Source organism: Anaerolineales bacterium, assembly GCA_003105035.1.
GTDB lineage: Bacteria > Chloroflexota > Anaerolineae > Anaerolineales > UBA4823 > FEB-25.
In genome coordinates this window covers 1-57671 of the sequence record PQAL01000036.1, presented here as the reverse complement: position 1 = coordinate 57671, position 57671 = coordinate 1, and the positions used below count along the sequence as shown (strand labels likewise).

49 protein-coding genes and 1 tRNA gene are annotated in these 57671 nt (G+C 47.8%); 14 read left to right on the top strand and 36 right to left on the bottom strand.

Going from position 1 to position 57671, the window contains the following annotated elements:
* Positions 1–42: 42 nt before the first annotated feature.
* The 4 genes from C3F13_15230 to C3F13_15215 all read right to left on the bottom strand — a co-directional run bounded on the left by C3F13_15230 (position 43) and on the right by C3F13_15215 (position 6968).
* A complete protein-coding gene (locus C3F13_15230) occupies positions 43–3039 on the bottom strand; it encodes a hypothetical protein (GenBank protein PWB50861.1) in 2997 nt (998 codons plus the stop codon).
* A 37-nt stretch (positions 3040–3076) separates the two neighbouring features.
* Positions 3077–4831 carry a proline--tRNA ligase gene (locus C3F13_15225; protein PWB50860.1) on the bottom strand — a complete coding sequence of 585 codons (1755 nt, stop codon included), beginning with the start codon at positions 4829–4831 and terminating at the stop codon, positions 3077–3079.
* Between the two features lie 253 nt (positions 4832–5084).
* Entirely contained in the window at positions 5085–5987 is a 903-nt protein-coding gene (locus tag C3F13_15220) for a hypothetical protein (protein PWB50859.1), read from the bottom strand.
* Between the two features lie 6 nt (positions 5988–5993).
* Positions 5994–6968, bottom strand: a complete 975-nt coding sequence (locus C3F13_15215; GenBank protein ID PWB50985.1) for a D-glycerate dehydrogenase — start codon at positions 6966–6968, stop codon at positions 5994–5996.
* A gap of 156 nt (positions 6969–7124) precedes the next feature.
* Between C3F13_15215 and C3F13_15210 the strand changes: the two genes are divergently transcribed.
* The 6 genes from C3F13_15210 (at position 7125) to C3F13_15185 (ending at position 12029) form a co-directional block, all read left to right on the top strand.
* Positions 7125–8249: a hypothetical protein gene (locus C3F13_15210; GenBank protein ID PWB50858.1), complete on the top strand. Its 1125-nt coding sequence runs from the start codon at positions 7125–7127 to the stop codon at positions 8247–8249.
* Between the two features lie 41 nt (positions 8250–8290).
* A complete protein-coding gene (locus C3F13_15205) occupies positions 8291–9082 on the top strand; it encodes a hypothetical protein (protein PWB50857.1) in 792 nt (263 codons plus the stop codon).
* 129 nt (positions 9083–9211) lie between these two features.
* Positions 9212–10216, top strand: coding sequence for a hypothetical protein (locus C3F13_15200; protein PWB50856.1), 1005 nt, complete (start codon positions 9212–9214; stop codon positions 10214–10216).
* A 3-nt stretch (positions 10217–10219) separates the two neighbouring features.
* The gene (locus C3F13_15195; GenBank protein PWB50855.1) at positions 10220–11011 is read left to right on the top strand and encodes a peptidoglycan editing factor PgeF; all 792 of its coding nucleotides are present in this window, start codon (positions 10220–10222) and stop codon (positions 11009–11011) included.
* Between the two features lie 3 nt (positions 11012–11014).
* On the top strand, positions 11015–11749 hold the full coding sequence (locus tag C3F13_15190; GenBank protein ID PWB50854.1) for a YggS family pyridoxal phosphate-dependent enzyme: 735 nt from the start codon (positions 11015–11017) through the stop codon (positions 11747–11749).
* A 16-nt stretch (positions 11750–11765) separates the two neighbouring features.
* A complete protein-coding gene (locus C3F13_15185; protein PWB50853.1) occupies positions 11766–12029 on the top strand; it encodes a YggT family protein in 264 nt (87 codons plus the stop codon).
* An 83-nt stretch (positions 12030–12112) separates the two neighbouring features.
* Here C3F13_15185 and C3F13_15180 read toward each other — a convergent pair whose 3' ends face one another.
* Both C3F13_15180 and C3F13_15175 read right to left on the bottom strand, forming a co-directional pair.
* Complete coding sequence (locus C3F13_15180; GenBank protein ID PWB50852.1) at positions 12113–14593, bottom strand: hypothetical protein; 2481 nt, start codon at positions 14591–14593, stop codon at positions 12113–12115.
* Between the two features lie 16 nt (positions 14594–14609).
* A complete protein-coding gene (locus C3F13_15175) occupies positions 14610–15311 on the bottom strand; it encodes a hypothetical protein (protein ID PWB50851.1) in 702 nt (233 codons plus the stop codon).
* Between the two features lie 736 nt (positions 15312–16047).
* Between C3F13_15175 and C3F13_15170 the strand changes: the two genes are divergently transcribed.
* A complete protein-coding gene (locus tag C3F13_15170; protein ID PWB50850.1) occupies positions 16048–16410 on the top strand; it encodes a hypothetical protein in 363 nt (120 codons plus the stop codon).
* A 54-nt stretch (positions 16411–16464) separates the two neighbouring features.
* On the top strand, positions 16465–17025 hold the full coding sequence (locus C3F13_15165; protein ID PWB50849.1) for a hypothetical protein: 561 nt from the start codon (positions 16465–16467) through the stop codon (positions 17023–17025).
* A gap of 15 nt (positions 17026–17040) precedes the next feature.
* On the opposite strand, the gene C3F13_15160 is transcribed toward C3F13_15165, so the two are convergent.
* On the bottom strand, positions 17041–18102 hold the full coding sequence (locus tag C3F13_15160; GenBank protein PWB50848.1) for a hypothetical protein: 1062 nt from the start codon (positions 18100–18102) through the stop codon (positions 17041–17043).
* A 140-nt stretch (positions 18103–18242) separates the two neighbouring features.
* On the opposite strand from C3F13_15160, the gene C3F13_15155 reads away from it, so the two are divergent.
* Positions 18243–18752: a nitroreductase gene (locus tag C3F13_15155; GenBank protein ID PWB50847.1), complete on the top strand. Its 510-nt coding sequence runs from the start codon at positions 18243–18245 to the stop codon at positions 18750–18752.
* A gap of 6 nt (positions 18753–18758) precedes the next feature.
* On the opposite strand, the gene C3F13_15150 is transcribed toward C3F13_15155, so the two are convergent.
* Positions 18759–18986, bottom strand: a complete 228-nt coding sequence (locus tag C3F13_15150; protein PWB50846.1) for a hypothetical protein — start codon at positions 18984–18986, stop codon at positions 18759–18761.
* Positions 18987–19056: 70 nt separating this feature from the next.
* On the opposite strand from C3F13_15150, the gene C3F13_15145 reads away from it, so the two are divergent.
* The gene (locus C3F13_15145) at positions 19057–19773 is read left to right on the top strand and encodes a hypothetical protein (GenBank protein ID PWB50845.1); all 717 of its coding nucleotides are present in this window, start codon (positions 19057–19059) and stop codon (positions 19771–19773) included.
* 5 nt (positions 19774–19778) lie between these two features.
* On the opposite strand, the gene C3F13_15140 is transcribed toward C3F13_15145, so the two are convergent.
* From C3F13_15140 to C3F13_15105, 8 genes are all read right to left on the bottom strand, one after another.
* Entirely contained in the window at positions 19779–20486 is a 708-nt protein-coding gene (locus tag C3F13_15140; protein ID PWB50844.1) for a phosphatidate cytidylyltransferase, read from the bottom strand.
* A 44-nt stretch (positions 20487–20530) separates the two neighbouring features.
* On the bottom strand, positions 20531–20989 hold the full coding sequence (locus C3F13_15135; GenBank protein PWB50843.1) for an SsrA-binding protein: 459 nt from the start codon (positions 20987–20989) through the stop codon (positions 20531–20533).
* Between the two features lie 90 nt (positions 20990–21079).
* Positions 21080–22306, bottom strand: coding sequence for a glycosyltransferase WbuB (locus C3F13_15130; GenBank protein PWB50842.1), 1227 nt, complete (start codon positions 22304–22306; stop codon positions 21080–21082).
* 3 nt (positions 22307–22309) lie between these two features.
* Positions 22310–23464, bottom strand: coding sequence for a hypothetical protein (locus C3F13_15125; protein PWB50841.1), 1155 nt, complete (start codon positions 23462–23464; stop codon positions 22310–22312).
* A gap of 98 nt (positions 23465–23562) precedes the next feature.
* Positions 23563–24621 (bottom strand): UDP-N-acetylglucosamine 2-epimerase (non-hydrolyzing), encoded by a 1059-nt coding sequence (locus C3F13_15120; GenBank protein ID PWB50840.1) that lies wholly within the window; start codon positions 24619–24621, stop codon positions 23563–23565.
* 6 nt (positions 24622–24627) lie between these two features.
* The gene (locus C3F13_15115) at positions 24628–25791 is read right to left on the bottom strand and encodes a transcriptional regulator (GenBank protein PWB50839.1); all 1164 of its coding nucleotides are present in this window, start codon (positions 25789–25791) and stop codon (positions 24628–24630) included.
* Positions 25784–26401, bottom strand: a complete 618-nt coding sequence (locus C3F13_15110; protein ID PWB50838.1) for an N-acetyltransferase — start codon at positions 26399–26401, stop codon at positions 25784–25786. Before C3F13_15110 ends, C3F13_15115 begins: the two co-directional genes overlap by 8 nt.
* Positions 26398–27351 carry an oxidoreductase gene (locus C3F13_15105; protein PWB50837.1) on the bottom strand — a complete coding sequence of 318 codons (954 nt, stop codon included), beginning with the start codon at positions 27349–27351 and terminating at the stop codon, positions 26398–26400. Before C3F13_15105 ends, C3F13_15110 begins: the two co-directional genes overlap by 4 nt.
* Positions 27352–27484: 133 nt before the next feature.
* Between C3F13_15105 and C3F13_15100 the strand changes: the two genes are divergently transcribed.
* Both C3F13_15100 and C3F13_15095 read left to right on the top strand, forming a co-directional pair.
* On the top strand, positions 27485–30775 hold the full coding sequence (locus tag C3F13_15100) for a hypothetical protein (protein PWB50836.1): 3291 nt from the start codon (positions 27485–27487) through the stop codon (positions 30773–30775).
* A 27-nt stretch (positions 30776–30802) separates the two neighbouring features.
* A complete protein-coding gene (locus C3F13_15095; GenBank protein PWB50835.1) occupies positions 30803–32602 on the top strand; it encodes a hypothetical protein in 1800 nt (599 codons plus the stop codon).
* Positions 32603–32729: 127 nt separating this feature from the next.
* Here C3F13_15095 and rlmN read toward each other — a convergent pair whose 3' ends face one another.
* The 5 genes from rlmN to C3F13_15070 form a co-directional block, all read right to left on the bottom strand.
* Positions 32730–33812 (bottom strand): 23S rRNA (adenine(2503)-C(2))-methyltransferase RlmN, encoded by a 1083-nt coding sequence (gene rlmN / locus C3F13_15090; GenBank protein ID PWB50834.1) that lies wholly within the window; start codon positions 33810–33812, stop codon positions 32730–32732.
* Positions 33813–33848: 36 nt separating this feature from the next.
* Entirely contained in the window at positions 33849–34733 is an 885-nt protein-coding gene (locus C3F13_15085; GenBank protein ID PWB50833.1) for a haloacid dehalogenase, read from the bottom strand.
* A 48-nt stretch (positions 34734–34781) separates the two neighbouring features.
* A complete protein-coding gene (locus tag C3F13_15080; GenBank protein PWB50832.1) occupies positions 34782–35402 on the bottom strand; it encodes an ATP-dependent Clp protease proteolytic subunit in 621 nt (206 codons plus the stop codon).
* Positions 35389–36879 (bottom strand): trigger factor, encoded by a 1491-nt coding sequence (tig, locus tag C3F13_15075; protein ID PWB50831.1) that lies wholly within the window; start codon positions 36877–36879, stop codon positions 35389–35391. Before tig ends, C3F13_15080 begins: the two co-directional genes overlap by 14 nt.
* Before the next feature lie 15 nt (positions 36880–36894).
* Positions 36895–36976, bottom strand: a tRNA-Leu gene (locus tag C3F13_15070).
* 103 nt (positions 36977–37079) lie between these two features.
* Between C3F13_15070 and C3F13_15065 the strand changes: the two genes are divergently transcribed.
* Positions 37080–37505 carry a hypothetical protein gene (locus C3F13_15065; protein PWB50830.1) on the top strand — a complete coding sequence of 142 codons (426 nt, stop codon included), beginning with the start codon at positions 37080–37082 and terminating at the stop codon, positions 37503–37505.
* On the opposite strand, the gene C3F13_15060 is transcribed toward C3F13_15065, so the two are convergent.
* From C3F13_15060 to C3F13_14990, 15 genes are all read right to left on the bottom strand, one after another.
* On the bottom strand, positions 37479–39038 hold the full coding sequence (locus C3F13_15060; protein PWB50829.1) for a lactate permease: 1560 nt from the start codon (positions 39036–39038) through the stop codon (positions 37479–37481). The two genes, C3F13_15065 and C3F13_15060, sit on opposite strands and share 27 nt — an antisense overlap.
* Positions 39035–40654 (bottom strand): 5-oxoprolinase, encoded by a 1620-nt coding sequence (locus C3F13_15055; GenBank protein PWB50984.1) that lies wholly within the window; start codon positions 40652–40654, stop codon positions 39035–39037. The genes C3F13_15060 and C3F13_15055 overlap by 4 nt, the downstream gene beginning before the upstream one ends.
* A 5-nt stretch (positions 40655–40659) precedes the next feature.
* A complete protein-coding gene (locus C3F13_15050) occupies positions 40660–41610 on the bottom strand; it encodes a hypothetical protein (protein ID PWB50828.1) in 951 nt (316 codons plus the stop codon).
* A gap of 25 nt (positions 41611–41635) precedes the next feature.
* Positions 41636–43669, bottom strand: coding sequence for a 5-oxoprolinase (locus C3F13_15045; GenBank protein ID PWB50827.1), 2034 nt, complete (start codon positions 43667–43669; stop codon positions 41636–41638).
* Positions 43670–43720: 51 nt separating this feature from the next.
* A complete protein-coding gene (locus C3F13_15040) occupies positions 43721–44824 on the bottom strand; it encodes a hypothetical protein (protein ID PWB50826.1) in 1104 nt (367 codons plus the stop codon).
* A gap of 133 nt (positions 44825–44957) precedes the next feature.
* Complete coding sequence (locus tag C3F13_15035; protein ID PWB50825.1) at positions 44958–46829, bottom strand: glutamate dehydrogenase; 1872 nt, start codon at positions 46827–46829, stop codon at positions 44958–44960.
* An 8-nt stretch (positions 46830–46837) separates the two neighbouring features.
* On the bottom strand, positions 46838–48103 hold the full coding sequence (locus tag C3F13_15030) for a hypothetical protein (GenBank protein PWB50824.1): 1266 nt from the start codon (positions 48101–48103) through the stop codon (positions 46838–46840).
* A gap of 74 nt (positions 48104–48177) precedes the next feature.
* Entirely contained in the window at positions 48178–49968 is a 1791-nt protein-coding gene (gene glmS / locus C3F13_15025; protein PWB50823.1) for a glutamine--fructose-6-phosphate transaminase (isomerizing), read from the bottom strand.
* Between the two features lie 173 nt (positions 49969–50141).
* Positions 50142–50330: a ferredoxin gene (locus C3F13_15020; protein PWB50822.1), complete on the bottom strand. Its 189-nt coding sequence runs from the start codon at positions 50328–50330 to the stop codon at positions 50142–50144.
* A gap of 185 nt (positions 50331–50515) precedes the next feature.
* Positions 50516–51730 carry a DNA polymerase IV gene (locus C3F13_15015; protein PWB50821.1) on the bottom strand — a complete coding sequence of 405 codons (1215 nt, stop codon included), beginning with the start codon at positions 51728–51730 and terminating at the stop codon, positions 50516–50518.
* On the bottom strand, positions 51730–53052 hold the full coding sequence (locus C3F13_15010; GenBank protein PWB50820.1) for a hypothetical protein: 1323 nt from the start codon (positions 53050–53052) through the stop codon (positions 51730–51732). The genes C3F13_15015 and C3F13_15010 overlap by 1 nt, the downstream gene beginning before the upstream one ends.
* 27 nt (positions 53053–53079) lie before the next feature.
* A complete protein-coding gene (locus C3F13_15005; protein PWB50819.1) occupies positions 53080–54681 on the bottom strand; it encodes a hypothetical protein in 1602 nt (533 codons plus the stop codon).
* Positions 54682–54721: 40 nt separating this feature from the next.
* Positions 54722–55438 carry a macrolide ABC transporter ATP-binding protein gene (locus C3F13_15000; protein PWB50818.1) on the bottom strand — a complete coding sequence of 239 codons (717 nt, stop codon included), beginning with the start codon at positions 55436–55438 and terminating at the stop codon, positions 54722–54724.
* 29 nt (positions 55439–55467) lie between these two features.
* On the bottom strand, positions 55468–56244 hold the full coding sequence (locus tag C3F13_14995) for a hypothetical protein (protein ID PWB50817.1): 777 nt from the start codon (positions 56242–56244) through the stop codon (positions 55468–55470).
* 36 nt (positions 56245–56280) lie between these two features.
* Positions 56281–56910, bottom strand: a complete 630-nt coding sequence (locus C3F13_14990; protein PWB50816.1) for a hypothetical protein — start codon at positions 56908–56910, stop codon at positions 56281–56283.
* Positions 56911–57057: 147 nt separating this feature from the next.
* Between C3F13_14990 and C3F13_14985 the strand changes: the two genes are divergently transcribed.
* Positions 57058–57671: 2,5-didehydrogluconate reductase (locus C3F13_14985; GenBank protein ID PWB50815.1), on the top strand; the 614-nt coding region annotated here is incomplete at its 3' end.

The window sequence follows — 57671 nt, the reverse complement described above, 5'->3', positions numbered from 1 at the left end:
ATGCGATCTTACCTGACGCTCAATCATACGATTGCTGGTAGCTCAATCGACGAACCTGAGGGTAATAATCTTATGGGCTTCTACCTGCAGGGCAACTAAGCCTTGGGTTGACATAGGGATTGGATTGAGCGGTTCCTCGTCCATCTGGCTAAGGTGTACTTGCTTGAATGTACGGAACAAGCGTAATGTTGTATTAAGCGATACGGGCAGGTTGTTATACCCACGGACAATAAACCCACAGCCATCTTCAGCCATTTTTATCGCAGTAATTACAAAATCAGGATTTGAGCTTTCCACCAGAGAGCTGGTATTTAGCAAATTTCCAATATGAAATGAAGTCGTAATAGCTTTGAACGGGGTGTTGAAAGCATATGCGTGCTTTACGGAGGTCCTCCACTGGCCGTCGCCCGGTATGACCGAGTAATCAAAGGCATATCTACCATCTAGCTGTGCTTCCGGAGTGGCAACTCCCATCGGCCCTGCATGGCCTTTACGAGTGGTGAGGTCATCCCGAGAAAGCCACCCGATACAACGCATCAGGGTCATGGCGATTTCAGCATTACCCTTATCATTAATAAAAACTTCCACCTCGGGGAGGCCACGGTTAGCGAGCATAATGCTGTGACCTCCACTGCTGATGGCTGTAAATTGGCATTGCGGAACCTCTGCTCGAGGTGGCTCTTCCCTGGATTCGTCGTAAGTGGTGATACCTATCGGGCGTTGCACAATTTCGAAGTGCCCGTCATGAAAGGCATGCTCAGCGTGGAACGGTGCCGGGAAGTGTACTCTCAGGCGGTGATCATGAGCCGGGTTGTCAATCTCAGTATGGATATCGATCCGTGGCACCCCAGGCACCAGCTGAAATGTACTGGTGATTAGTACGCTTACGCGCACTTTGCCGCGTTTTGACCGATTTCTTGTGAGCTCCTTCGGTATCTGTAGCTCATAACCGACAATTAATTGCTGCTTCGTACGGTACTCATCCACCATTACTGATTTTATTCGTGCTGTAAACACATCATCCTGCTGTGGAGGGCAATAGTTATACAAATCGCCGCTGTCTCCGCCGTCGATCAATTGATTGGAATCTACCAATATTTGGCCCGTGCGTTTATCGGTGATGACAAGACCCTTATCACCAGGCTTAGCCTCCACAATAAAATATTCATTCTCCATTTTTTGAGGTTTATTTGTTGGTTTCTGTTCACTGCCAGACAGCAATCTGGAAAAAAATGGAGATTGGGCGAGTTTTCCAGCAATTGGAATCAGACGCGAGGCAATGGGGTTTAGTTTTGGTGGCTCAGGAGAGTTTCCTTCATGGGTAGCTACTCCTTTCAGGTAGTAACAACGGTAACCATGGGGTGGCACATCCCGGGCAACCAGGGTGATCTCGATTTCCGGGTCCGAATATGCCTGGATGATATATTCATGCACTCCAGGATCAGCCAGCATGGCTTCCATCTGACCCATTCCGTACTTCAACTTATTATTATCAACCTGGGCATGATCTGATAGGGTGGCCTGTACCAGAGCGCTACCGTCTTGTTTGGTGAGCTTGAAATCACGGATAACCAATCCGGCCACATTTCCCTCATGGATCATATTCATCGCCTGTTTCATGGCTTTCCTGTCAAGCTTCATGGAGATCAGCTCCTTGGAGCCCATGCCTGCTTGTTCATACACGACCGGATTGCCTTCGCTATCGAGCAGCTCAGATGAGCCAAGATGATCTTCCAGCATGATTTTTTGCTGGACCAGGCCTGTTTGGAGGGAATCGCTGGCATTAAAAACAACGATTACCGCAGACATTTTTGCTGAGCCATCTGAGAAATTAGGAGGTGAAGAACTTTGCGTATCGATATGCTCACTGATAGAGAATAGTCCCTGCCTCACCAGCTCGTGATTGATCTGGTCAACCTGATCAAACCTGGCACGCATTTCCTGATGGACCTGGTCGATGGAGGTCCCACAGATTGAATCGTGCGGATGGCACTGCATCAAGAGTTTCCAGGCATAGGCGATGACAGGCTGTTGATCGACGATTGAACTACCTGATCTAAACGCGTTGACGGCAGCAGTCTGTTTTTGCGGATACTCCAGCAACTGCGACCAGGTAGCGAATGGCTCTACCCACATTAGCAGCTCGTTTTCGCAGGTAAAATTATGCTGTTTAAGCCATATGCGTGTAGACAATACATTGGGTAGCAGGGGAGAATGTTTCGATGAACGAAGCTCTCCCTTCATTATTTGAAGCTTGGCAGATTGGGATGCCAGGCTAGCCTGTACTGAAGTGAAGTAATTCGGCAGATTCGAGATTAGTAGCTCATATAGCTCATCGTTTGCTTGATAATATGCTACTGCCTTGCTCAAGTCAGGCGAAGGTTCCATATGATCGGTGCCGTACATCAGCAAAACCTGATCAGACCGCGCATACGGACCGAGAGACTGGACCAGATCATCCACCTGGCTGGAAAACTTCTCAGGATCGCTAGTGACCAGGCTGGCTGCATTGCTATAACTGTCACGCAAGTAAGATAGTAGTATCCTCGAGCCATCCGGTGCCTGCCACTCAAGCTCACACGGATGGTCATCCAAGCCGCGCCACAGACAGGCATTGTCGATCTGGAAACCGCGCAGGATCTGCGGCATCTGGCCGATGTGACCGAAAGTATCGGGCAGGTATCCAACCAGCATTTTTCCACCCAGCGCCCGACAGATTTTTCCACCTGCGAGCAGGTTACGGATATGCGATTCCGGTGAGATAAGGTATTCGTCAGGACTGACATACCACGGCCCGATAAATAAGCGTTTATTCTTAATGAACCTCTCTATTTGTGTCTTGCGGTCAGGGCGAATTTCGAGGTAATCTTCAAGGATAATCGTCTGACCATCCAGCAAAAATGAGCAGAATTGGTCATCACTTTCGAGAATATCCAGTACATTATCGAGTAAATGAATAAATTTCAAGCGAAACTGTTGAAAAGTCAGGTACCATTCACGGTCCCAATGAGTATGGCTGATCAAGTGAATTGTGGGCATTGAATTTAACCTATATGCGTGATGATTTTCCTGATGCTTATGAATGAGTAATATTTTCTAGGCTCTTGATCTCATCAATAACCGTCGGGATCACATTTTCGATTGGAATAATGGTTTTTTCAGGAAAATCGCGGCGTTTAAATTCTACACCACCATTTTTTAGCGAACGCTCGCTGACAGTTAGACGGATGGGGTTACCGATCAGGTCAGCATCGTTGAATTTTATTCCTGGGCTTTCAGAACGATCGTCAAACAATACTTCAATATTTGTATTCTGAAGTGTATGGTAAAGATCATCAGCAGCTGACACGATACCTTGGCTCTCCTGCTCAGCTTTCGAAGGCAGGAGCACAAGCTGGACCTGGTAAGGTGCAACAGTGACCGGCAAGATCAGTCCATACTCATCATGGTGTTCCTCAGCAATGCAGGCTAATAAGCGACCGGATCCAATACCATACGAGCCCATGACAATCGGCTGGGAGTTCCCTTCAGAATCAAGGAAGTAACATCCAGCTGCTTCACTGATCCAGGTACCCAGCTTAAAGATGTTACCGACCTCGACACCGCGCACAGACTTAAGTGGATTACCGCATTCGATGCATCTATCGCCTTCGTTCACCAGGGTAATATCGGCCACAATATCAGCCGCGTAATCGCGCCCATAGTTCACATTGCGTAGATGGTATCCTTCAATATTTGCCCCGGAAATCAAATTGGTGCTCAGGGGAATGAGGTCATCCACGACCACCAGTACATTCTTTAAACCCACCGGGGAAGCATAGCCAGGCTCTGCCTCAACTGCACGGATCTCGGTATCGGTGGCTGGGCGGAGCTCGACGGCTTGGAGGATTGACGCCAACTTGGTCTCGTTTACATCCATATCCCCCCGCACGACGGTAAAGACAAATTGCTCCTTCCGTTCTGTACCTTGAACACGGGTGGCGATCAGGAAAACAGCTTTGGCTGTTTTATAGGTGGGGATATTCAGGTACTGAGCTAAATCATCAATAGTTTTACACGCGGGAGTAGCCACTTTTTCGATGGCTAACCGCAGGTCGTCCGTGTGTGGTTGTTTCTTGTGGAGCGCAATCTGGCGATTGGCCGAGTATCCGCAATGATCGCAGATCATTAAGGTGTCTTCGCCGACTTGGGTCAGGTACATGAATTCATGGGCAGTTTTTCCACCCATCATGCCTGTATCGGATTTGACAGCTGTCACCGGTAGCGCACAGCGTTTGAAGATCCTATGGTAGGCCTGATAGTGGGCTTCATACTGCTTATCCAGACCGGCTTGATCTTTATCGAGGCTATAACTATCCTTCATCGTGAATTCACGGGCGCGGATCAGCCCTGCCCGTGGGCGCGGATCATCACGCCATTTGGTCTGAATGTGATACAACAACAAGGGTAGCTGGCGATAAGAATGCACTTCATCCCGTGCGAGAGTTGCAATCACTTCCTCGTGGGTCATGGAAAGGACCATATCGCGTTCGTTTTTATCCTTAAAGCGGCCCATCTCGCTTCCGATTTTGTACCATCGACCGGTCTGCTGCCAGATCTCTGCCGGGTGGACAACCGGCATAGTTACTTCCTGGCCGCCGATCGCATTGATTTCTGCGCGCATGATGTTTTCGATTTTCGTCAACGAGCGCTTGGCGAGGGGTAAATAAGAAAATATCCCCGCGCTTAATTGGCGAATGAAGCCTGCCCTTAAAAGCAATTGATGGCTGGGCATTTCGACATCGGATGGAGCATCGCGAAAGGTTCGTCCGAATAATTGTGTCATGCGCATGGCTACCTCCTGATTGTAAAACGCCCTCTGGTTTTCAATCCAGAGGGCGTCTGAGTTCGAGATTGGCCTTCACCTGATAAGCACCATCAGATCGAAAACGTGGTTTGATTTCGATTCGCTGGCGAAGGGGTGGGAAAGGCGAAATTCATCATAAGTGCTTAGTTTACCATGGGTTGTGAGCCTGTCAAGCAAGTGCATATTCGTATATGGGTTGATCCTTATCCAGATATTCATAATGACTTGCGTATAGTCATTAATCTGTCACTACGCCATACATTTGATTGGGGGTGAGGATATCTGAATATTGGTTGCGCAGGAATTTTCGGGTCTCAAAGCACAGGTGGCAGGCGTCTGCATATTCTCCAGGGACGAAATCCCCGTTCGTTTTTGATAGTTTATAAGGCCCACCGTCTAGCAGGTGTGAAATGATCGGATTCGTTTCGGGATCGAATAGATCACAAATCGTGTCGAGATCTTCAGCCAAGATATTCCCTAAAGATATTCCCTGGCAGATGTGCAGGTTACCGAATGGATCGACGTGTACCCGCCCGGGGTCGGACAGGTTTTCATGCGGGCAGCTGGTGAATTGCTCGGCTGGGTAATGGGGGACCTTCGGGGCAAGTTTTTCAGCTGCCCGGCCACGAAACATGATCGATGACGAATCGGATGGGATTTGCCCCAGCGATGAAAGCGCATCGATGTCGGGCTGTTCTATACAGATGATGCCCAGTGGAATATCCAGCTGTTTAGCTGCTTCAGTAACATATTTGGATTGCTTGCTGACCTTCTCGCTAAAGTGGAACAGGTCACTGCTGATGGTCAGGTCCTGGATTTTTCCCGCCAGAGGTGTCAGCCATAATAAGGCATCTTCCAGCGAAGTTGCCCAGTAGCTGTTCGTGACCACGCCGACCTTGAAGTCTTGTTCGAAGGCCAGGTTGATTCCCGCTAGCATAGTCTGGTAATATAAAAAGGGTTCACCCCCTTCGAAATATATCCATTCAACTGTGCCAGCTTCACTTGCCTGGGCCAGAATTCGGCGGATGGTGGCCAGGGTCATTGTGCCGGTTTGCCACGGGCTTCCCCAGGCAAAACAGTGTTCACATTCGAAGGTACATTGGTATGAAAGTAACAGGTGTAAACCATTCAGCTTTATCATAGTTTGTTATCCTTCTGGAATATTAACTTCCGGATTAACACAATGGGGGAGAGGTTCTCCTTTCAAGCCAGCTAATAAATTTGCACAGGCGAGTTCAGCCATTTTTCGGCGGGTTTGATAAGTAGCAGAACCGATGTGGGGCACGATTAAGCAGTTTGGCAAGCTGAATAATGGATGGCTGGGTGGAAGCGGTTCAGGGTCTGTCACATCCAGAGCTGCTGCTGCGATTTTGTGGTGTCTTAAAGCCTCGGTCAGGGCAGCCATATCCACCAGTGAGCCGCGGGCGGCGTTGATTAGTACGGCGCTAGGTTTCATCCTGGAAAGCGTGATGTGGTTAATCATTCCACGTGTATCTGGGGTAAGTGGGGCATGTAAGCTGATGAAGTCGCTACGTTGAAATAACTCATCAAGCGAACTTTGCGTGGTATTTATGACCTGCTTGGGCTCAGGATCAGAAAAAATTACTTGCATGCCAAAACCCAAAGCGCGCTGGGCAACAGCCTGGCCAATTTTCCCCATACCAATAATCCCGAGAGTCGAGCCGTGCAGCTCAATCCCCAGCCATCCCGCAGGTGACCATGTTTTCCAGCGGCCTTCACGTGCATCCAGGCTGGCAAGGGGGAGATTCCTGGCAATCGAAAGCATTAATGCCATGGTCAGGTCGGCAGTGCTGTGTGTGAGCACGCCCGGCGTGTTACCGACCGGGATTCGGCGACGTGTGCAGGCTGGAAGATCGATATTATCAACCCCAACCGCCATGTTGCTGACCACACGCAGCTGAGGCGCTTGGGATAGCAAGTCTTCATTCACCGGTATGGTGAGCAAGGTGAATAATCCCTCTGCTCTGGGGAGATATTGAGTTAACTTAGGGTCAAATTGTGTGGCATCTTGGGGTCCAGCAACGACTTCACATTCTGTGTGGAGGGATGTGATCCATTCGTCTGGTAATGTGTGGGTAAGGATAACCAGTGGTTTTGTCATAATCATAAATTGCGTAATCCTGGCAATACACGTGGATGTGTTCAGGAAGATTATACAATAGATAAACACCAGGAATTTAACGTTATTCGAAAAGTATTAATTAAACCTTAATGCACTGGGAAAGCTTGTCTATTGACCTTGAATTCCTTTCAGGTTATGCTTAAGCTTCATATGAAATCCGGAACATTATCGAGGAAAAATTTTATTAAACTGCTTGGGCTTGGCGCTTCCACGATTGGGTTTACGCCCTTTCTTGCTAACTTGTATCAAACCAGCTTCCCAGATTATGAACGGTTGGGGCGTGTGTGTATTATTGGAATGGTTGAAATTAAATCTGCCCCTTCTGAAGATAGTCAAACCTTGGGTGTTATATATGAAGATGCAGTTATCCCATGGTACAGGGATGCAATTGCGAAAGTGCCCAACATGAATTATTTTAACCAGCGCTGGGTAGAAACCCAAGATGGTTATGTTTATGCAGCCTACATACAACCGGTAAAAAATATTCTGAACCAGCCGATCACTGAATTGCAAACGATGAGCATGGGTGAAGGGATGTGGGTTGAAGTCACCGTCCCGTATGCTGACATGTCCCTGGTAACGAACCCTTCATCGAACTCTTGGGTAAAAGCCCGCCTTGATGAGAGTTTACCCCTGCGGGTCTATTACGGGCAAGTTTATTTCATCGACCAGATAAAAACCGATGACGCAGGCAATACTTTCTACCGGTGTAATCCGAATTATTATGGTGGGGTAGATATGTTCTGGGTACCTGCAGAGGCGGTTCATCCAATTGCGTCGAATGAGCTCGCGCCGATCAACCCAGAAATCGAGAACAAGAAAATTGTGATCGATGTCACCCGACAGACACTATCGTGTTTTGAAGGTGACACTGAGGTCTATTATTGTCGTGTATCAACAGGTGCAAAGTACGATATGTATGGCAATGCCGTCGATAAATGGTCGACACCGCTGGGCTCGTTTTTGGTCTCTCGGAAATTCATCTCGCTTCAGATGAGCGGAGGAACCACAGGTGCCCCGTATGACCTGCCTGGAATCGGTTGGGCTTCATTATTTGCCACCGGAGGCGTTGCAATCCACGCAACCGTATGGCATAATGAATTTGGCACTCCGAAATCACATGGCTGTGTGAACACCTTGCCGGAAGACGCCAAGTGGATTTTTCGCTGGAGCCTCCCACAAATTCCATATGATCCAGGGACTGTCGATATCTCACTCACCGGTGACAACAGTACTACAGTGCAAGTGATTGAAACATAAATCTGTGTATGAGTATAAGATCCCTTTATTGGAGTGAATAAGTGTCGATAAGCGAAAATACCTTGGAATTGAGACCCAAACCGAAAGGCCGTAGTTATTTATTCTTCCATGCGATTGCCTTTGTAATTGGGTTTTCCATCGTGTTTGTCATCGGTTGGGGTGGAGCAGCAACCCTGCTTGGCCAGGTATTCGTGGATAATAAGGTCTTAATTGGCCGCATCGGCGGGTTAGTCTTGATCATCTTTGGCCTGGCTACCATGGATATTATCCATTTACGCTGGTTTAACATGGATACCCGGCATGAGTACACAGGGAAAACTGGCACCTTTTGGGGCTCGCTCGCCATGGGCATCTTTTTTGCCGCGGGATGGAGCCCGTGTATCGGGGCAACCCTTGGGGCAATCCTGACACTTGGATTTAGCTCAAATACGGTCGGTCAGGCGATGTATTTATCGCTGGCATATTCCATTGGAATGGGAATACCATTTTTGATCCTGGCACTGGCGATAAATCAGACCATCCCTTTGGTGAAGAAATTACGCAAACACATGCGTTTATTCCAGATATTGTCAGGTGTCTTGATCATTGCCATTGGCATCCTGATGCTTTCCGCCCAGATGACCGCCATTGCACGCTGGGCGCTCCAGTCAGGGCTATACCTGGATATACCCACCAGTGGACGTGTACCAGGTATTTTTACTGCTATGCTGGCTGGGCTATTGTCATTTTTATCGCCTTGTGTGTTGCCACTTGTGCCTGCCTACCTGGGATATTTGAGCGGGCATGCCCTGGCGGTCACAAAGCAGGAAATTAAAGGTCAGGAAAACGCCTGAAAAAATCACGACCTTGTTTGATGATTACCTATCCTTTACGAAGAAGCTTGAATACGAATTAGTGATAAAGAAAATTATATTGGTCTGCACCAATGTGGGAGATCACACGAATTTTATTGGAGATTATCGATGATTGAAGTCACTCTTTATAGCCGGAAAGACTGCCACTTATGTGAGATCGCCCGTACTTATCTGGATGAGCTTCAGTCCGATGTGCCCCATCATTTAACTGAACTCGATGTTGATAGCGATGCCAGATTACGCAGCCAGTATGGGTTTAATGTGCCGGTAGTGGTTGTAGGCCCGTATAAACTTTCCGCTCCGATAGAAAAGAGAGACCTGGAGATATCGCTTCAAGCGGTTAAGCAAAGCATTGAACAAGAAGCGAAACTTGACCGCGCCATCGAAGAAGGACGCTTGCAGATCCCTGTCAAGTGGACGAAATCAGACAACCTTAGCTTGTGGTTAGCGCGTCATTATCTGGCTATTTTTAATATCTTCGTGTTCTTATACCTGGGTGGCTCCTTTTTAGCGCCGATTTTGATGAAAGCTGGAGCAACTGCCCCAGCAAATGTGGTTTACCGCGCGTATGGATTTGTTTGCCATCAGCTCGCATTCAGGTCATTTTTTTTATTCGGTGAGCAATCAGCATATCCACGGGCAGAGGCGAATATCGAGGGGGTAATTTCTTACCAGCAAGCAACTGGTCTGGACGGTTATGACTTACTGGCAGCCAGAGCTTTTGTTGGCGACGAACAATTAGGTTATAAAGTAGCTTTATGCGAGAGGGACGTAGACATCTATGGCGGGATTCTGATTTTTGGATTAATCTTTGCCATCTTTCGAAGGAAAATTAAATCTATTCATTGGATACTATGGATTGTGATCGGCATCCTACCCATCGCGATCGACGGTTTAAGCCAGCTATTCAGCCAGCCACCTTTAAATTTCTTACCACTGCGTGAAAGCACTCCTTTTCTCCGTACATTGACCGGCTTCCTGTTCGGCTTCATGACTGCCTGGTTTGGATATCCGTACGTGGAAGCCTCGATGCATGATAATCGGAAGTTTTTGGAGGGTAAGCAATCCCAGGCAAATAAATGGGCTGCTGAACAAGGGAGCACGAAAGAATAACCTGTGCAAGTAATTCAATCAGGCTCGATTAAGTACAACCGGTTCTCATCCTTTGATCTGCCAGGGTTATATCACGCAGTATTCACCCGCCAGGGGGGAACTTCACCAGCGCCATGGAAAAGCTTGAATTTTGGCTCGTCTGTAGGCGATGACAAAAGTCTGGTGCAGAGGAACAAGGAAAAAGCCTTCACGACAACGGGAATTGATCTTAAAAGTGTGTATGATGTGTATCAAGTGCACAGCAGCGAAGTTGTACGTGCGACCCGGCCGCTAAATACTGGTGAAGTTCATTTACGGGCTGATGCAATGATCACTAACCAGCCAGGTGTCACGCTATTGATGAGATTTGCAGATTGTGTGCCAATACTCTTCTACGATCCCAAAAATCGAGCCGTGGGACTCGCTCACGCTGGCTGGATTGGGACAGTCAATAAAATCGCCAATAAGGTCATTCGTAAGATGGAGATTTGTTTCGGAAGTAAAACCACCGATTTGTTAGCAGCCATTGGGCCATCTATCGGTCCGGATCATTATCAAATTCAAAGCGATGTTGCCAAAAAGGTCGTCTCATCGTATAAGAACGATGCTGCAAAGGTTCTAATTAATCATGATGGCAAGATATATCTGGATCTATGGCTGGCAAATGAAATAAGCTTGCGCGAGGCAGGCGTTGGAAAAATCGAAATTGCTGGATTGTGCACACAATGTCATATGGATGACTGGTACTCGCATCGTGGTGAACATGGAAAAACTGGACGCTTTGGGATCATGTTAGGTTTAGAGGCTGGGGAATGAAATATGGGCGTTGAATTTTCCTTGGAAAAAACGATCCAAGAGAATTTTTACCTGGTAAAAGAAAAGGTCGAGCGAGCCGCCAGGCAGGCTGGACGCAACCCAGAGGATGTCAAGTTGATCGTTGTCACCAAGACCAAGCCGAGTGAGTTGATTAAGTGTGTGATCGAAGCTGGAGCTCTCGATTTTGGTGAAAATTATGTTGAAGAAGCTGTGCCCAAGATACAGACCCTGGCAAATTATCCGGGACTTCGTTGGCATATGATCGGACATCTGCAAAGTCGTAAAGCACGAGACTGCTGCGAATATTTCCATTGTTTACATTCGCTTGACAGCCTAAAGCTTGCTGAAAGGGTAAACAGATTTTGTGTGGAAATTGGGAAAACTCTTCCAGTCTATTTAGAATTTAACGTCAGTGGTGAAGATACAAAATCTGGTTGGGATATCCAACGGCAGGAGAATTGGGGGAACATACTTCCGGATATTGAGCATATCCTGAGATTACCGAATCTAAACGTCCTCGGCATGATGACAATGCCACCATATTCAGATGATGCAGAAGCGTCACGACCTTATTTCCAAAGCCTGCGGAAATTTCAAGACTATGTGATCAGTCATCTGCAACTTGTGGGCTACAATGAGCTGTCCATCGGAATGAGCTCAGATTTCGATGTCGCAATCCAGGAAGGGTCTACCTGCGTGAGGATCGGGCAAGCGATTTTAGGACCCAGAGTGGGGTAATAAAAGGAGACATATTATGATTTACCTGATAAGAGCGATAAATTTAATCGTTTTGCTACTCACGGCGCTGATCATTGTAAAAGTGTTTCTATCATATTTTATGGATCCATATCACCCAGTGAGGTCGTTTGTTGATCGGATTGTCAATCCGCTATTGCGTCCTTTGCAACGAATGATCCCTCCCATAGGCGGTTTAGATATCAGCCCGATTGTATTACTTATCATTATCCAGGTGTTGGGGAATATCTTGATCAGGGTAATGTCTTCATTAATAAACTAAATACATTATTGAGGAATTCATAAAATTAGTAAACACCGCCATGCTCATTGACGGTGTTTCAGTTGTGTCCGGCAGGTTTGATTTTATTGGATGTCATATCTGATGGCTGTTGGTAGCTTAATGCCCGCAACCATCATCATCCACAGCACGTAATACGCAATATCCTTGATTTCCCCGGTATTTTGGGTGTAAGCCGCATAAATATCATTGATCCTTTCCACATCGCATTTCATTCGAAGATAATCCAGGGCATTCAGAATTTCATCCTGGGTGCCGTTCGCCAGGGCTTTCGCCACCAGATCATCAGCTGGTTTTCCAGGTGCGACATTGGTGCCAATCTTTACTGCATAGTTGGCCAGCCATTCTAACTCAGTCGGCTCGGGTAATGGCTTTGGCGCGTAGTTAATCTTACGCCGGTATTCCTCAAACGCCTGCAAAGCGGAATTGCGGACGACCCATTCATTGTCTTCAAGCTGCATATTCTCGACGATTTTTATTGCCCAGGGTTGGTTGATGCGGATTAGGCCGAACGCTACCGAACGCCTGACCAGCAGATCTTCCATACTGCTACCATCTTTTAGGGCTGGGTAACCTTCGATGGGATTATTCGCCAGAGCTTCAGCTGCGCAGCGACGGGCGAGCTCGCTACCGTTTAGCAGGTTTGAAGCCAGAATCTCGAGCGATTGTTTGTCTCCTATGGCGGCTAAAGCCAGGCTGGCTGTGCGAATAGATGCCGGCGATTCCTCCGATAGCAGTACGACTAAATCTTCAATAGCTTTTTTCTCGCCAATGACCCCACACCCCAAAGCAGCCAGCGGTTTAAGATATTGGTACTCTGACTTTAATAATTGGCGAAAGTAGACCGTGACACCTGAATCGCCTGAAAAAGCCAGGCCCGAGATTATTTTTGCAGCCAGGGAAGGCGTATCTTTCTCTTTCTGCAGGATCGTTGTTAATGTACGCAGGATGTTGCTTCGCCACTGTCGATTTTTCGGTGCTACCTGAAGCCAACGGGCAATGTTTAGATGATTGGTGTGTAGAATATCATCTTCCTGGATAAAATCATTGATGTATGGAGAGACATCTCCCACGCGGGAATAATAATAAAAAACCAGGGTCTTACCGACCCAAGGGGATTGATTTTGAATGCTTATTAGGTTCTCAGTATCGGATAATGCATTGGAAGCCAAATACGCTTCTAAAATTGGGTGAGAAAATCCAAATTGGGAACCGGGATAGCTAATCAAAATGCCTGTGCTTGAGAGCGCATCAAATCCACCTTCATGTGTAGTTAAAGCAAAACTACATTCTTGGATAAGCTGAAGGGCAAACTTATCCAAATTAGGCCGTTTAACCCCCGTGTCCAGTGATAAGCGGCGGATATGGGCTTCAATGGCGCTCGTTCCATCGGCTCCGATAATATCACCCGCATAGGCAGCCCATACTTTTAGTGAATATTCCAATGGCTTGAGTAGGGTGTTTTCCACCTTCAGCCAGCTGTTCAGGTAGATGGGATTTATCTTTTTAACAGCATTCTTTTCCGGCTTATTAATCCATTTACTCCATACTTGGCCCCAACGCTTTAAAAACTCATTACGCTCATCTTCACCCCAGGATGCCATGGCAAGCAAGCTGAAACCCAACGCCGGGAAGCCAGCCAGATCATCGTAGGATAAGGCACATATCACACGGAGTTTCGGGTATGCCTCTAGCAGGGTCTGGATATACTGGCAGATAGCCTTTGCCTGAACAGGTGGTAATTCATCGCAACGGTCCAGGATAAGTAAAGCCTTATTTCTTTCCACCGCTGAACGGACCAGGACAGGCAATCGGGGTAAAGTAAGTGGAGATACATAGGTGGAGATGGACCTGATCAAGATATCCAGGGCAGCATTTGCATCAGGAACCTTCTTATCAGAATTACGCTCAGCGGACTTATTATTGCCCTCAGTTGCTTCATCAACTGTCTCTGGAGTTTCATCGACATGGTGTAATAAATGAAAAACTTCTGTTGCTTGCACATAGAGTGGCAAGTAACCTGCTAAAATCCCCAGACCGGGGTCATTTCGAGCAATAGAAGATGCGAGCCAGGCAAGTGCAACGCTTTTTCCACTGCCAGGGTGGCCACCGAGGATGATGTTTGCCCCGCCTTGGAGTGCTTCGAGCAATGTCATCGTGGAAGCTTTATAGATCGCTGCCAGCTCTGGCCAGTCGGGAGTATAAGGCAAGGTAACGCTGACACTATCTGTTGGGGCAGATTCAATCGATTTGCCAGCCTGGATGAGCGGGGTAAGCACTTTTGGAGTGATAGCTATTTCATCCAGGGAAAACAGCACGGAGGCTATGTGCTGTTTTTGAGCATAACTGAAAACATCGTTACGCAGACGGGCATCGATGCTGGTGGAAAGATTTTCACGTACACCACTAACATTTTTGCGTAGGGAACGCACTGCTCGAGGTAAATAGATCACCAGTCTGGAAATGATCCAGGTAGAAAGGATACCGGAGAGGAAACCTAACCAGAATGATGGCGAGCTTATGCTGAAATTTCTGAAGAAGTTCATCGCATTGATCCTATGCTTACCCTGGATATAATATTCTGCCGCATGATGGACAGCGGATTGCTTGACCAGGTGATTGGGAGGATTGAATCAAGGCTGCGGATAACATTGCACCACAAGCACCACATGCTCGTGAAGTGATCTTTGCCACGGCCACACCTTTGCGTGTGTTCCTGAGCTGCTCATAAAGGGCGAGGTCTGTGGACGGAACAGGTTGTGCAGTGGCTTTCCTTTCAGCTTCAAGTCGCTCAATTTGGGTCAATAGTTTCGTCCTCTCGCCACTCAACACAGCTTGTTGTTCAATTTGCTTACCCTCAACTTCTGTCAACGCATTTTTCAGATTTTTGAGAGTGGCTTCAGCTTGTTCAACAACCATCATGACTTCAAATTCTCGGTCTTCAAGCGATCCAATCGTGCGCTTTAAGGAAGCGATTTCATTTTGTAAATCTTGCATTTCTTTTGGATTATGGATCTTGCCACTGTACAGGGAGGACTCTGATTGCTCAATTTTTACCCGCACATCACTCACTTTGTTCTCAATATCGCGCAATTGCTTAGCTTCTTTTTGATAAACTGTCTCTGCTTCGGTAAATTCTTCCTGTGCTGTGTGGACTAAGGAGGTATCGGACAATGCCTTTTCGATATTTATTAAAGACGATCGAGTATTATCAAGCTGGCTATCAATCTGTTGCAATCGGTATAGGATCGAGATCTGGCTCATGCAGAGATTATAGAGGCGGATTGACGAGAAGGCAAGAGATTCATGGGATGATTATCCTCGATGTTCCCGGGTAAAAAATAGGTGAGATTATTTTGGTACAATAAGAGCAGTAAACACGCAGACATACCATGAAAAGTTGCTATTCAAGAATCATCAAAGGTGGATTAGTCATATTGCTTGTTGTCTGCAGTATGATATTCATTGCTTTGCAGCCGACATTTGCACAAGAGCCATACCCAGGGCCAGCTACTGCTACTACAAGCACGACTACACAAAGACAACCGACCACATCTATTTCACCGGGATTATCAACAACGCCTGGGGCAACACAAGCGGGCACGCCTGATGAAACTCAAGCAGGCACACCTACAACTACCCTTGTGCCTTTACCTGCCATTACCTTAGTCTTTCCTGCATTAACGGACACACCGACAGCAACAGTTACACCTGTTAGCAATTTATCAAGCAATGACTCAGTGAATGAGGGGAAGACAGAAATACCTCCAAGGTTTCGGTTGTTGGCTGCAATTATTATCATCTTATGGCTCATTCTAGCAGGATTTGCAATCATTTTTATTCATCAGGCACGTTGATTGGTATTGGACGGGGGAGTGTATAGAAAATAACAGTCTCTTCTGTGTTAGTTGGCTATGAAGATCCTAGTTCATCTTTTGTATCACTGAATATGACGCGTTGTGTTATACTTATTTACAAATAGCAGCATAAGGAGATTATTATGGCACCTGACGAAGAATCTAAACAAAGCGTGGATGAAACCACTTCTCTACATTACGGTTTACGAAGGATGATGCTGGCAGGAATTGGCTTCATGTCCATCATGCATGAGAAACTTGAAAAGCATATCGATAAGCTCGCAGAACGTGGCGAAACGATAGAAAAAGACCGGGAAAGCATGATCAAGGAGATGAAAACCCGGCGCGAAAAGTTCTTCAAAGACCGGAAGGGTTACACGCAAAAGCGAGTAGCTGAAGCGCTGGAGCACCTCGATATTCCAAGCAAAAGCGACATGGATACGATTAATACCAAGCTCAATAGCCTGGAAAAGAAAATCGACGAATTAAACGAGACCAAAAGCTAATTTTAGCTCGGCTTTGTCAAATTCAGCAACCTATTGGAGTATCACAGGATTGGTATGCCTGTAATTATTAAGCGCTACCGGAATCGTAAACTATATAATACTCAAACGAAACGCTATATCAACCTGGATGAGATTGCCGAAATCATTAAGCAGCAGGAAGATATCCAGGTTATGGAAAATGATACTGGGAATGACATTACCGCATCAACGCTTTCGCAAATTATCTATGAGTCAGAAAAACACCAGGAAGGCGAGCTGCCGGTAAATCTCCTTTCTAGTTTGATCCAATCTGGGGGTAAGCGCATCGACGAGATCAGGAGAAATATCTTTCATTCATTAAACTTCTCGCACCATTTCGACCGAGAACTGAGCCGGCGTATACAAGTACTCATTGAAAGTGGCGAGATAAATCAATTTGTCGGCGACCAGCTTTTACAAAAGCTCCTGGCGCTTAGCCCGAAAACAGAAGTAATATTTAACGTCGAAGATCGGATAGTTGAGTTTTTACAAGAAAGCCATATCCCCACGCGAGATGATATCCAGGCATTAATAACAAAAATCGATACCTTGTCCCAAAAGGTCGAAGGTATCGATTTGCCTGGTAATAAGGAATAGGGGAAGAATCTAAATTTAGATCATCCCGTAACGTTCCAAGGCAGTATTTAAGATCATATTCACCAATTCTGTGTGACCGATCCCTTCACCAGCGGCTTCGATTACCAGGTCTGAGATGATTGGCGCTAAGCCGGGTAAGGGATTAATTTCGAGGATATATGGCTTGTAATTGTCGTGGGCATCCAGGCGAAAATCGACCCGCGAAACATCCAATGCACCGATCACCCGGAAAACAGCCGCTGCCAACCAGTTTAGATCTTCCTTGAGCTCATCCGAGATCGGTGCTGGGCAAAGGTAATTGAGTTGATCAGCAAGCTCAACTTTTAATCGATTGCTATATACCGTATCCGAATCTGAGAAGGGGGACAGATCGACTTCCATGGGCGGTAGGAAATGTAGTCCAGCAACTATCCTGCGGGCGTTTTCGTCCTCGGGAAGGCGTGCGGCGACAGGACCTTGCAGGTTGCCAACAAAACCTACAGTGACTTCCCGACCTTCGATATACCTTTCAACAAGGGCTGGTTGTTTGTATTTTTTGATGATAGTCGAAATCTGCTCACGCATCTCATCTTCGTTGTAAACGATAGAATTGCGGGATACACCCATGCCGGTACCTTCGCGGCTGGGTTTGACAAATAATGGGAAGATCATTTCTTCTGATAGCGGTTCATTTACACGCTCAAAAGTTTGAAATTCAGGCGTGGGAAGATCGTTAAATGCAATGACTCGCTTGGTCATCGGCTTATCCAGGGCCAGGGCCAAGGTGAGTACTTTTGAGCCCGTGTACGGAATGCGCATCATCTCGAGTAAGGAGGGTATTTGTGCTTCACGTGCATCCCCGAAATGACTCTCGCAGATATTGAAACATATGTCCGGCTTAAATACTGGTAGCGTATCAATAAGGGAAAGATTACCTTCCAAGAATTCACAAGTATGCCCACCAGCACGAATTGCTTCCACTAAGGCATTTACAGTTTTTTCCGAGTCGAGGTCATCCCATTGATCTGCGGGCATGCCTTCAAATTTAGGAGCGTTCTTTTTGAGATTTGCTAGAAGTGCGACCTTGAAATGTTTCATGCTTCTCCTTTATGTGATGCCATAAGATACATTGAATCATTCTGACTGTCAAGAAAATCATCCCAGGAATTTTCAACAATACACTTTCCATACGGTAAAATTACACGAGTATTTCCACATTACTTCTAGCCGAGGATCGAATGGAATTTCAAGAGTTAATCAAACACAGGTATTCAGTCAGGGCATATAAACCTGACCCGGTTGAAGATGAAAAAATCATGCTAGTTTTGGAAGCGGCTCGGTTAGCTCCAACAGCCGGCAACCGGCAGCCTTTTCAAATTGTCGTGATCCATACGAAAGGCAGGGAAGGGGATTTACGCGCTGTTTACCCGCGAGAATGGTTTACCCAGGCGCCTTTGGTCCTGTGTGTGGTGGGTACACCCTCAACAGCCTGGGTCAGGCGTGATGGCCGGCAATATCTGGGAGTGGATTCAGGCATCGTGATGGACCACATTATCCTGGCAGCCACTGATCTTGGATTGGGAACGTGTTTCATCGCAGCATTTGACGAAGCGAAAGCGCGTGAAGTATTAGCCTTACCAGATGAAGTAGAACCGGTTTTATTAACCCCCTTAGGATATCCTGATGATATGCCAGGGATCAAACAGAGAAAAGCATTGGAAGAATTGATCCACTTCGAGCGTTGGTGATTTGGGTCAGTTATTGCAAGTGGAGCAAGAGCCACCTGAGCAACCGCCACAACCGCTTTTGTTGTTCCCAGCAATGATCTGAGATCCGCTTTGAGCGAAAAAGACAGAAAGGGCGCGTCGTGTTTGATTGCTCTGGCAAGTCTTACAAGGCACTGCGCTATCCGCGTCTTTGATTGAACGTAGTATCTCGAAGCGGGTGCCACAGTCCTTGCAAACGTATTCGTAAATAGGCATAAAGACTCCTGAATAAGCGAATATTTTATTTTAATCCGTCTGGTGATGCAGGTCAATACATTACTGAAGGATGAATATGCTGAAAAATCCAATCTATACCATCCTGATCTCTGCTGATGCTGAATGGAAAATAGTAGAGAAGTATTTTTCCACCTTTAAAGCCCAGGAATCTCCTTATGGAGAATGGTTTCGATACCAGTTAGCCTTTACCCCCGACTGCCTGTTGCCGGTGATATTTTTCCATGGTGGCTGGGGAAAGGTAGCTGCGGCTGGATCGACGCAATATGTGATCGATCGATGGCATCCCGATTTGATCGTAAATCTTGGCACGTGCGGTGGAATTAAAGGTGAAATCGAGCGTGAAGAAATCGTCCTGGCTGAAAAAACCATTATCTATGATATCTACGAACAGATGGGTGATGCAGATGAGCACCTCGAGTTTTACACTACATATCTTGATTTGTCCTGGCTGCCAGAGACGCTACCAATCCCAGTCCGCCGAACACTGCTGGTTTCCGGTGACCGTGATCTCTTTTGCGATCAAGTTGCCAGCCTCAAATCAAGGTTCGGCGCATGCGCGGGGGATTGGGAATCGGGGGCAATTGCCTGGGTAGCTGCCCGGAATCAAACGGAACTACTCATTTTACGAGGGGTGACCGACCTTGTGGGTGAAAAAGGTGGAGAAGCTTATGGAAATCTCGCCTACTTCCAACAAAATACAGAGAAAATGATGCGTAAGTTGCTGGATACGTTGCCTCAATGGCTCATGGCATTTCAAAGAGTGTAATTGGATTAAAAAAGGAGATACCCGAGGATAACTGCAGAGAGGGTAATCGTAATATTATCGATATCCTTCAATGGTAAGGCTTCGACCAATGTACCAATGAGTGCGATCAGGGTGATAGGGAACAGATATGATTGGATGGGCAGGGAAAAGACACCAGTTGCAATGAAAATCCAGATTACCACCACAGAACAAATCCACCCGCCGAAAAACATACCCAAAGAACCAACCAATGATTTTTCCTTGTTCCAAGCCAGGCGAATAGTGCCCCATTTTCGACCGGTAATATCAGCCAGGCCATCTCCTCCACACATCAACATCAGCGCAACAATACCCGTGGGCGTAGACTTCCAAAAGATGACCGTCAGGATGACAAAGATAATGCCGTAGTACAGTGGTCCTTTTAGTATCTCGCGACGGTCACCGGTTCGGGACATGGCTTTGACCGAAGCCTCATCCTTCATTATCCCGGTACCGATAAGCAAAAATTGAATGGTAAATGCCAGGGGAACCAGGGCTGCCAGGTATTTATTGATTGGATCCGCGTCAAATAATATCCAGCATAATACAAATAATGGACCTGTGCCAATGTGAATGATCTTTCTGCTCAAGCGGCTTTCAACCCAACCACGATGGGCGAGAAAATCATTAAGTCGGAGCCAGGCTAAGGCTACAACAAATGTAATGACTAACGCTAATAGGTTACTGGTTAACATAGTTTTCCCGCCCTCCTGCCAGGGTTGTGTTGTCTGAGGACTACTTATTCACGGCTATGCATCTGGCGTTCGATCTCACGCTTGGTATCTCGTTCGGCGATCTCTGCCCGCTTATCATATAGCTTTTTACCTTTAGCAACCGCGATTTCAACCTTCGCTCGACCATTTTTTAGATAAACAGTGAGTGGAATGACTGTTACACCTTTTTGACGTATGGTATTCCATAATTTTCGGATTTCACCGCTATGCAATAAAAGCTTTCGAGACCGGCGTGGCTCATGGTTGTAGATACTGGCTTGTTCATAGGGTGCAATGTGAGCATCCTCGAGCCAGGCTTCCTGACCATTGATACGCACATAGGCTTCTGCCAAGCTTATTTGGCCTGCCCGGACAGATTTTATCTCGCTACCTTGCAGGGCGATGCCTGCTTCAAAGGTCTCCAAGATAAAGTACTCATGCCGGGCACGACGATTACTGGCGAGAACTTTTTCACCCATGCAGATATTCTATCATAAGGAGAAAACAGACTATTTTGGAAGATTATATATTTTATGTAATGCGAATGAACGGGAAACAACCTGCGGCGATTGGTGTCAGATTAGCTCTTCCAGGTGGCGGATCAATTTTTCTGCCAGAGCTGTGCGTGAATGATTCGCCCGAGTATAGTTCAAGCCATTCTCCCCCATCCTTTGCCGCTCTGCAGGAATTGCTTTCATATGCAATAGAGCTTCAGCCATTTTATCCGGATCTTCCAGCGGGACAAATATACCACCCTGCACACTTTCAACAATTTGGCGAGCTTCACCATTGATGCTCAATAATACCGGCCTTGAACAAGACCAGGCATCAAATATTTTTGATGGAAGGGCTCCTTTGAATATTTCCACTTTTTTCAATGGGATCAGGGCTACATCTGCGGCAGACAGATAATCAGGGATTTGTTCACGTGGTTTTTCCGGTAGCATGGTGAGGTTGGGCAGATTATATCTCCCAGCCAATTCAAGCAGTTCCGCTTTTTTGGGTCCATCGCCGATCATGAGAATATGGATATCCTCCTGTGATTGAAGCAATCGAGCAGCCTCAAGGATCGTCTCCAGCCCCTGAGCTAAACCATGAATCCCAGCATATATCGCCACGAATCTACCCTCGAGATTTAGTTCAGAGCGGATACGCTGCCTGCCGGATGCAGAATAGGTGAACAAATCAGTATTTGCCCCATTTGGTACAAAGCATAGCTTAGATTTGGCTATACCCCGTTGAAGAAGGCGATCATAGATGCCATGCGTCACGACGACTACTTGCGTAGACTTGTTGTAGCACTGCTCTTCTAATCTGGTTGCCAGCGTGATAGCTTTAGGAGATGCCAGCTCGCCTAGGGCTACCGCTGATTCGGGCCATAGGTCGCGAACTTCGAAGATGAGTGGGATACGTCTAGTATAGCTGAGAAACAGCGCTGCTGCACCCACGAAAAGCGGGGGTGATGTCGCGTAGATAAAGTTGAATTTTCCGTGTGCTGCAAGTAATCCTGCCAGGCTGGCGTTGAGCATGTAGGTGAGATAAAAGAGCATCCGGTTGTGGAAATTTTTCTTCGGTGAAGCCTTTACCCACACGCGGATTACATTAATCCCATCCAGGTCTTTTATTTCGATATATTTTCCGCGATAATCTGGGGGGATAATCCCGGACGGATGATTAGGGAACTCGGTAAGGACTGTGACCTGGTGACCCAGGCGAACCCAGGTCCTGGCCATTTCATACGCACGTGTCTGGGTAGCGCCAGCCTCGGGTGGAAAATACTGGGATAAATATAGGATATGCATGGGCTATAAATTGTCCTGGTACAGCATTACCAGTCGATTGACCTGGTTCTCCCAGTTATATTTGGAGAGTATAGCCCTGCGTCCGTTCTCGCCAAGTTGGCGAGGTACTGAAGGATCATTCCACCAGGAAATGATTTTTGGGGTTACCTCGCTCAGGTCTGCGCAAGGGTCGACCAGGATTCCACAATCGGCATCTTTAATGATCTCTGCCGTGGCTGGGAAATTACTGACTAACACGGGGAGACCACTGGCCATATACTCGAATAGTTTCACCGGCACAGCCGCCACATAACGAGGTTCAGGTAATAAGATCGAGAGACCAATGTCAGCACTTTGGTAAACGTCTGATATGCATTCATAGGGTATCCAACCCAAATCGGAGATGTGTTTTTCAAGACCTTTCGCATAGTCAAATAGACGAAACTTTTCATGTTCTGGGGTATATACTCCTGCGAGGGTCAGATGGGCTGGAATGTTTTCTTCCAATAATATTCGTAGCAGATCAACATATAGAAGCAGTCCTCGATCGACGGAAAGACGGCCTGCATAGATCATCTTCAGGGTAGGTCTGGAAAAAACAGGGTTTCCCTGTTCCGCAAAACGTCTTTCCGGGTAGTGGTCTAAAACAATCACCTGGTGATTGTATTTCCGATAGATCGTTGCCAGGGTGTCATCGACGGTTACTATTGCATTTGAATAAGAGGCAAAGAATCGTTCAGCCCAACGAATGCTACGATATAACAAAATACCCGAAAATCCTTTCAGACGTGGCTTGACCAGGTCTGCATAGTATTCATGCGCGTCATAGATTACGGGCATATGGTGTCGTTTTGCATACCATAACCCGGCTGGCAGCGTGTCAAAATCATGACAATGGATTAAATTGGGCCTGATTTTTCCAAGGATAGGTTGAACTGCCTTCCAAAACCTTGGTAATTTACCAAGCTGACCGGTGCCAATTCCATACCCAGACAGGACATTCTGGATTCGAACGATTTTTACTCCCGATGCTAGGGTTTCTTCAGCAACCAGATCTGCCTGACGATCCCAGCACAGGATGAGTATCTGGTAACCGGACTTCTGCAGATGCTCGGCCTCTTTAAGCACCCGCGGATCCGGCTTAAAGGAGTTTGAGAGCAACATGGCGATGATTTTCATAGCGACTTTTCAGCCCGATGGATAAATACCATAGATTTGTTGTTTATGGTTCTCCTGAAGTAATGTAATCCATTTTACAGCCAGGGATCCCGGCGAGCTCAAAGGTTGAGCAGCCTGACAATCTTCTCGCTGGCGTGACCGTCGCCAAAAAATTGCGGATGAGGCCGATCAGCTGGAATTTGCTGATGTAAGGCAGATGATATTCTATCGGGATCGATACCAACCAGTGTGTTCCATCGGCTGTCTGTCGTTTCTACCCATTCCGTTTCAGAGCGCAATGTGAGGCAGGGTACCTTGAAGAAATACGCCTCTTTCTGAATGCCTCCGGAATCGGTCAAGATCGCTCTTGCGTTTTTTTCCAGGATCAGCATGTCCAGATATCCTACAGGATCAACCAGGCGAACATTGGAAGCAATAGAAATTTGACCCTTCTGCACGGCATGCAGTGTACGTGGATGGATAGGGAAGATGACCAGATCCGATATTTGCTGCAAGGCGGAGAAGATTGACCGTAGAACCTGAGGATCGTCCGTGTTATAAGCTCGATGCAGTGTGGCGAGGAAATAGTCCTTCGGTGATATACCGAACCTGCTCAATACGGATGATTTCTCCACGGCAAGGGTGCTGAATTGGAGCACGGCATCATACATTGTGTCTCCAACCAGGTGCACCCCATCCGTAAGACCTTCGTTAGCTAGATTATCGAGCGCGGTCTGGGTGGGGCAAAAAAGCAGGTCTGCACAATGATCAGTCAAAACTCGATTATGCTCTTCAGGCATTTGGCGGTTATACGAACGCAATCCAGCTTCGATATGTGCCAGTTTGATGTGAAGCTTCACCGTAGCCAGAGCACCTGCCAGTGTAGAATTCGTGTCACCGTACACCAGTACAATATCTGGTTTTTGATCCATAATGGCTGGCTCAATTCGTGCCAGCATCTGGCTGGTTTGCTGCCCAGGTGTTCCAGATCCTACATTGAGGTTTATCCATGGCTCTGGGATGCCCATTTCTTCGAAAAACACTTTTGACATCCCATAATCATAGTGCTGGCCGGTATGGACAATATATTCAGTGTGCCCGGCATTTGCCAAGGCTTTGCTGACCGGAGCAGACTTAATGAATTGCGGTCGAGCTCCCACAACTGTGACGATTTTCATCGTGCGTCATACCCCGTTGTGGATTTTAAAATAAGAATCGATGGTATCGACCACCCTTGAGATCATCTCATCGGTTAATTCCGGATAGATCGGTAATGATAGCGATTGGCTTGCGGCGCTTTCACTTTTTGGGAAATCTCCGGTTTTATAGCCCATCTCGCTGAAGCATGCCTGGAGGTGCAGTGGGATAGGATAATAGATCTCGCTTGATATTCCTTGCGCTTTAAGGTATGAAAGCAGTTGGTCGCGCTGCATAACACGGATCATGTAGAGATGGTATATATGTCGGCCAGACCCTGTCTCGCTTGGGACCACGATGCCGGGTCTCACCCCTAAGTCCTCTAGAGAAATCGATAAACCTTTCTCGGAGAACAATTGATTATAAGTTGCTGCGTGCTGCCGCCGTAAACCTGTCCAATCCTCCAGGTGCTTGAATTTCACTCGTAGAACGGCTGCCTGGATAGCATCCATCCTGAAATTTCCCCCCACCAGGATGTTGTGATATTTTGGACGTTGTCCATGGTTTCGGAGCAAGGCAATTTTGTCAGCTAATTGCGGGTCATTGCAGGTGACCAGACCGCTATCGCCGTACCCGCCAAGATTTTTGGAGGGGAAAAAGCTAAAACATCCCACATCACCGATTGAGCCAGCAAGTTTGCCCTTGTAATCAGCCCCGATCGCCTGACAGGCATCTTCAATTACAAATAAACCATGTCGCTTTGCTATGTCCATGATCCGATCCATATCGGCAAGCTGCCCTGCCAGATGGACGGGCAGGATGGCTTTGGTTTTTTTTGTGATTTTCGATTCTATCTGGCTGGAATTTATATTAAAGGTGGTTGGCTCGATATCCACGTAAACGGGAATCGCACCCAGCCGAACAATCGACCCTGAAGTAGCAAAAAAAGAGTAGGGAGTGGTGATGACCTCATCGCCGGGATGTATGCCAAGAGCCATCATTGATAACAGTAAAGCATCTGTGCCGGATGATACACCAAAAGCATATTGGCACTGGCAGTAATTCGCGAGCTCTTTTTCGAGAGCTACTACTTCTTCGCCGAGGATAAATTGCTGGCTGTCCAGCACACGGTTGATTGCAGCCAGGATTTCTCCTCGAATGGAAGCGTATTGTGCCTTAAGGTCGAGGATGGGGATAGGTGAATTATCCATTATTACTAGGTAGCGGTCGGTCTTCTGGCCAATCCAGGCAGTGGAGCGAGGTAAGTGAGGTCAATTGGTATCGCCAACCTGTTAACGGACAGATAAGAATTCCTTCTTCTTTGTCTGGTTTCAGGCGATTGCCATGGCGCCCCATCCAGCCTTTCTGAACGCCAGGCACACCCAGAATCAGGGCATAATCCGGTACATCATGCCGCACAACGGTTCCCGCACCGATGAAGGCATAACGGCCAATTGTGACTCCGCAGATGATGGTGGCATTAGCGCCTAGGGTAGCTCCGCGCTGGATCAGGGTTCGCTGATATTCATTGCGGCGGACGATCTGCGAGCGTGGATTGATTACATTGGTAAACACGCAAGAAGGTCCGCAAAAAACATCGTCTTCAAGCTCCACACCGGTGTAAACTGAGACATTGTTCTGGATCTTGACGTTATTTCCGATAATCACATCATTCCCCACCATCACGTTTTGGCCTAAAATACACCGTTCACCAATACGTGCACCAGCCATGATGTGGCAAAAATGCCAGATTTTCGTGCCTTTTCCGATAGACGATGGCTCGTCTATATATGCGCTTGGGTGGAGGAAATAGTCTGTCACAGTTTTCCTTTTACGAAAGGATGGATCTCATCCGTGGTTGTTGATATCGTTGCTGCTCGAATTCGATGAACCAGCTCAATGGAGGGGCGGGCGTCGTCAATCCCGAACCCTCGGCCTGCCAAGGTTTCCTGGTATACACGAGTATGAAGATCGGTAAAGCCTTCGGTGAACTCCACTTCTTCGCCGTCGATGGAAATCGAACGGTAAGTGCTTTTACTGCCCGGGGTAACCGGGAAAGGTAGGTCGTTTGAGTTGATCGAGAGATACCATAGCACCTGGGCACGCTCAAGATCCAAGAAACCACTCATACGCTCTGAGTCAGAGTAGTAAACACCTACCGAGCCTACTTCCCCAAATAGCCAGAGAAGAAGATCGAACAAATGGATGCCAATATTAGTGGCAATCCCACCGGATTTATTTGGATATCCTTTCCACGAAGTGTGGTACCAGGCACCTCGGGCGGTCACATAGGTAAGGATTACCTGGTGTTTCTTATCCGTAGGCGATAAGCTCAGCTTGTCTCGAAGCTCAACCAGTGACGGATGCAAACGGAGCTGCAAAACTGTGTTGATCTTACCATCATATTCTGTTTCAATATCCTGTAGTGCGTCCAAATTCCATGGGTTGATTACCAGGGGTTTCTCACAAATGGCATTGGCATGTACTCGCAAAGCCAGTCGGCAATGGGCATCGTGAAGGTAATTAGGAGAGCAGATGCTCACATAATGCACACGGTCAGTATCGGAGCCACGCCGTAATTTTTCGAGATGACGGTCAAAGCGTTCGATTTCAGTGAAGTAACGTACATCAAAAGAATATTGGTCAAGAAGGCCGACTGAATCATTGGGGTCAACGGCTGCGATCAGGCGATTGCCAGTATCGCGAATGGCCCGCAGGTGACGGGGGGCAATGTAGCCTGCAACGCCGATCACCGCAAAATTTAATGGCATTTAATGCTCCAAAACATTTAGAATTAGGATGTTGGTAATTCTATCTGGTCTAAAAAGCCTCGTCAATAGGCTATTGCAGACTTCTTAAAATTGTGTTATCGTAGCCGATATTTTCAAATATAGGTGACAATGCATGCCAACAAAATTTAGTCGGTTTTGCCTGGGGGTGATGGAGGCTGCCTGGCTGGCAGCGGTGAGCGTAATCCCAATCTTTTTTAACATATATTCCAGCAGGATTTTCGAACCGGATAAAATTGCCATCTTACGCTCACTGGCTTTGTTAATCCTGGGGACATGGATTATAAAATTAGTTGAAGAAGGCGGGGTAAAGTGGAAATCGGAGGGGAGTGATCAATCGCTATTTATTTACCTATTCAAATATCCATTGCTTGTCCCAGTCACGGGGTTGGCAATCATCTATCTGCTCTCAACCATATTCTCGGTTACACCATCCATCAGCTTGTTTGGTTCCTACCAGCGTTTACAGGGCACTTACACGACCTTTTCGTATCTAGTGATATTTCTATCGGTAATCGCTAATTTAAGGAAACACGAACAAATCAACCGGTTGGTCACCACAGTTATCTTTGCCAGCCTGCCTATTTCACTCTACGGACTCCTGCAACACTATGGCATCGATCCAATCCCATGGGGCGGAAATGTTTCGATCCGCATCGCAGCTAACATGGGAAATTCAATCTTTATTGCGGCTTACCTCATCATGGTGTTCCCGCTAACCATCGGGAGGGCTATCCGGTCATTTACTGCAATCTTGTCAGATAGCGAAACCGATAGCTCAGGGATACATGTATCCAAGCATATTATCCTGGCGACAATCTATGTAATTATTGCATTCCTGCAGCTGATCGCCATCTATATGAGCGGTAGCCGTGGCCCTCTCCTGGGTTTACTGGTGGGTGGTTTTTTCCTGCTCCTGCTTTATTCCATTTACTGGCGTGCACGTTGGCTGAGTTTTACAGTCGTCGGTCTGGCCGTAGCCGGATTGATCTTCCTGGCAGTGTTTAATATGAATGGGGGTCCACTGGAGACTTTGAAAAGATCTCCTGCGGTTGGCAGATTTGGCAACTTGCTTAATTCCGAGAGCAACAGTGCCCTGGTTCGCCAATACATCTGGGAGGGAACCGTCAAGCTCGTTGGTTTGCACCAACCATTGGTCTTCCCGGATGGCAGCACAGATAAATTCAACTTCCTGAGGCCATTGATCGGCTATGGACCTGAGTCCATGTACGTTGCATATAACCAATTCTACCAACCAGAGCTAGGGCAGGTGGAAAAACGCAATGCTTCGCCTGATCGCTCGCATAATGAAACCTGGGATTCCATCGTCATCACCGGCTACCTGGGCTTGCTGGCATATCTCATTGTTTTCAGCTCAGTGTTCTACTTCGGGCTTAAATGGCAAGGGTTAATAAACACATCGAAAAACCGGATCACCTTCTTTGTCTGCCTGATCGGCGGAGGAATCATCGGCTCGCTTGCCTTGATCATTCTGAAAGGGATCGAATACCTGGGAGTTGGTTTACCATTTGGGATGGTCGCAGGGGTCGTGGTTTATCTTGGAATCTATGCTCTCTTTTTCGCTTCTGAAACTGGCAGCGCAGCTCACCTGAACCCTTATTATCCCTTGTTGATCGTCCTATTCTCAGCTATCATTGGCCATTTTGTTGAGATCAATTTTGGAATAGCCATCGTTGCCACGCGTACGCTGTTTTGGATCTTCGCGGGGGTCATTATCGTCACCGGCTTTGTGTTACCGAAAATGGTGGTGGCTGACCTTGATAAAATCGAAAGCACAATCATCACCGAGCAAAAAATCAATGTACCAGGACGCAAGAAAGAGCGCTCTTCGGCAAGACAGTCACGAAAGGCTGACCGAACGAAACGCTGGGCGATTGGTGATCGACCCGATTGGTACAGGAATGTTTTGATCGGGGCGGTCATCGTTGGATTAATCCTGGCAACGCTTGGTTTTGACTACATCACTAATTCAGCACATTACACATCATTCATTTCTATACTGACGACTTCCCTGACTCGTCTCGAGAGTAAGGAAAACGCCATATCGTTAGGTATCATTGTCCTTTTATTATTTACCTGGTTGCTTGGCTCTCTGCTCTTTGCTGCAGAAGCGGGAGGAAAACCGGATGATAGAGAATGGCTAAAGGCCTTTGGAGTAATGATGGTGATCTCGCTTGGTATTGGTGTGTTGTTCTGGATGTGGCACAGCATTAGCTTAGCCACACTGGCGAGTTTTACACCTCAAAACGTGAATGACGTGAATACACAGGTAGCCAGCATCGGAGGTTTACTGACTAAGTATTATATATATGTACTATTATTACTAGCCGTGCTGGCTTATCTGATGCCGGATGAATGGCCTGCACGCAGCATATCACCATCATATATTGGTGTGATCATTGCCCCGATCTTGGTAATTTTGCTACTCGTTTCTGTCAATTTCTCGAATCTTAATGTTATCCAGGCTGATATTACGTTTAAAATGGCTGAGCCTTTCACCAAAAATGGGCAATGGCAGGTGGCAACGTTCCTCTATCAAAATGCTCTCAAACAAGCGCCAAAGGAAGATCATTATTATCTATTTTTAGGTAGAAGCTACCTGGAGACAGCCAAGATCACCGAGGCCGTCACGGAACAGGACAAGCTTATTCAAGAAGCTGAAAGTGACCTGAAAGATGCCCAGAAGATCAACCCATTAAATACTGACCACACAGCAAACCTGGCCCGCTTGTACACTTGGTGGGCTGGAAAAGCTACCAATGCAGAAGACCGTACGCAACGAGCTGAAAAAGCTTCACAGTATTACTCGACCGCGGTTGAGCTAAGCCCGAACAACTCCACATTGTGGGATGAGTGGGCGGTTCTGGCTATGCAGCTCCTGGGACAGCCAGAGCAAGCATTAGAACGCCTGCAGCGCGCTCAATCATTGGACCAGAGGTACAATTTCACTCAGGGCTTGCTGGGCGATTATTATATGCGCATAGCCAGCGCAGCTACGGATAGTAGTGTTAAGTTAGAAGCCCTCCAGCAGGCAGAAGATTACTACAAGACCGCTGCAACAGTCACGAAATATACTGACACAAATTCTAAAGCCAGCTACCTGATATCATTGAGCAATGTCTACTTACAAAGGGCCAGTCTGGATCCGATGAATATTGACCGGAACCAGATCCAGCAGGCCATTGATGTATTGGAGCAGTCTATCACAAGCGGATTAAGCGCAAGTGACCTGTGGAAGGTGCAGGAATCTCTCGCTAAGCTCTACTATCAAATTGGGGATAGGGTAAATGCCCAATATTATGCCAAGGCAGCCCTCGCTGGAGCCCCTGAATCAGCAACCAGCCGAATACAGACATTCATCACTCAAACACAGCAACTGCCATGATGCTGTAACATCGGCACGGAAGAAACCTTGAGCTACCAGATATTTCTGCCACTTATCATTGCCACGATAGCCAGCCTGATACTGGTGCCTGTGGTACGCAGGGTCAGCTTCCGTACAGGCAAGGTGGCGATACCACGTGCAGACCGCTGGCATAGGAAACCGACACCAACCCTGGGTGGCATCGCGATATTCGGGGCATTTGTCATTACTTTATTAGCAGTTATGGTCATTCTGGGCGAGCGAATCATGCTTGCCCAAAGGTGGAGCATCCTCGTATCCGTCTTGATCATGTTCGGTATCGGCTTGTACGACGATTTCATGCATATCCGCCCCCCATTGAAGCTGGCATTTCAAATCTTAGCTGCGACCGTTGTCATCTTTTTCGGTAATGTCACGATCGAATTCTTCCGCTGGCCGATAGCTAATATTTTTCTGACTTTCTTCTGGTTGGTGGGGATCACCAATGCCATAAACCTGCTGGATAATATGGATGGTCTGGCGGGTGGTGTGGCGTTGATCACCACTGGTTTCCTGGCGATCTTTTTTTGGCGTTCAGGTTATAACGATTTGCTGATTTTATCGTTGGCATTAGCTGGGAGCATCATCGGTTTTCTGGTATTTAATTTCCCACCAGCCAAGATTTTTATGGGTGACAGCGGGAGCATGTTCCTGGGCTTCACCCTGGCGGCCTTGGCTATCGCTCGGCGAACACAGGCGTCAAATATCTTTGCCATTATCGGCGTTCCAACCCTGGTATTCCTGCTGCCAATCCTGGATACTGCGCTGGTCACCATCACGCGCATCCTGAGAGGGCAATCACCAGCTGAAGGTGGAAAAGATCACACTTCACATAGGCTGGTGGCTTTTGGCCTATCGGAACGTCAGGCAGTATTGGTGCTGTATGCAATTGCCATCGTTTCAGGGCTGGCGTCGATTGGATTGGATGCACTTGATTATGACCTGAGCCTGGTGCTCATCCCTATCTTATTAATCGTACTCTCGTTATTTGTGGCTTACCTGGCGAGGATCAAAGTCGTTGCCTCCGAGCAGGAAGCACCCAGTGGCATTACACGCCTGATCATAAACCTAACCTTCAAGCGGCGGATATTTGAGCTTGTGTTCGATCTTTTATTAATTGGGGTGACTTACTACCTGGCCTTCTGGACGCGCTTTGGGCTCAATATGACCACCACCAGCATGGGCCTATTCCTTGTCTCGTGGCCGATCGTTCTAGGTGTCACATACGGAGCTTTCTACCTTTTCCGGGTATACCGTGGTATGTGGCGTTATATCGGTGTAAACGACCTGATGCGTTATGCAGGCGCAGCATTCGTTTCAGGGGGGGTATCCTGGGGAATGATTCGCTTCATCATCCCAAATCAACCTTTTACAGGTGATGTGTTCTTACTCTACACGCTCTATCTGCTACTCGGTCTCTCTGCATCACGATCATCATTCCTGATCCTGGACCGTTTTTATAGCCGGAAAATCAGCGACAAGCGGAGTGAAAATGTGCTGCTGTATGGAGCTGAAGATGCCGGAGAGATTGCTCTGCGCTGGATTGAGAGGAACCCAGAGATCGGGTACTCCGTGGTAGGGTTTCTGGACGACGACTCTTTAAAATGGGGCAGCAATATTCACGGAGTGAATATCCTGGGAGACCTATCCAAGCTCGAGCAGCATATCCTTGATAAACAGGTCAGTGGGGTAATTGCCACTACCGACTTATTATTAAAAACCCCTCAAGGCATGCAATTACAAAACACATGCAGAGAAATGGGGGTTTGGATACGAGTGCTCCATCTGGAGTTTGAGCTGACCGAATAATATCGACAAGCTAAATGATCCACTACCTGCTACGTAGATACTAATTTTCCTGTAGAACCATAGCAGGAAGTATTCGTGTCCAACTTGCTCAGCTTATATAGATCAATCGGTTAAGGTGTTAATATACTTAATTAGCTAAATTAGACGCCAGCTGGCCGCAACCAGCCTGGATCTCAACGCCGCGGCGCAGACGGATGGTGCAGGCAATCCCGGCTTCATCAAGAACCTGCTTGAAAGCCACGGCACTCGAATGGGGTGATGCGTGGCCTGAGTATTTCCCCGTGGGGTTGAGCGGGATCAGGTTCACATGGCACAAGCTGGATCCCTTAACTCGCAAATTTATCAGCCTGTGGGCTAATAAGCGGGCCTGCTCGGGCGTGTCATTCACCCCCTGGATGAGTGCCCATTCAAAAGACAAACGGCGGTGAGTGGTTTGCACATACTCCAGGCAAGCTGCAAATAACCTGTCTAGGGGATATTTATGGTTAATCGGCAATAGCTGAGAACGTAGGTCATCATCCGCAGCATGCAGGGAAATCGCCAGGTTAACCTGCGAATGCTCTGCAGTGAAGCGCTGGATGCCAGGTATTAGACCCACGGTAGAGATTGTAAAGCGGCGTGCGCCTAGGTTAAATCCGTGTGGGTCATTCAGTGTGTGGATAGCCTGCATTGTAGCTTCATAATTGTGAAATGGCTCTCCCATACCCATCACCACAATATTGGTTACCTGTTCATGGTCTTGGGCAAGCTGGCGGGCATAAAACAAGACCTGTTCCACGATCTCACCACTGGATAAGTCACGCTTAAAACCCATCTGACCGGTGGCACAGAAGACACATCCCATGGCACAACCAGCCTGGGTGGAGATGCACAAAGTACGACGTTTCTCATAACGCATCAATACGGCTTCCACCTGGCGGTGATCGTGCAGGTTGAACAAGGTCTTGACCGTTTCACCATCTGAAGCGACCAGCTTTTTTACTGGATGGAGGGCAGTCAGGGCAGGTTGGGTACTTTCGGTTGAACTCGAAAAATTCTCCGTGAGTGCCTGCCGAAAAGCTTTCGACAGGCTGGTGAATTGGTCCGGAGTGCTGTACAGCTGCTGGTAAAGTCCATCCCACACTTGCCTGGCACGGTAGGCAGGCTCACCCCATTGGGTAAGCTGTGCTTCCAGTTCTTCATAATTCATGTCGTATATGTTGGAACTCATACTCGTTTACTGCATGCGATAGATTCGCGAATATCGCTAACTTTCACCAGAGAACATCTGGATAACACTTACCAGGTCAGCAGTGATGATATCTGGCACCGGCTGCCAGGCTGCTGCCTGCGCGGCGTTGGTGACACCTGAAAGAACAAGGGCGGTCAGGCAGCCCATTTGCTGGGCGCAGGCAATGTCGGTTTCAGGCCTATCGCCCACTACCAGCACATTGGCGGCGGGGATAGCCATGCGCTCGAGGGCGATCTGGTACATCAACGGCTCGGGTTTCCCGACCACAACTGGTTGGATGCCTGTAGCAGCCGTGACTGCTGCAAGGATTGATCCCGCACCCGGGATCAACCCCTCGGGGGTTGGAAATGTCAGATCTGGGTTAGTGCCTATGTACAGCACCCCTGAACGGATGAGCAGGGTCGCTTTACGCAATTTTTCATAGGTCAGGTTGCGATCAAAACCGACGATAACAGCTTTCACATCTGTATCGGCTTGGTAAAAGCCATGCTCGGCACAAGCTTCAATCACGCCTTGCTCGCCAACGATATGGACTGCACCACCACCTTGAAACCTGGAAGTGAGAGTGTGAGTGACAGCTGTGGCAGAAGTAATCACCTGCCACGGCTGCGCACGAACATGGAAAGACGCCAATCCATCGATGTATTGCTGGACATTGCGGGTGGCATTATTGGTGGCAAAGGTAACCTTCCAGCCGATATTGTCGATAATCTCGAAAATCCGCTGCAAGTCTCCGATGGCTTGATCGCCGCGCCATAAGACACCGTCCATGTCGAGGATCATACCTTGTACCATACTACGATTGATCACAGTCTGCATAACTTTATATATCTGAGGCACTTTATTATAAAAGGATGCACCCGGATTGATCGAGGAACCGCTGATCCGGGTACATCCCATAAATTATCTTAATGATATTCGTATAGCCAAAAATATCTTGGAAATCGTCTACTTTTTCTCGACCTTCTCGGCAGGCGATTCCAGAACCTTATCAACCAGACCATAATCAACTGCACCTTTGGCATCCATATAGAAATTTCGGTCAGTATCCTTTTCGATAGTTTCCACGGTCTGTCCGGTATGGTTGGCCAGGATTTGGTTGAGGCGTGTTTTCAGGCGCAAGATCTCGCGCGCTTCAATCTCGATATCCGTTGCCTGGCCTTGCACACCACCCAGGGGTTGATGGATGTGGATCGTTGCGTGAGGCAAGGCATAACGCTGTCCTTTCGTCCCCGCAGTGAGAAGGACAGTGCCAAAGGAGGCTGTCACACCAACTGCCACAGTGCTGATCGGATTCGTGATCATTTGCATGGTGTCGTAAATTGCCAATCCGGCATAAACCTGACCGCCCGGGGAATTGATGTACATTGAAATAGGGGCATCACGGTCTTCCTGGTTCAGGAATAAAAGCTGTGCGACCGTAAGATTGGCGATCTGGTCATTAATAGGTGTGCCCAGGAATACAATGCGATTCTTGAGCAACAGCGAAAAAATATCATAAGCACGTTCACCTCTTCCGCTGGTTTCGATCACCATCGGGACGAGAGATAAAGGATCATTCAGGTTCATTCTTTTCCACCTTTTTAGTTGTTCTTTTCTTTTTTGGTTTTTCAGTTTCTTCAGGTATGGTCGGTGCTTCGCTTGCATCTACTGCAGCGGGTTCAGGTTGCTGTTCTTCCTCTTCACCCCGAGCTACCGATTGTAAATATGCCCAGGTGTGTTGAACCAACAGATCAGCGCCGATGTTCCCAATCATTCCACGCACAAACTCGTTGGTCAGGGTCTTTTTGGCTTTGTCCGGAGGCATCATCCGCCCAAGCTCATCCAGGGTACGCATCGACTCGCTTTCTAATTCAGCATTTTCGACTTTGATGTTTTCTTGTTTGGAGATCTCCAGCAACACTAATGTGCGTTTCAGACGGTCCTCAGCCAATGGTTTGGTCTCTTCACGCAAAGCAGCTGCATCCATCTTGCGCATCTTGAGATAAGTTTCCATATCTAGCTTTTGTTGTGCAAGGCGATCTTCCAGCTGGTGGATAAACATATCGACTTCACGTTCCAGCATCTGAGGCGGATACTTAATCACCGCCTCCTTGAGGATCTCCTTCATAATTTTATCGTTATAGGTGTTGTCGTATTCATCCTTGGCTTGCTTCTCGAGTGACTTGCGGATGTCTTCAATGAGAGCATCCATGGTCGCATATTGTTCACCAATGGATTGGGCAAATTCATCGGTCAGCTCAGGCAGGTGGCGCTTCTTGATCTCTTCCACAACTACGTGAACTTCCACTTCTTTACCGCGCAGGTCCTTGAACTCAGCATCCTCCGGATAAGCGTATTCGAAACGCTGCTCTTCACTGCCTGCCATACCAAGCAACTTGCGAGAGAAACCGGGGTAAGGCCACTCATTTTTATCGGGAGACTTTTCGGAAGCAATAACCACCGGCAATCGTCGGTCATTGACCAGGGATGGCATCTCACCCTGTGCAGGATTTTTACGGGTGATATTAAGACGGACATAAACCTGGTCGCCTTCCCTGGCTGGTTGATCGGAGGGTTCCAACACCACCTGGCGATCACGCAAGTCATCCAGGACCTTATTTATGTCCTTTTTGGTGATAGATTTAAGCTTGTAGGGGAGACGAATTTTCTTGTAATCACCCAGGGTTACCTGAGGTTCAAGCGGGACAACAAACTCAAAGGTCGGAGGGTCGAGCTTGAGCATATTTTCGAGCGACCCTGGTCCATAAGGATTGATTTTGGCTTCTTCAATGATTTTAGGATAGATGTCTTTTACCAGGATATCCAGCGCTTCTTCCAAGATAGCCTCCTCACCAACCGTACGCACAATGATTGGATACGGCGCTTTACCTGGACGAAAACCAGGGATTTTCTTGTGCTGGGCAATGTGGCGGGCAGCGCGATGCTTGGCTTCCTCGAGCTGGGATGGTTCGACCTCGACAGTCAGCTTTACTTGATGATTTTCAATAGGTAGTTGTTCGATTTTCAAATCATTATTCCTTTGATATACCCCGTAGCATGGCATGGGTAAGATACTTTATGGGGAAGGCGGGACTTGAACCCGCACGCCTTGCGGCACATGATCCTAAGTCATGCCTGTCTGCCAATTCCAGCACTTCCCCGCGGGTGGGGATTATAAGCGAGAGAGATGCGCACGTCAATAAATCAGATATAATCATGCGATATTTCTATCAATATATTAATAGTTCGAATGAGGAGCTTCCATTGAGCCGTTTGATTAACACGGGTAGTGCTGGTAAAGACAGGCAACTCCTTGAAAAAGGGATTACACTGGCCATCCGCAAGCTGGCCGAACAAAACGATCTCGACAGCACGACCCTGGATTTACTTGCCTATATTAGCCTCTCACTGGTGGCGATTAGTGAGACGATTGAAACATCGGTAGCAGCCTGGGAAAAACGTGGTTATTGGGTCAAGGCAGACCGCTACCGCATGGAATGGACTTGGGCAGATCATTGGGGGAAGAGTATGAAACAAGCCATTGTAGATGAAGATTGGGCTACCGTTGCAAAAATAACCGCCCAGGTAACAGAGAAGCTGAGCACAGTAAAGGTGGCACAGCAAAACCGCCTGGGAACACCCTGGATTGGTTCATACAAAAAGTTAGTAAGCCCAGACCAAAGCCATTAAAGCCACAATAGCGGTGATGGCCATCGAAATAACCACCGTGATCCGTATCACCGAGGTCTCTTCGCCGATACGGTCGATGCTGGCGGCAGCATTTTGAAGCTTGGCTGGCGATATAACGCTGGCTAGCCCGGCACCGATTCCGCTTGCAGCGGCGATGATCAGCCCCGCAGCACCAATCTTCTCAGCAGTGGAGAGATGCAGGTTTGTCAGCATAGCAATTGCAGATGTCTCAGATCCACTGATAAATCCGCCCAGCAAACCTAAAAATGGTGCCACGATCGGGTAAAGATGACCAAACCCATCTGCCGATGCATTTGCCAGCAAGGCAACCATGTTGAGCCCTGGTTGTAGCAGCTCCCAGCTTGCATTTTTACCGCTCTGATTATAAAGATATGCGATGGCAAAGAAGATGGCAGCGGAGAAAACCGGTCTTGGGGCCCGTTTCAGCCATTTCTGCAGGCTTGCCTTGATATTCGTTCTTGATGCCTTTAAGAAAGGTAAAGCCAGCATTGTGCTGACGAAAATCCAGAAATAGGCTTGCCAGAAGAAACGAATCTTCTCGGGTGCACCAGGGATGATGACCAGGGGTATGGATAAGCGGCTGAATGTCAGGTTGAAGAATGGCAGAAATGGGGCATTGACTAGGAGAGAAGCGACGGTAAGGATGATCCATGGGGAAATTGCCGCCCATAAGGTCATCTTTTGAGCCGCAGTTCGATCGGCATCGTCCATGATGTTGCTATCCAATAAAGGTTTTCTCCGTAGGGTGAGGTAAAGCAGCATGGCTATCACCACCCCACAGCCAGCAGCAATCCCAGTAACGGTAATCAAGCCTATCTTATTCATCCACACACAGATGAACCCAGCCACCAGGCCTGAGATGAGAGCTGGGATTATGCCTTTCCATACCATCTTCCAACCGCCGATGATCCATAACATCCCCAAGGCAATGCATGTGCTGATCACGGGTATGAAGCGGGCGAAATACATCCCAACCTCATTCACGGGCAATCCCACAGTATTGGCAAACACAACCACAGGCACACCCAGCAGGGCATAGGTGGTCAACGCATCATAGCCAATGGCGGGCAGAGCGATGGCAATAAAAGACGAATATCCCAGGGAGAGCATGATCGGGGGTAGGATTGAAACCGGGACAGCTCCAAGTGCTGTGAGCATTGTGCCGAAGCCAACGTTGATCAGCATGATCTGTACAATTTTGTCGCCTGGCGATACGGTTTTTAACAATGCAACTAACCGGGCAATGGCTCCAGTCTCTTGCATGACAGTTACCTGGAAAATTGAGGTTGCCACAACCAGGGCAATGGGTAAAGAAGCAATAATACCCGCCAAGCTGGATAACAAGAGAACATTTAATGAGGTTTTAAAATATAGCCAGGCGATCAGGACGGTTACACCCCAACCGATCAGGCCAGCCAGGTCTGCCGGTGTACGACGGACTGCCAGGAGTAAGAAGATGATGATCACCGGCAAGATCGCCACCACGATGCTCAAGATATTAACACCGGTCATTTTTTAGGTCCAAAGCCTCCACCACCCGGAGTGCTAATACTCAGAATATCACCTTTTGAGAGATAAAAGTTGCCTTTACCGGGTAGGTGGGTTACTTGACCCTCGTGGATAAGCTGATTTTCTCCAGCTTGCCCTGGTTCTCCACCCGAGAGACCATACGGTTGGGTGACGCGGCGCTCCGATAACAGAGTGAGCTGTGCATCGCATAATACCTTGATTTCACGGATGATTCCATCGCCCCCGCGATGGATCCCTTCTCCACCGCTGGTGTTGTGAATCGCATAACGTGTGACCTGAAGCGGATATGCATATTCCAGGGCTTCAATGGGAGTGTTTAATGTATTAGTCATGTGGCTATGGACAGCCGAAAAACCATCCTGCTGTGGGCTGGCACCCGTTCCACCGCCGATCGTCTCGTAATAGGTGAAGTATCGCTTCCTTTCAATATCCCATCCGCCGATCATCACATTGTTCATCGTGCCTTGGGAGGCGGCAGGGATGCGCTCAGGGCATGCCTGGGCGAAGGCTCCAAGGAGCACATCCACGATGCGTTGCGACGTCTCCACGTTACCGCCTGCCACTGGAGCAGGATGCAAGGCATTCACGACGGTGCCTTGTGGAGCGATGATCTTGATAGGTACCAGGCAGCCACTATTATTCGGGACATCGAGGCCGATCAGGGAACGGAAAACGTAGTTGACTGCTGACAATGTGATGGCGTACACTGCGTTGATACTGCCGGGCTGTTGCTCAGCAGAACCTGTAAAGTCGACTTCTGCGTTTTCTCCTTCAATTTTTATCGAAACTTGGATGCGGACTTTCTGCTCGGTAACCCCGTTATCATCGAGATTATCAGAAAACGTGTATTTCCCATCAGGGATTTCAGCAATCAGACGGCGCGTCATGTGCTCGGTATAGTCTAGCAATTCCTGCATGTACAGGGATACTTCCTGCAGACCGTAGCGTTGAATAAGATCAGTCAAACGGGTGATACCCCGCTGATTCGCGCCAATCTGGGCTTTTAGGTCACCGCTACGCTCTTCGGGGGTACGTACATTAGCGAGTATCAAGTCAAGTATGCCCTGGTTAAGCGTGCCACCTGTGACAAACTTTACCGGAGGGATGATCAACCCTTCCTGGAAAATCTCGCGCGCGATCGGCATCGAACCCGGCGAAATACCACCGATATCAGCATGGTGGGCGCGATTGGCAACATAGGCGACAGGTTTCATGTCATCCGCTGTAATGCCGGTATCAAAAAATAAAGGACTGACCAGGGTGATATCTGGCAAATGGGTTCCCCCAAGGAAGGGATCATTCACGATGATCGTGTCGCCTGGGCTAAGCCTCTCACCTGAAGCGGAGAATTTTTGGACGGCAGATTGGACCGACATGGGCATGGAACCCAGATGGACAGGGATATGGGCTGCCTGGGCGATCATATTGCCATGCTGATCGAAAACTGCGCAGGAAAAATCACGCCGTTCTTTGATATTAGGAGAAAAACTGGCTTTACGCAGCACCGCGCCCATCTCCTCGGCAATGGAAGCGAAGAAGTATTTATATATTTCGAGCCTGATCGGATCAGACGGATAATAATTCTGTGAATTGCGCATAGGCACTATGACAAGATCATTTTCTCTGAAATGCTGATACCACCATAAATACGATTAATAATCTCTGCGAGCAGAGGCGCAATGGAAATTACCTCCAGCTTCGGATGGAGTTTTTCTTTAGGGACTGGTATGGTATTGGTGACCACTAGTTTCTCGATCCGATCATCTTCGTCCAGTCTTTTAAGGGCAGTTGGCAGAAGCACCGGGTGAGTGATTGCCAGGCAAGCCTTTCCCTGGGCTCCATGCTGGTAAAGGTCATCCAATTGCTTGAGAACGCTACCGCCAGCGATCAGGTCATCCACGATGATTGGCCTGCGGCCGGTGATATCGCCAACGATGTGCGTGGTTTTAACTTCCAAGGGGCTGGATCTGCGTTTATGCATGATGACCAGCGGTAGATCAAGCAACCCTGCATATTTACCTGCCAGGCTGGCCCGCCCAACATCCGGGCTGACGATTACAGAATTGCGGTATTCGGGTTTACGGTAGTAATTCGCCAGGAGAGATATGGCTGACAACGGATCGACCGGGATGTTGAAGAAACCTTGAATGGCTGGGTTGTGGATGTCAAAGAAAATTACCCTTGAAGCGCCTTGTTTTTCAAGTAAATTCGCCACGACCCTGGCGCTGATGGCTTCTCGCCCATGGGACATACGATCCTGGCGGGCATACGGGAAATAAGGGATCACCACGCTGATGGAGTGGGCACTCGCCCGGCGAAAAGCATCCAGGTATAACAAAAGTTCCATGAGGCGATCATTGACCGGCATGGAACAAGTCTGGATGAAAAATATGTCCTGGTCCCTGACGACCTCATCAATATTTACAAATATCTCTGAATCGGGAAAGATTCGGGTGGTTGAGTTACCCAGTGGAACACCCAGGAGATCGGTGACTTCGTGAGCTAATGCCTGGTGCGATGAACCCGCGAATATTCGTAGTGGATGGGATGACATGATCGGTTTACCTTATAACTATTAATCACTTGAGTAATTGGTTGGATAGCTTGGGTTTGAAAAAAACATCAATGATAAGATTATCAAATTCATCGACTTCCAGCTTATCATTATTATCCATGAATATGGTTGTATCTGCTGAAACGATTAATGCAGGACCAGATAGTGCCGTTCCAGGGAATAGATCATCATATTGATATACAGGAATCAATTCTGAACCTTTGGATAACTCGACCTGCATGGATCGTAGCGGGGCAGGTACCTCGGATGGGAACCTAGTTGGGCGTTTGGGTAACTGGATGCGGGGGACTTTTCCGATAGCACACAGGCGCAGATTTACAATTTCAGTTTCTTTGCCAGTATAAGAATAGCCATACGCGCTATCGTGGGCTTGGGTGAACGCAGCCAGGAAGTCCTTGGAATACGCTATATTTAGCTCGTAGGATTGCCCCACATAGCGGACATCCAAACTAGGTTGGATCTCAATTTCGTTCGCTGCTATTCCTTCTCTCGCCATTTCTGATATCCCTTTATCAATTAACGGCTCGAATTGATCATCCAATATGGACATATCGGTCGTGCCAGGCAGCATTATCGTCTTCACGTAATCCTTGACCACGTCAGAGGCGAGCATGCCATAGGCTGATAATGTAGAAGCGTACCGGGAGATAACCACCTTAGGGATATCCATCTGACGGGCTAACGCGACAGCATGTAACCCGCCAGCTCCGCCAAAAGAAAAAAGGAAGAAATCGCGCGGATCGTGGCCACGTTCAATAGAGATGACCCGCAATGCTCTCTCCATCTGGGCGTTAACCACCTCAATGACACCCCTGGCAGCTTGAATTGCTGTCCGCTGCATGCGAACACCCAGTTTTTCCATGGCGAGCCATGATCGGCCAGCGTCTATGTGCATTTTTCCACCCAGAAAATATTCGGGGAGCAGGCGACCTAAAACTAAGTTTGCATCGGTGACCGTGGGGGAATCCCCCATACCATAACACGCTGGGCCAGGAATCGCACCTGTACTTTGCGGACCCACCCGTAGAGAACCGCCTGAATCAATATAGGCGATCGAGCCTCCACCGGCACCAATCGTGTGGATGTCAAGCAGAGGTAATCGAATCGGATAACCTCCCACGACTGCTTCGGTTGTGAAGGAGGGATGACCATTAATCAACGATACGTCTGTGGATGTCCCACCCATGTCAAAGGTGATCACTTTTGGTGTAATCTGACTTGACTGCGAGGCATCACGTGACACGATACTCTCAGTGATGTTCATTGCACCTGAAATCCCCCCGGCTGGGCCAGATAGGATACACCGGGCACCATTTCTGCGTGCTTCTGGCAGGCTGATCATCCCCCCATTGGATTGCATGATATCAACGTGTACATCGCCCAATGAAGACGCTAATTTGGAGAGATACCTATCAAGAATTGGAGAGACATATGCATTAATTACCGTGGTGCTCATTCGTTCATATTCCCGATACTCTGGCAATATATCACTTGACAAATAAACGGGAAAAGCATACCCGCTGAGTTTTTCTACTATCATTTGCTCATGCTGAGGATGTAAAAAGCTGAATAACAGGCAAATGGCGACTGACTCAATGTGTGATTGGGATAGCTGTTGGGCGATTGCTTCCAGCTGGGTTGGGTCGAAGGGGATGAGAACATTACCAAGATGATCAACTCGTTCCCTAACTTCAAATCTCAAGTCTGAAGGTACAAGCGGTGAAGTCGGAGGAACATTCCAATCGTATAAGCTGGGGCGGTTTTGCCGGCCGATCTGTAGGATGTCATTGAAACCCTGGGTGGTGATCAGGGCTGTTCGAGCACCTTTTCCTTCCAGTAGGGCATTGGTTGCCACGGTTGAGCCATGAATAACATGCAAAGCGCCATGTGAAGTAATTTGTTTTAATCCATCAAGGACAGATTTGGCCGGGTCGGAGGGATCAGACGGGAGTTTAAACGTACGGATATTTCCACTCTCGGGCTCGTACACGATGAAATCAGTGAAAGTGCCGCCAATATCGATACCAATGCGTAACATGGTATCTGAGTATAGAGTATCCGATTAAAAAAAACAAGGGAGTCAAGTGTTTTATAGGAAAGAGATTTGTCTGGCAGGGTTTTTGCCATTAACTGAAATGTATTGAGCCGCCTTCTTCATATTTACACCGAAGGCGGGTAGCATTTCGGGGTTGGTTATTTTACCCATCCTACGCGCGGTCAGGATTGCGTCTGCGGTTTTCGGTCCAATGCCTGGTATACGCAACAGCTCATATTTTTCTGCCCCATTGATCTCAACGGGGGTCGACACCAGGTTTTCTTTGGCCCAGGCGGTCTTTGGGTCGATATCTAGGGGCAAGTGCCCATTTCGATCAAATGGAAGGTCTTCAAGGCCGAATCCATAATCGCGCAGCAAGAAAGAAGCTTCATACAAGCGGAATTCACGATGTGGGGAGCCAGGCGGCACATTTTCAAGCGGTGTATCGGGGATAGGATTGAATGTTGAGTAGTACGTACGCTTTAATTTGAGCTGGCTATAGAGGTATTCCGTGGTTGCTAAGAGCTCTACGTCGGTCTCTCCGACTGCACTGACTACGAACTGGGTGACTGAAGAAGGCCAGCGATGATCCCATCCATGATAGGGTGATTGTGTCTGCCGGATTTGTTGGATCCATTTTAACGGTTGGACTAATTCTTCGGTGAATCGTTTACCTGGAGCAAGCTTTTGTAGTGTAGCTGTGGTCGGTGCTTCGAGATTTATGGATACCCGGTCAGCCAGCTGCATGGCGCGTTCTACCTGGGCATATTCAGCCCCGGGCATGATTTTTAGGTGGACATAACCCTTAAAATGCAGTTTGTTCCGCAGGATATCCGCTGTATCCAGCAGATAGTCCTGTGTGAAAGATCCATTATTGAATATTCCCGAGCTCAGGAATATCCCTTCAGCGATATGCGCCTGATAGAGGGATAAGAATATTTTTGCGAATTCCTCTGGTTGGAAGGATGCACGCTGAAAATCGCGCCCAGAGCGGAAGGGGCAGTAGTTACAGTCCCGCTCACACACTGTGGAGAGCTGGGACTTCAACAATGAGATCCGCTTACCACTCGGCAAGACCGCATCACTGACGGAGATTTTATCCTGCTTGCGACTAGGGACCTGGATACAGCTGGTGTCTTCAGCAGATTCCAGGTGCATCTGTGCGCTAACCAGTTTTAATTTCTCATAAGTCTCCACGTATATATTATAGAACAAATGTACTAGTTGTCAAGTGAAAAAACCTCTCCGTAGAACTGCAGGAGAGGTCTTTTATGCAGGATAACTCGCTTGATCAATCCTGCTGGGATTGTAGCAAACGGTAGAGCGAGCGGCTCGCCAGGATGTCGGTACTGACCATGCCCAGGACTTTTTTCCCATCCACGATGGGCATGGCAGATATCTCGTGATACTCAAGCTTGCGAACCAGGTCCAGAATGGCATCATCGGGCCTGGCAGTGATCACTTGTTTGGTCATGACCTGTTCGAGAAGCGTCATTTCTATCGAGCCGCGTGAAGCTGCCCTGGTGATATCCCAATTGGATAATACTCCGATCAATTCATCACGTGGATTCACGACCGCCAGAATTGGGCAACCAGTTTCGACCAGTAATTTGGCCGCTTCCTGCAGGGTGGCTGATGAAGGGATCGTGATGATGGATGCCATGATATCGGATGCTTTTCGATCCTTCTCCTTGGAAGTGATGCGCCTGATACTGATGCTTTCAGCAGCTTCGCAAGGCAGGAGATCCGGATCCAAGATTAATAAATCAACCAGCTCGTGCATATTGCACCTGATAACCTCATCGCGGGCTGTTTCTGCTGCTTTGAGTCTTTTTTCAGCTAGCTCTCCAAAGTCTTGAGCATGCTGTTCAAGCCAGCTATTCACCCCTTCGAAATCACCCAGCAGCTGATCAGGGATGCGTAGATGGTTAGGTGTCTTGATTAGTGTTTCCTGGGAAGCAAAGATGACACCGCCAGAGTTAACCAGGTAATCAGTGACAATTAGCACACCTTTGTTACGATAGACTTCCCGTTCCATCAGTGAGCGGGCATATTTGCGATCTGGATCGGGTGAATACGTGTTGGCACCTTCGATGATCAAGCCCCAGGTACCCATCCGGTCAGTCGTCATGGATGGTTTGGATACATCGTTGATATCAAGGTAGTTCGACACCGGAGCAGCGGGGATGAAACAAAAAGCAGATTCCCGCAATAAGTCCTCAGGAAAACTGGAGAATTTGGTAGTGAATTTTCCAAGCGGAAGATTGCTCAGCTTTTCTTGGTAATACCCCTTGGTGACGACTCCTTTTTCCTTCCAATCATTGAATAAGCGCTCGATGGGTAATCCATTCAAGTCGTATAAATATCCTGAGATGTCGCTGATACCGACAATATGCGCTTCAGGGATGCGCTGTTTGATGTAGCGTGCTCCGTGGGCCCCTACAGCTCCAAAACCCTGCAACATAATGGTGATATCACTTCGATCGGGGATGGTTTTATTGGCGAATTGCGGCAGGTTGCGTAAGCGAGGTAGCTCCTCGAGCAATGCTTCAAGGGCGATAGCCAGACCTCCACCCGCTGCGCCGAGCTGATCGATACGATTTCCGCCCATCTCAACAGGCTTTGAAAGGGCATTATCCAGCCCATTCATTGTGGCGATGATTTTCATGTCGGCATCGTTGGTGCCCACATCCGGCCCTGGCAGATAAATATCTCGATAGCGGTAGATCAACCCTGCGAATCGCCTGACAATTTCCTGGTGGATCTCGATCGGCATGTCAGGGTCAGCAATGATGCCGGCTTTTCCACCCCCATAGGGAAGGTCGGCCGCGGCATTTTTTAACGTCATACCCCTGGCTAAATTGTGGATGGTGCTAGGGGTCAGGTCGGGTAGCATACGGATTCCACCCATCGATGGCCGGCCCATAGCCAGGTTATCGACGACCAGGTAACCACCCACTTCCAGTGGAGTTTCATCATCCCACACACATGCCAGTACTTTAGGCCCCAGGCTATCCACCTCGATGCCAAGCCTGCCTAGGCGGTCGACATCCAGTGGACCAAAATCGATGAAACATTTACCGTCTTCACAGATCAGTCGGCTCTTCCAGGTTTGCTCTGGAATACGGGCTTTAAGAAAAGCCTCCATTTGCTTAGGAATCATGGGTCTCCTTATTTATGAAGGTTCTGGGCGGCTACAAAGGATAAACCGTGCTGAGTTAGGGCATAGGCCGTACGATTCGCAGCATCAAATTTATCAATGAAATTGGTCTTTAGATTTTCCCAGTCACCCGATTCGATGACTTCGCTCTTATCACGGAAATAATCCAAGATATCGGATGGATGCGGGCGTGCCTGGTCAACCTCCGGGTCGCCACCTTCGTGTTTGGCGGAGATATTGGCCACATGATCAGCGAGCTGGACCAGCTCGTCACGCCGATTGTATGGCTGGCGAACGATACTTTTCCAGGTTTCCGTGATATGGTGCTCAAACCTGACAACATCTTCAAACCCGAAATCCTTCCTGAACTGGGCGGTGATTTCGAGGGTTTCGTTATTAACTGAATTGCTCCAATTAAAACCGATCAATGGGGAGGTACCATCATCACGTGAGAATAATTTTGCCCCGATTAGCGTCCACAAGCCTGCATATGGATTATCGTTCCCCATGAAGACCGATATCTTGAATTCGATGTTAACCCCGATGCGGTATAAGAAGTATCCCAGCAATACCGTACCTGGGTTAATGTTAAGAACCTGACGTACGCCGTAATTCGTATAGTAATATAGAAACTCATCCAGCCATTTCAATGGGTAGTGATTGGGCTGGCCGACGCCACCGAAATAGCCAGTGATCGTCGCCGGGCCACCCAAATGCACATTGGAACCGTCGGTGCCCTTGGTATCCAACGTTTCTACGTAGGAAGCACCAATGATGTCCATGGCGGCTGCAATGGCAGGTAAGTCGCCATCCAATTCCTGCTCCTTCATCTTTCGAACCTTGATAAACCTCCCTGGCATGAGCAGCTGTTCGGTGATCGATTTTTGGGCAATTTCCCTTATCCATGGGAAATACTGGCTTGCGCTGACTTCCAGAGTTACCGCAAAGTCATCTTTAAAATGGATGTCTTTTGTTTTTGGACCAAGTACCTTTTTCCGGTACTCGGCAATCGAGATAAACGCTGACCTGTCGCGTTGTTTTTGGAGCCAATCCAGGTCTTCGAGATACTCAGGTTTGATCTGTGCAACTTTCTCAAGTAAGTTTTCAAACTTACCGGCTTGTTCAGCTTTTCGATTGATCTCCTCGGGGGTTCCATACTTTTCGACCACCTCGAGAAAATCATTCACTACCCGCATATCAGGGTCCAAGAGTATCGAATTGAGTGTATCTAGACGTGAGCCGTCGATTCTCAGCAGCTGTCGGATTTCATTGTCCATTTTTAAGCCTCTCCTGGTTGATTACTTTCTGTCCATGAATATATTTCAATCAAATTGCCAGTCCAAATTTCATATTAATCCACGGTCAGTGTCTTACTAAGGTTACGTGGATAATCAGGATCAAAACCGCGCCCAACACTAACATGATAGGCAAGCAGCTGCATCGGGATGATAGCCAGGATCGGAGTGAGGAGTGGCCCGGTCGACGGAATGGTGATCATCTCGTGTGCGTTTGCTCTCAGGCGGGAATCCTCTTCGCCGATCACAATCGTCCTTGCCCCACGGCACGCAACTTCATTAATACCACTTACAATAAGCGGGATGTCTTCGGGACCGGCAAGGAAGATGATCGGGTAGCCGCTCCGAACCACCGCTAAGGGTCCATGCTTGAACTCTGTTGAAAGCAGGCCTTCACAATGAATATCAGTCACTTCCTTGAGTTTCAACGCACCTTCCAGGGCGATCGGATAGGTAGAACCGTAGCCTAGGCAGTAGCTGTCGTTCCAAGAGTCAAGCAAATCTTCCAGGCGGTTGATCTGGGCGTTGGTATCATCAACGGTTTGATCAATCATTTCAGGTAGCGTGCTCAATACCACGGTGGATAGGTTACCCATCTTGAGCGCAAGATAGAGGAAAGTTATCACCTGGTTGGTATACGTCTTTGTGGCGGGGACACTGATCTCGTAGCCACAAGTCAACGGCAGGTGCAGTTCCGTCGTTTTCATCAATGTGGAACCGATCACATTCACCAGGCCGAAACATTGCATCCCGCGATTTCTTGCGACGGCCAAGGCATTCAAGACGTCTTTGGTCTCGCCACTCTGGCTGACAAAAATACCCACATCCTGCGGGCCAAGGGTCGGTCCATACTGGGAAGTAAATTGCGTGGCAAGGACGGGGATGGCAGGTTTGGCGGCAAGGTTTGCAATATAATATGCGCCAATGCTGCAGGCGTGAAAGCTGGTTCCGCATCCGATCAGATACAGGTGTCGGGCGTTCAATAAGCGTTGTGCCATTGGCTCGACAGCGGTTGAATTATCCAGCATGTGGAGCAGCTCACGGGCAACTTGAGATTGTTCATGGATTTCTTTAAGCATGAAGTGCGCATAGCCACCCTTTTGAGCCAACTCCATACTTTCAGTGATCAGCTCGAAATCCCGTCGGATTACTGACCCATCTTTCACACTGCGGATGTCAATTTGATCAGGCTGTAATATCACAATCTCGCCATCATTGATAAATAACACCCGCCGCGTGATTGGCAGGATGGATGGCAAATCTGACGATACGCAGGTGGCACCCCCAGTGATACCTGCCACCAACCCTGAGCCTTTTTTGAATGCATATAACTTTTCTTCACCGATTTTTCCGATAACGAAGGAGTAATCTCCCAGTAGATCATTGTATGCCTTACGGATGGCATCGATGAGATCGTATCCCTGGTTTACATAGCGCTCCACTGCATGCACGCAGGTTTCACCATCATTCTCTGACCGGACCAGCATGCCTTCCGAAATAAATTGTTGGCGTAACTCAAGGTTATTGACTACATTTCCGTTATGTGCACCGACCATCAAGCCTTTTGAATCGATATGAGGCTGTGAATTTTCCGGAGAAGGAGAACCAAAAGTTGCCCAGCGTAATTGGGTGATGCCGCGGCTGCCAACCATCTCGGCGAAATTTAGCCGAGGAGCTACTTCATCAACCTTCCCCACGTCCTTTCTCAAATCGATAAGTCCGCCTTTGGTGATTGTGGCACATCCAACCGAATCGTAGCCCCGATAAGACAATCTCTGTGCTGCATTGGTCAATATTGGACCTAAAACCTGTTCGTCTTTACTGATTATCCCAAAAATACCGCACATAAATTTCGATAGTTCCTTTTATTGTGATTCTGCTGATGGAGTAAATTGCAGTGATGACTTGAAGAATTATATTATAGAGTATAGAAGGAAATATAGCCAACCATATTAAAAAGAAAATGCCGGTATCCGTATTACGAACACTGGCATTCCTTATGATCGAGTTTATTCAGATCTTATGCTTTAACAATGCAATCAACCGGGCAGACCGATACGCATTGGGGTGAATCATAGTGGCCAACACATTCTACACAGGTATCGGCATTGATCAAATAGATGGTGTCACCTTCGCTGATCGATTCTGTCGGGCATTCCGGGGTGCAGGCACCGCACGAGATGCATTCTTCAGTGATTTTCATCGCCATGGTCTTTTTCTCCTTCTTTGGGCTGAAAAGTAAGTATAGTTACGGATCCCGTAAATTACTCCGTATAGATTACTAAAACTACCTGAATGCGTCAAATGACAAACATCATGATTTCCGAGGATGGATGTGACGCCGTATAACCCCGATTCAAAGAAATAGTGCTGGGTTCAAAAATTGCATAGTGATCACTCATTTTCAGCTTCATCAATCTCTGTTTCTGAAGGTTTTTTATACTTTAAGTCACTCAAGCGCATGATCGAATCTTTTCCGTACCGATTCCGTACATCATCCACCGCGGTGAAGAGTTTATTATTGCTCTTCTGTGGAGCGTCCCATAAACCTAGCTGCTTGGCAGGATTCTCAAATTGGGTGAGGCCCACTCCAAGCAAGCGCACAGGTTTGCCTTTGACCCAGGTCTTATTAAATATTTCTTTGACTGAAGAATAGATATCACGATCATCATTTGTTGGATAATCAAGGGTTGCCTGTCTGGTGAGGGTAATGAAATCAGACCAGCGTAATTTGAGTTTGACGGTGGTACCTTTCAGGTTTTTCTTTCTAAGCCGGCGACCAACGCTTTCTGAGAGCGAATGGAGCGTTTCATACAGGATTTGGATATCTGAGACGTCACGAGCAAAGGTCGTTTCGTTGCTGACCGATTTTACTGTGTGGCTGGTGTGAACCGGGCTGTCATCTATCCCGATGGCGCGCCTGCCTAAATCTTCGCCAAATTTACCGAGGTGCTTGATGAGTTCTGTTTTTGGGGTGCGCGCAATGTCTCCAATGGTGCGAATTCCCAGCTCATCCAGACGTTCTGCTGTCTTCGGGCCAATCCCCCACAATGCTTTTGTCGGCAATGGGGCCAGGAAAGCGGCTTCTTCACCTGGATTGACTACTTTGATCGCCTGAGGTGGCATGTTGGAGCGCTTTGAAGCTTTTCCCACATCCGTGGCAATTTTCGCTACCAGTTTGCTGGTTGCTACACCGATTGAACATGGCAGATGGAAGTTGAGGCGGATATATTCTTGAATGGCAGATGCAAGGCTCTCTGCTGAATCGGGCAGATCACTCAGATCAAGAAATGCTTCGTCAATCGATACTTGTTCAATAAGCGGGGTGAGCGTATCCAGATAATCCATTATTTGGTGAGATATTTTCCCATAATCGCTATGCCTGCCGGAGACGATGATCAGATCGGGTTGTAATTTTAAGGCCTGCGCCATGGGCATGGCTGAATGTATTCCACGAAGGCGTGCCGCATAAGAACATGAAGCTACCACTCCACGCTGGTCTGGACGCCCGCCCACGGCGAATGCTTTTCCACGCAGCGCGGGATCGTTATTCTCCTCTACGGAGCAGAAGAAAGCATCAAGATCGATATGAAGAATTTTTCTCTGCATTACTCGTATTTTAGTGCAGTGACCGGGACCATTGTGGCTGCCCGCAGCGCCGGGTAGAGACCAGATATCAGACCTATTAATGTGGCAAAAATCAATGCGAAAATAGGCAACCAAAGGGGTGTATATACAGCTGTGGTTGGAGGTGGTCCACCCTGTTGAGCAGATTGCCCGGCGAGGTACGAAAGCGCCAGTACATTGATCACCTGACCGGCACTCCAACCGACCAATACGCCGCCTATACCACCCAACAGGCCAATCCCTGCTGCTTCACCTAAAAATATCGCTAGAACATCGCGATTGGTCGCACCAATGGCTTTCATCAAGCCGATTTCCTTAGTCCGCTCCAGGATAGCCATTGCCATGGTGTTTGCAATCCCGATAGCAGCCACAAGTAACGAAATTGCGCCAACGCCACCGAAGATGACCTGCATGATCACGAAGAAACTGTTGATCCCCTGGACATAGGACTGGGGAGTATACGCCTGGTAGCCCAGCTGGGTGATTTGCTCGCTGATATCAAGCACCTGATCGACATTATCCACACTAACAACCAACTGGTTATACCCATCCCGGTCGCGGTTGATCCGCCTGCCTAAGATCCATTGATTGTAAGCAGTCACGTCACTCAGGGACATATATACTGAATAGTCAGACTCACCTTTTGACTCATTCAAAAAACCAACAATCTTGAGCGGAACAGTTTTTCGGGTCTCAGTTCCTTCCTGATCGTATTTTAAGATTTCCAGTTTTATGGTTTGTCCAAGCAGATCGGGTGGGGTGGGTGGAGCCTGACCTGGCCGCCATTGAGGATTATAAAATGTGTTAGGCACCTGGTATCCGACGATTGCTGTACCGGGGTTGAGGGTATCATCACCTCCCTGCAGATCAACACCCAGATAGCTAAGATCGGGCGCACCAACCCCTATAATCCCCATATAGGTCTCCATACGATTGTATTTTAAGACCGATGCACCCTGAATGTAATCACGTGGGATGACTGACTTTACCCCTGGGATGGCAGATAATTGCTCGATCGTATCGTCCGTGATTATTGTCTGGACCGGGGTGGAGGAATTCCCAATACCCTTCCCTCCGCTGGGTACAGGTCCCATCTCCTGATAATTGGGAAAAACCTGGATTTGTGTTAGATCTCCAATCTGATATAACTGCTGGGTGGCATTTTTTTGTAAACCGATGGCTAAGGAGACGAGCACGACCACCGCTGATGTGCCAATGATCACCCCGATGGCGGTTAAGGCAACCCGGCCTTTTCGTCTGCCAAGGTTGTCAATAATCAATGCAAGTAAATCGAAAAATCTCATTCAAACCATACAAGGCATTATCAGAGGTTATGGTCCTTTGAGTGGCTGAGCAGGGGCAATGATTGGTTCTCCCGGCACTATAGTCTCCATGGGAAGATTATTGCCCGCGGATTGGGCTGTATTCAGAGCTGAATCAAGGCCAATCAGGCCTAAGATAAAACGCAAAACCTTGTGCACAAATGTTTCTGGGGCTTGTGGGGGAATCTCAGATCCGTCGCCTGGCATACCATCACTCGGAGGCTCAATAATCGGTTGTTCCAATACATCCACAGGCAATGTCTGCGTAATTATTTGAGATTGGTTAAAATCATCGGTATAACCAACTGAGACAATCACATCCGTTACTCCTGACCCATCCGGAATGTAGGTTGCATCCAATGTGAAGTAGCCTCCTGGCTCAAGGTTTCCGACGAAGATCGTATTATTGCTGAATTGTCCGCTAGTTCCTGATACGCTCATATTTCCGAGCACCACACTGCTACGTCCCATATTTACCACCTGGACTGGCAACGTATTGGACTGTCCAGCGAAAATGGATGACACATCCTGGTAAAAGCTGATTTCCAGATTAGGAATACGATAGACCAACAAGGTGATTACCTGGTCGTCAACAAAAGTCTGATTCCGATCATTGATATAAATAAAAGAGATTTTGAGAGGGTATGCTCCTGCAGCTGTTGAGACATTCACAATGAGTGGCTGAAATGCAGTTTTTGTTGTTCCGGGTGAAAAATCACCCAGTGATTGAACATTCGACGAATTAATCGGGGCAAAGTTGGTGAATTCACCGCTTCCACCTGAAACACCGCCTGGCTGTGGTGTTCCAGTATCCCCTCCAGAAGAGCTACTACCTCCACCTACAACCATTGTAACGTTTTTTGCAGTCGCCGCGCCTGAATTGGCGATGTTGATGGTTAGATTAAATTGGGTCCCAGGTTGGAGAGGATCGATATCGGTCGAATAACCGGTGATGACGAGCTGTGGTTTGAATGAGGGGGTCGGGGTGACCGTGGGGGTTGGAGTAGCAGTCGCCTTAGATGAGTATATATAATGTACGGGTAAAGTAATCGTAAACGATTCACTGTAAGTGATACCAGCTTCATTCGTATAGCTAAGCGACATGTGTATGGATACAACTGATGTCCAGATGTCGGTATTGAGGTATAAGGGCTGGCCGAATTCTGCATGATTCCCAGGGGCAATTTCACCAACCGCAACTACACCTCCAGTCTGGCGGGGAACAAGATCACCGGAGGCTGAAGCAAAGGTAGCCACGATATTCGTCGCATATTGCTGCCCAGCGTTATATAACGTGACAAACAGAGTAAATGCAGACCCAGGAGATATTGTGTCCTGGTCAAGGCTATACGTCTGAACCACGATGACTGGCCGTTCGTATGAGCCAGGTGGTTCTACCGTGACCGTTGTGGTTAAAATGGTTGCCTGTGTGTCAATAGATATCTCGCTTGCATCTCCGAGGGTAACCGGCTGTGTGAATAGCTTGTTTGTATCGTTGCTATTTACGCTATCTGGACTAAAGGCGTTAACCATCTTCGGCTGGAGAAACATCCCTGCCAACAGCGTGAGAAGCAGAAAAAAACAAAGAATATGGATCTGGTTTCTTTTCATATCATTTACCCTTCAGATACCCTTACAATAGATAAATAAATCATGTGGAAGTAGTTAAGATTGATGCGGCATTATATTCATCTTCGCTGACGATACGCCCATCCAGTAAATATTTGTGCATCGTGGCGAATTGTTTCATGCGTGCGTCATGGGTGACAACCAATACGGAATGACCCTGAAGATGTAATTCTGACAGCAGGTGCATAATACCTGCGCCGCTGGCCGTATCCAGATTGCCTGTTGGTTCATCAGCCAGGATTAGCATTGGGTCATTGATCAATGCCCGGGCGATGGCGACCCTTTGCTGCTGCCCACCGGAGAGCTCGGTCGGTTTATGTGCTGCACGATCCCCCAGGCCTACCTGCTTGAGGACGTGCATGGATTTTTCCAGGCGATGGCGCTTTGACGTGAAGTTAAACCGCATAGGAAAGGCAACATTCTGCTGAGCAGTCATACTGGATATCAGATTGAACGATTGGAAAATAAACCCGACAGTTTGGCGTCGATAGACTGCCAGCGTATTCTCATCTAACTCGTCCAATATCTGCCCATTCACATCGATATGGCCGCGCGTGACACGATCTAACCCCCCTAATAGGTATAAAAGCGTGCTCTTCCCAGAGCCGGAGGGGCCCATCAAGACGGTGAAAGAGTTATGCTCAAGCTCCAGATCAACTCCATCCAGTGCGCGGACAATGGTCCCACCCATCGGAAATTCTTTAGATACCTCAGAGATCTTGACAAACGGGTCTGGCATAAGTTAATAGGGATGCTTGTAAACAACTATTAGAAAAAGAATGGGCGGGTGATGGATAAGTTACCGAGCAAGCTCATCAGGTAAGCAATACCAGCTTGCAAGGCAAGGAAAATTAACACTACTAAGACAACTGCGATGGCTGACTTTACCAGACTCAGTGCGGTCGACTTACGTGTACCCATGATGAGCAGGATGATCTGCCAAACGACATAGATATCGATTACCTTCAAGAGTTGACCGAGGAATTGAATTGCGGCCGAGTCGCCGACTGGACTGAAGCCAGATAAACCCGGGGAGACAATCAATTTATGGGTGATAAGCATGTAAGCAATCTGGATAAGAGAACGGATTGCCAGCGGCATGCTTGCCCAAGCAACGATGTTCATCGACATCAGCGTACTGCCTCGGCCACCGAAGAGCGTTGTTGCCAGATGCAATGCACCTCCAAGGATTAGCCAGCCGATCCAGATCCCGACTAACGCTGTGATCGCCGGCAACACATACACAAATACAGGGCCTTGGGTGGATTGGATGGCTTGCATGTATTGAGCTTGCTGATCTGCCGAGTAGTACTGGAAGTCTGGCGGGTAAGTGATTTCTCCCGTCATTGCAACTTGACTCTTGATTCGGCCAGCGACGAGCACGTTAATCAATATCATAATGGATAGAAGAAGTAATGGAGTGATCCATACAGAAAGATTAACCGATGCAATTCGCTCAAATGCCCGACGTGGTCGGAGTAGTACGTCTGGAATCCAATTCCAATAAAAGCGCTTATTTCTGCTTGCGACTGCTACGTCTGTCATATCATATTAACCTTGAAAGAAAATGGAGAAAAATTATTACGGATTTTCGGAAATTGGGGCATCACCAGGCTTCGTAATAATTTCATCAACCTGTAATGGTAGGCGCATGCTGAGCCAGACAACCATCAAGCTAACTTTATCAATACTGACTTCAATATCAGGGTATAAATCAGAAAAATTCTTGTATAAAACCTCAAAGTCTTCATCCTTCGGCCAATGTGTATAGAAACCCGGCAATTTCGCCCTGTTCATCTTTATCGGAAAAACAGGCCATTCCTTCACAGCTTCAGTGAGCGCCGATAAAGCAAGAGACTCTTCACTCTCAGATAGCGTTTTCCAATGCCGGGCCTGCAGCAGGGAATAAACCTTTTCTCGTAAATCTGAATGGGTTTCGGCCCAGCCAGCTAAAAGCACCGCAACAAGCTCTGGATTTTTCTCGAATGCCTTGGAGGTCGGAACAACTTTAACCAAAGCGGGTGCCTTGTCACTGCTCCGAAAGCCTGGCACATTTACGAATTTCTTGATCATGTGATTCAGATCAGATGACAATGACTCATCCAGGTTGGTTTGATTATTGAGCGTTTCCCGCACGACTTTCAACCTGAAATCTGGACGCATGTACTCGTTTATTGCGTGGAAGGGTAGGAATTCTGCATTTTCTGCCATAAGATTATCCTGATTTGAGATGGAATGCCGTTAGTATACCAAATCATTGGAAATAATTTAGATAAGTAGCTTGTTATCGAAGATCTATAGGCAAAATATTAGCTTATGGTGTAATATGTGTGATGAAAATTAGCCGGAGTTGAAAATATGAGAGAAGAACTCACACTTGGAAAAACCGATATCTGGATATCACCAATCGGTTTCGGATTAATGCAATGGGCAGATTATAAAACAAATTACAACGAGTCTAGCAACGGAAACGATGTTGTCTCACAAATGTATCATATCGCTTTGCAGGCTGGGATTAATTTATTTGATACTGCAGAAGCTTACGGAAATGGGAGATCTGAGCTGCTATTGGGTGACTGCCTGAGGCGTGACCCGCAAAAAATCATCGTTGCGACGAAATTCATGCCCTACCCGTGGCGATTGAATAAGCGAGAATTACGATCCGCCTTAATCAGGAGCCTGTCTAGGCTTGGATTAGATCATATCGATTTATATCAAATGCACTGGCCGTTTCCTCCGATATCTATTCCAACCTGGATGGAAGCGATGGCATCAGTGGTCAAAGAGGGACTCGTAAGGAGCGTCGGAGTTTCCAATTACTCCGTGACTCAAACACAGCTGGCTTTCGATACACTAGCAAAATATAATATCCCGCTAGCTTCTAATCAAGTGAAATTCAATCTGCTGGATCAAAGGCCAATTCAAAGTGGCCTGGTTGAGCTTTGTTCCCAATTAGGCATCACAATCATTGC

Coding starts and splice junctions, on each gene's coding strand:
- C3F13_15120 (PWB50840.1), bottom strand. CDS start 24,621: ATGAAAATCGTCACAGTTGTGGGAGCTCGACCGCAATTCATTAAGTCT.
- rlmN (PWB50834.1), bottom strand. CDS start 33,812: ATGAGTTCCAACATATACGACATGAATTATGAAGAACTGGAAGCACAG.
- C3F13_15175 (PWB50851.1), bottom strand. CDS start 15,311: ATGAGCCAGATCTCGATCCTATACCGATTGCAACAGATTGATAGCCAG.
- C3F13_15230 (PWB50861.1), bottom strand. CDS start 3,039: ATGCCCACAATTCACTTGATCAGCCATACTCATTGGGACCGTGAATGG.
- C3F13_15035 (PWB50825.1), bottom strand. CDS start 46,829: ATGATTCCTAAGCAAATGGAGGCTTTTCTTAAAGCCCGTATTCCAGAG.
- C3F13_15005 (PWB50819.1), bottom strand. CDS start 54,681: ATGAAAAGAAACCAGATCCATATTCTTTGTTTTTTTCTGCTTCTCACG.
- C3F13_15100 (PWB50836.1), top strand. CDS start 27,485: ATGCCAACAAAATTTAGTCGGTTTTGCCTGGGGGTGATGGAGGCTGCC.
- tig (PWB50831.1), bottom strand. CDS start 36,879: ATGCCATGCTACGGGGTATATCAAAGGAATAATGATTTGAAAATCGAA.
- C3F13_15210 (PWB50858.1), top strand. CDS start 7,125: ATGCTTAAGCTTCATATGAAATCCGGAACATTATCGAGGAAAAATTTT.
- C3F13_15150 (PWB50846.1), bottom strand. CDS start 18,986: ATGCCTATTTACGAATACGTTTGCAAGGACTGTGGCACCCGCTTCGAG.
- C3F13_15030 (PWB50824.1), bottom strand. CDS start 48,103: ATGGACAATGAAATCCGACAGCTGCTGAGAATCGACGGCTCACGTCTA.
- glmS (PWB50823.1), bottom strand. CDS start 49,968: ATGTGCGGTATTTTTGGGATAATCAGTAAAGACGAACAGGTTTTAGGT.
- C3F13_15145 (PWB50845.1), top strand. CDS start 19,057: ATGAATATGCTGAAAAATCCAATCTATACCATCCTGATCTCTGCTGAT.
- C3F13_15155 (PWB50847.1), top strand. CDS start 18,243: ATGGAATTTCAAGAGTTAATCAAACACAGGTATTCAGTCAGGGCATAT.
- C3F13_15045 (PWB50827.1), bottom strand. CDS start 43,669: ATGTTACGCATTGGTATCGATATTGGCGGCACTTTCACTGATTTCATC.
- C3F13_15015 (PWB50821.1), bottom strand. CDS start 51,730: ATGCAGAGAAAAATTCTTCATATCGATCTTGATGCTTTCTTCTGCTCC.
- C3F13_15105 (PWB50837.1), bottom strand. CDS start 27,351: ATGCCATTAAATTTTGCGGTGATCGGCGTTGCAGGCTACATTGCCCCC.
- C3F13_15160 (PWB50848.1), bottom strand. CDS start 18,102: ATGAAACATTTCAAGGTCGCACTTCTAGCAAATCTCAAAAAGAACGCT.
- C3F13_14990 (PWB50816.1), bottom strand. CDS start 56,910: ATGGCAGAAAATGCAGAATTCCTACCCTTCCACGCAATAAACGAGTAC.
- C3F13_14995 (PWB50817.1), bottom strand. CDS start 56,244: ATGACAGACGTAGCAGTCGCAAGCAGAAATAAGCGCTTTTATTGGAAT.
- C3F13_15165 (PWB50849.1), top strand. CDS start 16,465: ATGCCTGTAATTATTAAGCGCTACCGGAATCGTAAACTATATAATACT.
- C3F13_15040 (PWB50826.1), bottom strand. CDS start 44,824: ATGCACCTGGAATCTGCTGAAGACACCAGCTGTATCCAGGTCCCTAGT.
- C3F13_15180 (PWB50852.1), bottom strand. CDS start 14,593: ATGAACTTCTTCAGAAATTTCAGCATAAGCTCGCCATCATTCTGGTTA.
- C3F13_15200 (PWB50856.1), top strand. CDS start 9,212: ATGATTGAAGTCACTCTTTATAGCCGGAAAGACTGCCACTTATGTGAG.
- C3F13_15225 (PWB50860.1), bottom strand. CDS start 4,831: ATGCGCATGACACAATTATTCGGACGAACCTTTCGCGATGCTCCATCC.
- C3F13_15020 (PWB50822.1), bottom strand. CDS start 50,330: ATGGCGATGAAAATCACTGAAGAATGCATCTCGTGCGGTGCCTGCACC.
- C3F13_15215 (PWB50985.1), bottom strand. CDS start 6,968: ATGACAAAACCACTGGTTATCCTTACCCACACATTACCAGACGAATGG.
- C3F13_15125 (PWB50841.1), bottom strand. CDS start 23,464: ATGAAAATCATCGCCATGTTGCTCTCAAACTCCTTTAAGCCGGATCCG.
- C3F13_15115 (PWB50839.1), bottom strand. CDS start 25,791: ATGGATAATTCACCTATCCCCATCCTCGACCTTAAGGCACAATACGCT.
- C3F13_15185 (PWB50853.1), top strand. CDS start 11,766: ATGATTTACCTGATAAGAGCGATAAATTTAATCGTTTTGCTACTCACG.
- C3F13_15140 (PWB50844.1), bottom strand. CDS start 20,486: ATGTTAACCAGTAACCTATTAGCGTTAGTCATTACATTTGTTGTAGCC.
- C3F13_15080 (PWB50832.1), bottom strand. CDS start 35,402: ATGAACCTGAATGATCCTTTATCTCTCGTCCCGATGGTGATCGAAACC.
- C3F13_15055 (PWB50984.1), bottom strand. CDS start 40,654: ATGCGCAATTCACAGAATTATTATCCGTCTGATCCGATCAGGCTCGAA.
- C3F13_15010 (PWB50820.1), bottom strand. CDS start 53,052: ATGAGATTTTTCGATTTACTTGCATTGATTATTGACAACCTTGGCAGA.
- C3F13_15130 (PWB50842.1), bottom strand. CDS start 22,306: ATGCATATCCTATATTTATCCCAGTATTTTCCACCCGAGGCTGGCGCT.
- C3F13_15050 (PWB50828.1), bottom strand. CDS start 41,610: ATGTCATCCCATCCACTACGAATATTCGCGGGTTCATCGCACCAGGCA.
- C3F13_15000 (PWB50818.1), bottom strand. CDS start 55,438: ATGCCAGACCCGTTTGTCAAGATCTCTGAGGTATCTAAAGAATTTCCG.
- C3F13_15220 (PWB50859.1), bottom strand. CDS start 5,987: ATGATAAAGCTGAATGGTTTACACCTGTTACTTTCATACCAATGTACC.
- C3F13_15190 (PWB50854.1), top strand. CDS start 11,015: ATGGGCGTTGAATTTTCCTTGGAAAAAACGATCCAAGAGAATTTTTAC.
- C3F13_15170 (PWB50850.1), top strand. CDS start 16,048: ATGGCACCTGACGAAGAATCTAAACAAAGCGTGGATGAAACCACTTCT.
- C3F13_15085 (PWB50833.1), bottom strand. CDS start 34,733: ATGGGATGTACCCGGATCAGCGGTTCCTCGATCAATCCGGGTGCATCC.
- C3F13_15060 (PWB50829.1), bottom strand. CDS start 39,038: ATGACCGGTGTTAATATCTTGAGCATCGTGGTGGCGATCTTGCCGGTG.